This window comes from Flavobacterium sp. CYK-55 (assembly GCF_018413465.1).
Lineage (GTDB): Bacteria > Bacteroidota > Bacteroidia > Flavobacteriales > Flavobacteriaceae > Flavobacterium.
Window position 1 is genome coordinate 115343 of the sequence record NZ_JAHCDK010000002.1, and the last position, 57671, is coordinate 173013.

Genomic DNA, 57671 nt, shown 5'->3' on the forward strand with positions numbered 1-57671 from the left:
CAATTGGTTAAATCTGGACGCTTCGGGCAAGAAATACTGTTGACAAATTTGCAAGGCCAAAGTTGGATTTTTTCCTTGTAAAAAAGCTATAACCGAATCAATGGTTTGAATGTAATCAGCACGCAAAGCGTAGATTCGCTGCGCATTTTCAGACCAATTCTCGTTGGGAAGCCTGCATTGGATAAACAAGTTTTTTAATCCTTTGGAGGAGAACAATTCGAGAATTACCTCGATTCCCAAATCAGCTTGTGTTGACTCAATATCAATTGTATTGAGAAATCCCTTGAGGTAAGCCGTGGCCGGATAAGGCGTATTGAGCTGCGTAAAGGGCGGTGTTACAAGTAAGATTTTTGGGTTCAAAAGCTATGCAATTTGCCACAAATGTAAGTGTATTTGTTTTATCACAAGCAGATGTTAAACCAAATCAAATTAATTCAAGTTTTTTTACTTTTACCAAAAATTCAAACTATGCCCAGCGACTGTATTAGCTATCAAGAATCAGGTTATTTTACTCCATTGATTGTAGATTATCTCAATCAGTCCCCTGAAGTTGAATCACTTTATAATCATTTTCCGAATTTAGAAGGATTCAAGGCTCAGATTGCTGAAAAAAAACAGCAATTTCCGTTAGCTCATCGAGCAACTCTGGTTGAAGAACTCAAAAAGCAATATGCAAAACTGAATGCTACAGAAAGTTTGAGCAATATTGAGTTACTTGCTTCAGAAAATACCTTTACCATTACGACAGGGCATCAACTCAATTTGTTTACCGGACCTTTGTATTTTTTGTACAAAATCATTTCAACCATTAATCTCTGTAAGGAACTCAAAATAAATTTTCCTGAATATAATTTTGTTCCGGTTTATTGGATGGCCACCGAAGATCATGATTTCGAGGAAATTAATTTCTTTAACTACAAAGGCAAAAAAGTCAGGTGGAATGCTGAAGTTTCTGGGGCCGTCGGGCGTCAATCAACCTCAGGACTCAAAGATGTTTACGAGGTTTTTGCACAAGAAATTGGTCACAGCCAAAATGCCGAGCAAATCAAAAAATGGTTTAAGGAAGCTTATTTAAAACACGATAATTTAGCCGACGCCACTCGATATTTAGCGCACCAACTTTTTGGATCGTATGGCTTGGTTATTTTGGATGCGGATGTTCCGGCTTTAAAACAAATATTTGTTCCGTATATTCAAAAAGAACTCACCGAACAAACCACACACCAACAAGTTTTACAGACCAATGAGCTACTCAAAGATTATTTGGTTCAGGTCAATCCGCGAAAAATTAACTTATTTTATCTTGAAGATAGTCTGCGAGAGCGCATTATTCTTGAAGACAATCAATATAAAGTAAACGATACTGAGTTGATTTTTACACAAAGTGAAATTCTTTCAGAAGTTAAGCATCACCCTGAAAAATTCAGTCCGAATGTATTGCTCAGACCTTTATATCAAGAAGTAATCTTGCCTAATTTATGCTACATAGGTGGTGGCGGTGAATTGGCTTATTGGCTACAACTCAAAGCTAATTTTGAGAATTTCGGGGTTACTTTTCCTATTTTATTATTGCGCAATTCAGTGTTGTTAGTCACCGAAAAGCAAGCCCAAAAATCAGATAACCTAAAGCTTAGTTGGCAAGATTTATTCAAAAATCAGCATGAATTAATCAACATCAAAACCAAAGAAATCTCTGAATTCCCAATTGATTTGAGCATTCAAAAAGATCATTTGAGCACACAATTTCATTATTTGCACAAATTGGCCGAAAAGACAGACGCTTCATTTTCTGGAGCCGTCAAAGCGCAAGAAGCCAAGCAAATCAAAGGTTTAGAAAACCTTGAAAAAAGATTGCTCAAAGCGCAGAAACGCAAACACAAAGATCAACTTGAACGAATCATTTTATTGCAAAATGAACTTTTTCCCGGGAAATCTTTACAAGAAAGGCAACTCAATTTCTCAGAATTTTATATTGAGTTTGGCAATCAATTGATTGAAAATTTATTTGAAAAGTTACATCCGTTAAATGATAATTTTACAGTTGTAAAATTATAAAGTAACAACGCAAATCAGTAAATCACACTTAATCTTGGGCATTCATAAATAGCGATTTGTCAGTTAATTAATAATCTTTTCAACACGAAAACGTTTTCGCTTATTTTTTTAAGGTTTGTTCTGAACTATCAGAGTTTTTTTTAGCTTAAATTAGCGTTGTAAAAATTTTTTAACTCAAAAATTATGAAAACAAAATTACTTTTATTATTACTTGTGTTCTTTGGATGGACCTCACAAGCACAAGTTTCAATGATTGGTCCCGGTGCTACCGGAACACAATGGGACGCTGATATTGATTTACTTGATCAAGGAGGTGGTATCTGGTCATTGACAAATGTTACTATGCCTGGGGGTGAATTCAAATTCAGAAAAAACCACTCATGGGGTGTTAACTGGGGTGCCGTTGGTTTCCCAACAGGAACTGGTGTTCAAGACGGACCAAACATTACTGCTATCAGCGGTACTTATGATGTAACCTTTAATGAGAATACCGGAGAATATTCATTTAGCGGTGGTGCTCCTGTGCCAGTTGTTAAATTAGTTGGTGCTGCAGTAAGTGATGTAAACGGAATCAGCTTTATCACTACAGACGGAGTAGTATATACTGCAAGCAATGTAACTTTACTTGACGGAAATGCTCAATTTGATATTGATGGATCATTGGTTGGAGAAACTACTTTCCCGACAGGTACATTGTCAGGTGCTTCTGACAACATTCCAGTTGTAGGTGGCGGATATACTTCAATTACTTTAGATTTATCTTCAGGAAACTATACTTTCGTAGCGGCACCTATTTATCCAGTAATAAGCATTATTGGTAGTGCTGTTGGTGGATGGGATGAGGCTCATGAAGTTGATATGGCTACCAATGATGGAGTTATGTATACTGCAACTGTAACCCTTGATGGTACTGCAGGCAACAATGAATTGAAATTCAGAACTGGTCACGATTGGGGATTACCTAATTATGGTGCTTCTGATTGGCCAACAGGTATCGCTACAACAACTGGCGGAAATATTCCTGTAGCTGCTTCAGGAACTTATTCAGTTACTTTCAACTTGACTACAGGTGAGTACAATTTCTTCTTCCCGGGTATTTCATTAGTTGGTGATGCTACCCCTGGTGGATGGCCAACAGGAACTCCAGGCGAAATTGATCCTGCTCAATTAACTACTACAGATGGTTTAGACTATCAATTAGCAAGTATTTCATTAGTGGTAGGCGGAGCTAAGTTCCGTCAAAACAATGATTGGGCTACCAACTGGGGCGCGGCTGATTTCCCTGCAGGTACAGCTACTCCTGGAGGTGCTAACATTGCTGTAGCAACTGCTGGTGATTATGGTATCCTTTTCAATAGAGTATCTGGTGTATATACATTTGGTGCGCCATTGGCTAACAATACTTTCAGCAAATCAAATTTTGTAGTGGCTCCAAACCCAACAAACAATGCTTGGACTTTTGCTTCATCAAACAAAGCAATCATTTCAATTCAAATTGTTGATGTTTTAGGAAATGTGGTTGCTACCATTGCACCACAAGCAACTACAACTTCTGTTGATGCTTCAAGCTTGGCTAAAGGCTTGTACATGGCGAAAATTTCAACTGCTAACGGTTCAGAAACTGTTAAGTTGATGAAAAACTAATTTTTGAGTTTTTTTCATATCTAAAAATCCCCGGCTCGTTCGGGGATTTTTTTTGCTTTATATTCACTTCAAAGGTTTTAGGAATCAATTAATAATACTATTTTTGCAGCCGATTTAAGGCAAATAAGCCAAACAGAAAATTAAAATTAAAATTAAATACTATAAAAATGGCTGGTAACAGAACTTTTACAATGATTAAACCCGATGCGGTTGAAAAAGGATACATCGGTGGAATTTTGAACATGATTACTGAAGGTGGTTTCAGAATCGTATCCATGAAATTAACGCAATTAACCGTTGCAGACGCTCAAAAATTCTACGCGGTACACGCCGCTAGACCTTTCTTTGGTGAATTGGTAGAATTCATGACTCGTGGTCCGATTGTAGCAGCTATCTTAGAGAAAGACAATGCAGTTGAAGACTTCAGAGCTTTAATTGGTGCAACCAACCCGGCTGATGCTGCTGAGGGAACCATCCGTAAAAAATATGCTTCATCGATTGGTGAAAATGCTGTTCACGGTTCAGACTCTGATGAGAACGCTGCTATTGAAGGTGCTTTTCACTTTGCCGGAAGAGAGCAATTCTAAAAAGATTGTAAGATCATAAGATTTCAAGACTTAATGGTCAGAAATATAAAATCCCGTTCTGCTGTGAACGGGATTTTTTTTGAACATATCTAATAATCTTACAGTCTTACAGTCTTAAAATCTAAAATCACCTCAAAACTACTTGCTTAATTACTTCTTGTCCGAGTTCATCATTAATCATACGAATGATTTTATCTTTGCCGTAACTGAGTTCTTCGCGCAAAACCGCCGAGGTCAAATCAACATATAAAGTAGTTCCTTTGAGCGTGACTTTTTGCGTATAAGTATTCACGCCATTACCCATGAGCGACTTCCAAGCATCGGCCACTGCAATCTGATTCATACCAGATTCAAGCTTGTTACTGGAAATAATCTGCTTGAGTACCTCGCCTACCGAATTCTCGTTACTTAGCCTTTTGCTCATGCGGAATTAGGTTAATGGGTTGCGCTTTTTTGTAGTGATATTTCTTGTGGGAATCATTTTCAATCACGAGTTCTTGATCGGTTAATGTCAGGATGGTTTCTTGCCACTGAGCATAAGCCGTTTTGCAGTTCAAAATGAGTTTTCCGTCTTTTTCTTGGGCCGATATAGATTCAGATAAATCGTTGGTGAGAAAAGTACCGTCGAGTTGCGGCATGACTTTTTTGCGATAGCCCTTTTGATTTTTGATTTCAATGTAATCAAACGATTCATTCATTTTGTATTCTTTGTGGTCGCCTTCGGGAAAATCAACGGATTTGATTTCCCAATAACCATTGATTTTAGGTAAATCGGTCAATTTAGCGTTGGGTTGACACGCGCTTAAAACGAATAAAACAACCAGTGAATACAGCAATTTTTTCATGGACTTTTTGAATCTGAATCGAGCCTCTAATTTAAATCAAAAAAGGACATCAAAATACAATGATGCCCTCTTTATCTATAAAATCTTGTTGGGTTTATTTAAAGAATGAATCGACGAATTCGTATTTGTTGAATACTTGTAAATCATTGATGCCTTCGCCTACACCAATATATTTTACCGGAATCTGAAATTGATCTGAAATACCAATCACCACACCGCCTTTGGCCGTTCCGTCGAGTTTGGTAACCGCCAGTGAAGTAACTTCGGTAGCAGCGGTAAACTGTTTGGCTTGTTCAAAAGCATTTTGCCCGGTTGAACCATCGAGCACCAACAATACTTCATGCGGTGCATCTTCTTGGATTTTTTGCATCACGCGTTTTACTTTAGACAATTCGCCCATAAGGTGTGCTTTGTTATGCAAACGACCGGCTGTATCAATAATCACCACATCGGCATTTTGCGCTACAGCACTTTGCAAAGTATCAAAAGCTACTGATGCAGGATCGCTGCCCATTTGCTGTTTTACCAGCGGAACACCAACGCGGTCTGCCCATATTTGCAACTGATCAATCGCGGCAGCACGAAACGTATCAGCAGCGCCTAAAACTACTTTATATCCTTGGTTTTTAAACTGATGCGCTAGTTTTCCGATGGTGGTGGTTTTACCTACTCCGTTTACGCCCACAATCATAATCACATACGGATGTTTGTCTTGCGGTATGCTAAACTCAGTAGCTTCACCGGAATTGGTCTCTGAAAGCAAGCCCGAAATTTCTTGACGCAAAATCAAATTGAGTTCATCGGTTCCGAGGTATTTATCTTCAGAAACGCGTTTCTCTATGCGCTCAATGATTTTAAGTGTGGTTTCAACACCCACGTCTGAAGTAACGAGAATTTCTTCAAGGTTATCTAAAACCTCGTCATCTACCTTTGATTTACCCGCTATGGCTTTGGTAAGCTTGGTAAAAAAGGAAGTTTTTGATTTTTCTAATCCTTTGTCAAGGGTTTCTTTGGCTTCTTCGGTAAAAGTGGTTTCTCTTTTTTCAGAAGAAAATATGCGTTTAAAAAATGACATATTGTTTGATTTTTAGTACTAATGCAGCCCGGATTGCGGCAGACAGCCCGCAGTTTTGAGCGAAAGTGTTTGCCAAAACAAGACGGCAACCAGTGGAAGCCGAATGGTTTTGTGCCAACACCGCGCGAAAAGCGAGGACTGTGGCCAAAAGCCGGAAGGTCTGCCCAACTTTAAATTAAGCGGAACAAATATAAAACAAAAAAGCTACTTTCGGTGAGAAAGTAGCCTGTCTGTATAGGTTGTTTGCGAATTATTTCTTTTTCAAGAATTCGTCTACCTCTTCTGGAGCCATAATCGCTTCAACGAATGTGTAAGCGCCGGTTTTTGGAGATTTTACCATTTTGATGGCTTTAGATAATCTCTTAGAAGCGGTTTGTAAAGTTGCAACGGTTTTCTTTGCCATGACTTATATTGTTTAGGAAATTTTTACAGTATAAAAACTCCGAATTACTTAATTTCTTTGTGAACGGTTACTCTTTTAAGGATAGGATTGAATTTTTTGATTTCTAATCTATCCGGAGTATTTTTTTTGTTTTTAGTAGTGATGTAACGAGACGTTCCTGGAACACCAGAAGTTTTATGCTCTGTACACTCTAAAATAACTTGGATTCTGTTACCTTTCTTTGCCATCTTGCTATTCTTGTTTTAGGAACGGATTATTTAATGAATCCTTCTGTCTGCGCTTTTTTCAAAACAGCAGCAATTCCGTTTTTGTTAATTGTTTTTATGGTAGAAGCAGCTACTCTCAATGTAATCCAACGATCTTCTTCGGCTAGGTAGAAACGTTTTTTTACCAAGTTAACCGAAAATTTTCTTTTCGTTTTGTTCATCGCGTGAGAAACATTGTTCCCTACCATCGCTCTTTTACCTGTAAGGTCACAAACTCTTGACATTATCTTTATCTTTTATCGTTATTCAAATCGAGGGTGCAAAGAAAATAAAAATAAACCATTGTGCAAAATAAATATTAGAGATTTTTTCATTTTTTTTATTTGGATTTTAATCCGTGAAAAGAACTCGCTTTTTTGCTCAAAAAATAATGGCTTTTATTTATTCAATACTGCTTTTTAAAATTTCTTTTTGCAACAATTCTAATGCTTTGTTGACGGTTCTGTCGATGACTTTTTCGCGCGGTTGCCCAAAGTTGAATTCAAAGGTTTGTACTCCAACAGGCGTTGCCAAACCAATAAATACAGTTCCTAAATCGGCAGGTGAATCACCCTTAGACGGGCCGGCATTTCCGGTAGTGGCCAAAGCGTAATCAGTTTGCATGAGCTTTTGAACCGCTTGTGCCATCGCAGCAGCTACCGCTGAACTTACCACCGAATGTTCTTGAATGAGTTCTGGCTTGAGCCCCAAAACATCTATTTTGGTCTGGGTAGCGTATGAAACCACACTTCCTTTAAAATAAGCTGAAGCTCCAGAAACCGAAGTAATCAATTGCGCTATTCTTCCGCCGGTACAACTCTCAGCCGTTGCGAGTGTTTTTTGTTGTTGCGTGAGCAATTTTCCGAGCATAACTTCTAGGGTTTCGCCTTCATCAAAGCCTACAATAATATCGCCAATGAGCTCTGTGAGCGTAGTAACTTTTTCGGCGATGGTTTGCTCGAGCAAAGCTTGATCGGTTCCGCGCGCGGTGAGGCGCAAACGAACTCTACCCGGAGCAGGCAAATAAGCGAGTTTGATAAAATCGGGTAAGTTGTTTTCCCAATCTTCAATGCGCTCGGCCACCATGCTCTCGCCCATACCATAAGTCATGATGGTTTTGTGCAAGATATACGGACGTTTGTATTCGGTAACGATTTTCGGAATGAGGTATTGATCAACGATGCCTTTCATTTCAAACGGAACGCCCGGCAACGAAACAAAAACAGTTTGCTCTTTTTGAATCCACATGCCCGGAGCGGTTCCGTAGGCGTTGTGCAAAATGGTAGCGCGCGATGGAACCAAAGCTTGATCTTTGTTGACTTGGGTAACGGTTACCGTAAGGATCTTTTGAAACAAATCAACAATGTGTTGCTCGACTTCGAGATTGCGCACCAAAGTATCTTGGAAGTATTCACAAAAAGTGTGTTTGGTGATGTCGTCTTTGGTCGGGCCCAAACCTCCGGTAATAATGACCAAATCAGTTTGGTTTTGCAAACGCGCAAAAGTGTCGAGTATGTGTTTTCTATCATCAGAAATAGAAACCATTTCATGCGTTTGAACGCCTACTTTGTCAAGCGCTTTGGCTATATAACCCGAATTGGTATCGGTAATTTGCCCGATGAGAATTTCATCGCCGATGGTCACTATAGTTGCTTTCATTTTCTTTGCGTTACTGAGATATTGAGCTGATAAGCACCTAAGAAATCAAGGGCCGCAACAGCCCTGCGAAGATACTGAGTTTCTGAGAAAATGTAGGATTGAATTTAACCGAAATGACAACCGTAAAACGAAAGCCAAGCCCTGATAGAAGCAAAAAGCCCCGAACGCATAAAACCATGTAGCGCCGCAGAAAAGTGCGACCCACGGAAGCGCCTTTGATGTGCTAGCGATACAGGTTTTATGAGTTTGGGCTTGAAGCGAATAGCAGGAATAGCTGCCTAAAAATTTTTTTATCAGAAACTCAGCAAGCTCAGAAACTTTTACAAATCAAAATCTTTGGTGATTTCTTTCACCGCCTTTTCAATTTGCGATTCTACGCTGTCAAAAGTAGCTTTGATTTCTTTGCGTTTGCCTTCGGCTTTGCCCCAAGCTTCAATTTGAAGGATTTCGTGAAAAGCCTGATCCATTCCTAACAAATCAAGAGTAGGCTTGATTTTGTGCGCATAGCTATACGCCATTTTATGGTCTTTGGTCTGGATGCCGAGCTTTACCTGAATTAGGTCTTGCGGTACCTCGGTAACAAATAAGGTAATGATTTGGTTTACAAACTCCGGGTCATTGTCTGACAAGGCGTAAACTTTAGATAGGTTGTAATTTAGGGCCATTTTATTTGATATTTAATCTGAATAATTTTTGTTGTTCGAGGTAACCTTCAAGCACATCACCAGGTTTGACTGCTGCCACGCCCGCTGGTGTACCGGTAAAAATTACATCGCCGGTTCTGAGTGTAAAATACTGAGAAACATACGAAATAAGTTCATCAATCTTCCACAACATCAGGCTAGAATTGCCTTTTTGCACAGTAATCCCATTATTTGTGAGTTCAAAATTAATACTTTCTAAAGAACTGAAAACTTTTTTCGATATAAAGTCACCAATAATCGCTGAACCGTCAAAAGCTTTGGCCTTTTCCCACGGCAAGCCTTTCTCTTTGAGCCTTTGCTGCACGTCGCGCGCGGTAAAATCAATACCCACGGTAATTTCGTCGTAATACTTATACGAAAATTCGGGCTCTATGTATTTACCCATCTTATTAATTTTTACAACTAATTCAATTTCGTGGTGAATATCTTGCGAAAAATCGGGTATAATAAACGGTTGCGGACGCGACAAAACCGCCGTATCGGGTTTGAGAAAAATCACCGGTTCGTCAGGGCGTTCGTTGTTGAGTTCTTCAATGTGGTTGGCGTAATTGCGGCCGATACAAATAAGTTTCATGCTGAGTTGCTAAGATTTTGAGCTACTAAGTTGTTGAGATTTTTTAGAAGCCGGGAACCTGCTTTTCACTGCTATCTTTTGCTGCGTTGCGCAAAAGGATATCCGCTACAATCAGGGCTAGGGACTTCGCGTTTTAGAATAATTTGTTGTTGAGCTTTCTGAGTTTGATTCCGGTAAGCACTTTTTTGGTATACAACGGAAAATCAGCGCTTTGCACCCAACCGAAATAACCGGGTTCGTCTTCAAAAACCTTCTCGACTTTGACGCCTTTGTGTTTTCCGAAGGTAAAGATTTCATCGCCGTTTTGGTCAAAAGCAATAAATCCCGCAAAGTCAGCGGCTTTTTTGCGTGTGGTAAATTCTGAGAGCGCCTTAATATCGTTCTGCAAATCCGGATAGCGATCGAGTTGCGCTTGCAGAATCTCAAAAGTTGCCATCGTATCGGCTTCGGCTGAGTGCGCGTTGTCTAATGATTTTTCGCAGTAGAATTTATAAGCAGCGCTCAGAGTGCGCTCTTCCATTTTGTGAAAAATAGTCTGCACATCAACCGAAACGCGGTTTTTCATGTCAAAATCAACACCGGCGCGCAAGAGTTCTTCTGCCAACAACGGAATATCAAATCGATCTGAATTAAAACCCGCCAAATCTGAATCTTTCATCATCTGAAAAACTTGTGGCGCGAGTTCTTTAAAAGTCGGTTCGTTCGCTACGCGTTCATTGGTAATTCCGTGTACTGCCGAGGCTTGCGTCGGAATCGGCATCTCCGGATTCACCAGCCAAGTTTTGCTCTCGCGGTTGCCATTCGGAAATACTTTAAAAACCGAAATCTCTACAATGCGGTCTTTGGCCACCTCGATTCCGGTGGTTTCAAGGTCAAAAAAGCAAATCGGTCTGTTGAGTTTGAGTTCCATGCTGAAAATTTAGGGCGTAAAGATACGCGAAATGTCAACGCCAAAAGGCAAATATTATTTCAAATAAAAAACCGCCTCGGTGTAAAGCGGTTTCATATTATTTATAGTGTGTGTTTTTTAAAACGGTCGATTCTCATCAAACTCCTCCATATAATCAGCCACACGTTTCACAAAGCTTCCGCCCAAAGCGCCGTCAACTACACGGTGGTCATAACTGTGCGAGAGAAACATTTTTTTGCGAATACCTACATAATCACCTTCAGGAGTTTCAATCACCGCCGGTACTTTTCTGATGGCACCAAGCGCTAAAATACCTACTTGTGGTTGGTTGATAATCGGCGTTCCGAACACGCTGCCAAAAGTTCCGACATTGGTTACCGTATAAGTTCCACCTTGGGTATCGTCTGGTTTGAGTTTTCCTGCTTTGGCACGGTTTCCTAAATCATTTACAGCTTTGGCCATCCCAATCAAATTGAGTTGATCAGCATTTTTAATCACCGGAACAATTAAGTTTCCGTTCGGTAAAGCTGCCGCCATACCAAGGTTGATGTTTTTCTTTTTAATGATGTAATCACCTTCAACCGAAATATTCATCATCGGGAAATCTTTGAGCGCGCGCGCCACAATTTCCATGAAAATCGGTGTAAAAGTAAGTTTCTCGCCTTCGCGTTTTTCAAAGGCATTTTTGTTTTTCTCACGCCAGTTCCAAATCGCGGTTACATCAACCTCTACAAACGATTGTACGTGTGCCGAAGTTTGCAACGACTGAACCATATAACCCGAAATGAGTTTGCGCATACGGTCCATCTCAACCATTTCATCTTGCCCATTCACCGAAACCGGAATGGCTGCTTTTGGCGCAGCAGGCTCTGCACTGGCTGTTGGTTGTGGTGGTGCAACTGGAGCAGCTGTTGGCGCTTGAACTTGTTGTGCCGCCGGAGCAGGCGCAGCCATCGTCACATTGCCTTTATTTTGAATATAATTCAATAAGTCATTTTTGGTAACACGACCTTCATTCCCGGTGCCCGGAATGGTATCGAGTTCAGCAAGCGTAACGCCTTCTTCTTTTGCGATGTTGCGCACAAGTGGAGAATAAAAACGAGCAGATTCGCCCACATGAATCGGAGCTACCGGAGCAGCGGTAAAAGTTTTAGCTACTTCAACAGTTTTGACAACTTCTTCTACGGCAGGCGCAGGAGTTGGTGCAGCTTGTGGAGCTTCTGCAACTGGAACAGCTGCTGCAGAGGCTGCATCAGTTTCAATAATACCTATGGTTTGACCGACTTGAACAACATCGTCTTTATGAAACAACTGCTCAACCAATATACCGGCTACTTCAGAGGGTACTTCGCTATCAACTTTATCCGTTGCAATTTCGAGTACGGCCTCATCGGCTTCAATTTTATCGCCTACTTGTTTGAGCCAATTGGTAATGGTTGCTTCTGCAACGCTCTCCCCCATTTTGGGAAGCTTCAATTCAAATCTTGCCATATTGTCAACCTAAAGGTTTATTTGGTTTTTGTGCTTGCGAAATTAGTAAAACAATTCGGTTTGCTTTAAGAATTATTTATTTTTTACCTCATTTTATAACTTCTCCTCGATCAATACTGCTGTTGCTTCCGATGAGAAAAGCTGCATTTTGAGGCCAAATTTTATAAGTAAAATACTGATTGCTATTTTGTTGCATAAAAGCTATAATCGATTGAAAACTCCAACTTCGATTATCAAAAATAATTTCTACGTTTTTTACCGAATTATTTGTTAGCGAATTTAATTGATTTTCATTCGCAGCATCAAACAACACTACTTTTTTTCCTAACAAGTTTTCAACTTCTTGAGCAGCTAAGGGTTGGTTAGAAAGCAACCAATATTCATCAATCTCACTCTTTTTGAAAGCCGATTTCTGGGTAGCTTTCCTAAGACTGAATATATATGAACCCAATTTCATCAATGCATTGAAAAAGCCTGCTGATTTGTAATGCTTTTTGTAGAACAAAACCATTGCTTGTTGAAAGTTGCGCAAGTATTTCTGATCTTTCACCGTGCTTTCACCTTTATAATGAATCACGCTGGTATCAGCAAAATAATAATTGTCTTTTCCTAATAGAAGCGAACGATAACTTAAATCAATATCTTCACCGAACATAAAAAATATCTCGTCAAAACCACCCAATTGCTGATAGAGTTCGCGTTTCATCAACATAAAAGCACCCACCAAAACATCGACTTTTCCGGTTTGATTGGTCGTTAAATGTTGCGCGTAATATTTTCCAAAAAAAGAAACCTTCGGAAACCACTTATACAAACCCGACATTCGCCCTAAAGAAACCAAAGGTGTGGGAATTCCTCTTTTGCTTTCAGGTAAAAACTGCCCTGTTCCGTCAATGAGCTTACAGCCCACTATACCCAAATCAGATTGAGCTTCAGCAAAAGCAAGCAGTTTTTCAAAAGTATCTTCGGCCACCACCGTATCTGGATTGAGAATGCAAACGTATTTTCCGCGCGCCTGAGCAACACCTATATTATTCCCTTTCGGGAAACCTGAATTCTCTTTATTAGCGATGAGTTTTACTTCAGAAAATCGTTCGCGCATCATCACACAACTATCATCGGGCGAGCAATTATCAACCACAATGATTTCGGAATCAATGTTTTGCAAAGCCTTTTGTACACTCAGCACACAAAGCTCCAAAAAATACCGAACATTATAATTAAGAATAACTACCGAAATCTGCATACGGCAAATATAAAAGGAATTTTAATTGAGCTACCGATGGCTCGATGAATTAGTTATTTTTGCGCTTGAATTATCACTCAGATAAATAGACAGAATGAACTATCTCACGGTTGAAAACATCTCAAAATCATATGGTGAACGAACGCTTTTTGAAAACCTTTCGTTTGGGATTAACAAAGATCAAAAAATTGCTTTTGTAGCCAAAAACGGCACCGGAAAAACATCGATTTTAAAAATCATTACCGGTGAAGACGTTCCTGATACCGGTCAAGTGATTATGCGCAAAGACATCAAGATGGCGTTTTTGTCGCAAGAGCCCAATTTGCAACCTGAACTGACTATTGAAGAAAGCATTTTTGCCAGCGATAATGACATTCTTAAAGTCATCGAACAATACGAAAAAGCGCTTGAAAATCCTGAAGAAGAAGAAGCCTATCAAAAAGCTTTTGAAAACATGGAGCGCCACAACGCTTGGGATTTTGAAACGCAATACAAACAAATTTTGTTCAAGCTCAAACTCGATGACCTCAAACTCAAAGTTAAAAGCCTTTCGGGCGGACAAAAAAAACGGTTGGCTTTGGCTATTATCTTGATCAATCGACCGGATTTGCTCATATTGGATGAGCCAACCAACCATTTGGATTTAGAAATGATTGAATGGCTCGAAAATTATTTTGCCAAAGAAAGCATGACGCTTTTTATGGTCACGCACGACCGTTTTTTCTTGGAGCGCGTTTGCAACGAAATCATTGAACTTGATCACGGAAAATTGTATGCTTACAAAGGAAACTATTCCTATTATTTACAAAAGAAAGAAGAGCGCGTAACCAGCGAATTAGCCTCGGTTGACAAAGCCAAAAACTTGTATGTAAAAGAACTCGATTGGATGCGTCGTCAGCCCAAAGCCCGCACCACCAAATCAAAATCGCGTCAAGATGATTTTTATGTCATCAAAGAAAAAGCGCATGCCCGCCGCAAAGACCACGTGATGGAACTTGAAATCAACATGGAACGCATGGGCAGCAAAGTGGTCGAGTTGCACAAAGTGACCAAAAAATTCAAAGACAAAGTCATCTTAGATGGTTTTGACTACACTTTTAACCGCAGCGAACGCATTGGTATTATTGGTAAGAACGGCACCGGAAAATCAACTTTTTTGAATATCCTGACCCAAACCATCGCGCCCGATGCAGGCAAAGTAGTCATTGGGGATACCATTAAAATTGGTTATTACACCCAAAGCGGCATCAACCCAAAACCCGAGCAAAAGGTGATTGATGTGATCAAAGAATTTGGCGAATATATTCCGCTGACCAAAGGTAGAACCATATCGGCCGGTGGTTTGCTTGAACGCTTTTTGTTTGACCGCAAAAAACAACACGATTATGTAGAAAAACTCAGTGGCGGCGAGCTCAAACGTTTGTATTTGTGTACGGTTTTGATTCAGAACCCGAACTTTTTGATCCTGGATGAGCCCACCAATGATTTAGATATTATCACGCTCAACGTACTCGAGAATTTCTTGCTTGATTATCCGGGCTGTTTGCTTGTGGTTTCGCATGACCGTTATTTTATGGACAAAATTGTTGATCATTTATTTGTGTTTAGAGGCGATGGCGAAGTAGAAGATTTTCCGGGAAATTATTCTGATTTTAGAATTTATGAAGACAGCACCGAACCCGAAAAAAATGAAGCTACAAAAGAGAAAAACAACTGGAAAGAAAAACAAATCAAGCAAGGTTTGACCTTTGCCGAACAAAAAGAATTTCAGAAAATTGAACGCGAGCTCAAAGATTTAGAATACAACAAAAAACAAATGGAAGCGCAGTTTGCCGATGGTACGATTGCGCCGGAACAAATTCAAGACAAAGCGGTTGAATTACAGAAGATTATTGAGCAACTCGAGCTTAAAGAAGAGCGTTGGTTTCAACTTAGTGCCAAAATGGAAACTTAAATTTTAAGCAACAACGAGCGCTAAGGATGGCAGCGGTTAGCCCGCAGACGCGCAGCGGCGAGGACTATGAGCGAACAGCCTGACCCGCAGGGAAGCGCCATAAAATCATGTTGTATTTTGTATGTTGCATGTTGAATGCCGACAAACTTTATGAATCACAACACATATCATACAACATTTATTCCGCTGCGCTCCATACAATTCGGCTGCGCCTCGGGTTAGCATAGAATATTGAACATAGAAAAAATGTGGTATCCAATCAAAGCTTATTTTCGGTTTTTGTGGCAATCTAAAAACGAACATGCCGTGCATTCGCCGTTTGTGTTTGGTTTGGTAACGCGCTGTTTTTACGATTCCAAAAGCAAACCCGAATATGCGGTTTTAAAACAGTTTAGAAAGGCATTGCGCAACAACCACAAAACCATTGAAGTAACTGATTTTGGCGCCGGCTCTCGCGTGTTTAACTCGAACCAGCGCAAGATAAGCGCCATTGCTCAAAATGCAGGCATCACGCAAAAACGCGCAGAATTATTACTCAGAATGGCGCGCTATTTTGCGGCTGAAAACATTTTAGAAATCGGAACTTCGCTCGGATTGGCCACCTCGGCGCTTGGTTTAGGAAACCCGAAAGCCAAAATCACCACGCTCGAAGGTTGTCCGCAAACGGCAGCGGTGGCACAACAAAATTTTTCTGATTTTGGTTTGCCCCATATTGAACTCCGCGTGGGCGAATTTGAAACTTTTTTGAAACCTCAGAACCATGTCTTACCTACTCGATTTGACTTGGTCTATTTTGACGGCAACCACTCTAAACAAGCCACTTTACAGTATTTTGATTGGCTTTTGCCCACAGCGCACAATGATTCGGTTTGGATTTTTGACGATATTCATTGGTCGGCCGATATGGAAGAAGCTTGGCAAGTGATCAAAAATCATTCGCAGGTAACTGTGAGCATAGACACTTTTGCGTGGGGCATTGTGTTTTTTAGACGCGAACAACCCAAAGAACATTTTGTGATTCGGGTATAACGTAACATTTAAGATTGCCCAACTACTAATGACCGAAACTAAAAAATCAGCTCATGAAATCGCCATCTTCTTCAGAAAATAAATGGGTCAAAATACTTATTCCGCTTGTTGTTGTTTTGGGCGCCATTTATTTAATCAAAAGTGGTTATCACTTTGGGCAATGGTTGCATATTGCTTTGCATAACTAGCCGAATTTATTAATTTTAGCATCAAATTTTTATCATGGCAAATCCGCTCATCAAGATCCGTCAAATTGTCCGCAACTTCGAACTCGGGCACGAAACCGTTTACGTGCTCAAAGGCATTGATCTTGAAATCAACAAAGGCGAATACGTAGCGCTCATGGGTCCGTCGGGCTCGGGCAAATCAACCTTGATGAATATTTTGGGCTGTCTTGATACACCAACTTCTGGCAGCTATATCCTCAACAATAAAGACGTCAGCCAAATGCACGACGACGAACTGGCAGATATTCGCAACAAAGAAATCGGTTTTGTTTTTCAGACGTTCAACCTTTTACCGCGCACCACAGCACTCAACAACGTGGCGCTCCCGATGATTTATGCGGGTTATTCAAAAACCGAACGTTCTGAGCGTGCTGCCCAAGTGCTCACACAAGTAAATCTGGCCGATCGCATGGACCACCAACCCAACCAACTTTCGGGCGGACAACGTCAAAGAGTGGCTATTGCGCGCGCGCTGGTGAACAAACCTTCGATTATTCTGGCCGATGAACCTACCGGAAACCTTGACAGCAAAACCTCTGTAGAAATTATGAAACTGTTTGGCGAGATCCACGCCCAAGGCAACACCGTGATTTTGGTTACCCACGAAGAAGAAATTGCCGCCTATGCCAACCGCGTGATTCGTTTGCGCGACGGTATGATTGAGAGCGACACTACTAAATAGATTATGTTGTATTTTGTATGTTAACCCGAGGCGCAGCCGAATTGTATGGAGCGCAGCGGAATAAATGTTGTATGAGGTTCTATTACATCATCATTTATGCTTTTTCAAATTTCCAAAAAAACAACACAAATAATTTTTTTTTATTGATTGAGGTTTTTCCACATTCAAAATTCAACATTTAACATTGATCTTTTCATTTGGGCGTGCCCCTACGGGTCGGGCTGTTCGCTCATAGTCCTCGCCGCTGCGCGTCTGCGGGCTAACCGCTGCCATCCCTCACGCACACGACTATACTTCAAACATTTGTCAAAAATGAAACTTTAAAAAGATACCTCAAGTCCACTGGACTTGCTCCTCTTAATATCAAATCTGAAGTCCACCGGACTTGCTCCTCTTAATATCAAATCTCACGCAATAGAGACACGCTGCGCTACAGACACGGCTGCGCCTATAGACCGCTGCGCTTTATAACAAAAGAGAATTTGAAAATTTGGAAATGAAATGATTCGTATCACTGAATGTTTCGACTAAACCTTCTAAACTTCTTAAACTCTTTAAACTTTCTAAACTTTTATCCAATATCTTTGAAGCCATAAAATGTTTACCATGAAAGTATACACCAAAACCGGTGATGCCGGAACCACCGCTCTTTTTGGCGGAGACCGCGTAACCAAAGATCATATACGCATCGAAAGCTACGGTACTGTCGATGAACTCAACTCATACATCGGGCTCATCCGCGATCAGCAAATCGATGCGCACTACAAAAACATGCTGATTGAAATTCAAGACCGACTTTTTACCATCGGCGCTATTTTGGCCACACCGCCCGAAAAAGAAACCCTCAAAAACGGTCAACCGCGTTTGCAAAAACTCGGCATCGAAGAATCAGATATTGAATTGCTCGAAAACGAAATCGACACCATGGAAAGTCATTTGCCGCCCATGACACACTTTGTGCTGCCCGGCGGACACACCACCGTGTCATATTGTCATATTGCGCGCTGTGTATGCCGCCGAGCCGAGCGTTTATCAGTACATTTAAGTCATGACGAGCCCGTAGCGCCCATCGCTTTAAAGTACTTAAACCGACTTTCTGACTATCTTTTTGTACTGGCACGAAAGTTGGCCTTTGACCTCAAAGCCGACGAGGTTAAATGGATTCCGCGCAAATAAACTTGAACGAAAATCTACGCCTCAAGCCAGAAATAACAAGGCTTTGGAGATGTTCTTATCTTTTTTTAAAATAAACGAGAATTTACTTGACTTTTTAAGTAAAAAAATTATTTTTGCATCAAACTAAAAATCGTAAGAAGATGTACTGGACCTTAGAATTAGCATCGTATTTAAGTGATGCACCATGGCCTGCGACCAAAGACGAGTTGATTGATTATGCGATTAGAGCCGGTGCTCCGTTAGAAGTGGTTGAAAATCTTCAATCCATAGAAGACGAAGGCGAAATATACGAATCAATGGAAGAAATTTGGCCCGATTATCCGACGGACGAAGACTATCTTTGGAACGAGGATGAATATTAAAAAAATAATAAAACCCACAGAAAAGTCTCTCATGAGGCTTTTTTTTTGTTTAAATTTGCGCACCTTATATAAATCAGAAATCACATACTTATTATGAGTTTTTTAAATAATATCCTTAAAGTTTTTGTAGGCGATAAATCAGAAAAAGACATCAAAGCTTTACAAGGTAACATTGCCAAAATCAAAGCTTTTGAAGCCACACTAGCTGGTTTGTCACACGATGAATTAAGAGCCAAAACCACCGAATTCAAAGCCAAAATCAAACAAGCGCGTTCTGAAAAAGACAACAAAATTCAAGCGCTTTTGCAAGAAGTTGAAAGCATTGATGATATTGATGCCCGCGAAGATATTTACGCCAGCATTGATGCACTCGAAAAAGAAGCCTACGAGATTTCTGAAAAAACACTCAACGAAATACTTCCCGAAGCTTTTGCTGTGGTCAAAGAAACCGCACGTCGTTTTAAAGAAAACAGCAGCATAACCGTAACCGCTACAGCGCTTGATCGCGAATTGTCGGCTACCAAACCGTACATCACACTAAATGGTGAACAATCAACTTGGGCCAACACTTGGAGCGCAGCCGGAAAAGACGTCACTTGGGATATGATTCACTACGATGTTCAGCTCATTGGTGGTATGGTTTTGCACAGCGGTAAAATTTCTGAGATGCAAACCGGTGAAGGTAAAACCCTCGTGGCCACGCTTCCACTCTACTTAAATGCGCTCACCGGAAACGGAGTTCACCTAGTAACTGTGAATGACTATTTGGCCAAACGTGACAGCGCCTGGAAAGCGCCTTTGTTTGAGTTCCACGGATTGACGGTTGAATGTATTGACAATTATCAACCCAACTCAGAAGAGCGCAAAAAAGCCTACAACGCTGATATTACCTACGGAACCAACAATGAGTTCGGCTTTGATTACTTGCGTGATAACATGGCGCATACACCGGCTGATTTGGTGCAACGCAAACACAATTTTGCCATTGTAGATGAAGTCGATTCGGTACTTATTGACGATGCGCGAACACCGCTCATTATTTCTGGTCCGGTTCCGCAAGGCGACCGTCACGAGTTTAACGAGCTCAAACCCAAAATTGAAAACTTGGTCAACATGCAACGCCAAGTAGCCAATAATTTCTTGATTGAAGCCAAACGTCTGATCAAAGAAGGCAACACCAAAGACGGCGGATTCAACTTATTGCGTGCTTATCGTGCGCTTCCAAAAAACAAAGCATTGATTAAATTCCTCAGCGAGGAAGGCATCAAACAACTCTTGCAAAAAACTGAAAATCAATACATGCAAGACAACAACCGCGATATGCCAAAAGTAGACGAAGCTTTGTATTTCGTGATTGAAGAAAAAAACAACCAAGTTGAACTTACCGACAACGGAATCAAATTCTTGTCATCAGATACCGACGAAAATTTCTTCTTGTTGCCGGATATCGGAACTGAAATCGTCCGTATAGAGAAACAAAATCTCGAAAAAGACAAAGAAGCCGAAGAAAAAGAAAAACTTTTTCAAGATTTCTCCATCAAAAGCGAGCGTATTCATACTTTAACGCAATTGCTCAAAGCTTATGCGTTGTTTGAAAAAGATGTTGAATACGTCATTATGGACAACAAAATCCTCATTGTTGACGAACAAACCGGACGTATCATGGACGGTCGTCGTTATTCAGACGGATTGCACCAAGCCATTGAAGCCAAAGAGAATGTAAAAATCGAAGCGGCCACCCAAACTTTTGCTACGATTACTTTGCAGAATTACTTCAGAATGTACAACAAATTGGCGGGTATGACCGGAACTGCAGTAACTGAAGCCGGCGAATTCTGGGAAATTTACAAACTCGATGTAGTTGAAATTCCAACCAATCGACCAATGGCTCGTAAAGACAAAGAAGATTTGATTTACAAAACCACGCGTGAAAAATTCAATGCAGTCATTGAAGATGTTACCCAACTTTCGCAAGCGGGTCGTCCGGTATTGATTGGTACAACATCAGTTGAGATTTCAGAATTACTCAGCCGTATGCTCAAAATGCGCAACGTTCATCACAACGTACTCAACGCAAAATTGCACAAAAAAGAAGCAGACATTGTAGCCGAAGCCGGAAAACCAGGCGTTGTAACCATTGCAACCAACATGGCCGGTCGTGGTACCGATATCAAATTAACGCCCGAGGTAAAACAAGCCGGAGGTTTGGCTATTATCGGAACCGAAAGACACGATTCTCGTCGTGTGGATCGTCAGTTGCGCGGTCGTGCCGGACGTCAAGGTGATGTGGGAAGTTCACAATTTTACGTTTCGTTAGAAGATAACTTAATGCGTTTGTTCGGCTCTGAAAGAGTGGCCAAACTCATGGATAAAATGGGCCTCAAAGAAGGAGAAGTGATTCAACACTCGATGATGACCAAATCTATTGAGCGCGCTCAGAAAAAAGTAGAAGAAAACAACTTTGGCGTACGTAAACGTCTCTTAGAATATGATGATGTGATGAACTCACAACGCGAGGTTGTATACAAACGTCGTCGACATGCGCTTGAAGGCGAACGTCTCAAAGTAGACATCGCCAACATGATTTACGACACAGGCGAAGTGATTGCCGAGAGCAACAAAGCCATGAATGATTTCAAAAACTTTGAGTTTGAACTCATTCGTTACTTCTCGATTACTTCACCGGTCAGCGAAAGCGAGTTCGAGCGTTTATCAGCAATGGAACTCGCCCAAAAAATCTACAAAGCCGCGATGGATTTCTACACCGAAAAAACCGAAAGAAGCGCGCGTGAAGCCTTGCCGGTAATCAAGAATGTGTATGAAGATCCGAACAATCATTTTGAGCGCATCATCATACCGTTTACTGATGGAATCAAATCGCTCAATGTCATCACCGACCTCAAAAGAGCCTACGAAACACAAGGAAAACAGTTGGTAACTGACTTTGAGAAAAACATCACTTTGGCTATTATTGACGAGGCTTGGAAAAAACACCTCCGCAAAATGGACGAACTCAAACAATCGGTTCAATTAGCGGTACACGAACAAAAAGATCCGCTCTTGATTTACAAATTTGAAGCGTATAATTTGTTCAGTTCCATGATCAATGGCGTCAACAAAGAAGTGATTTCATTCTTGTTCAAAGGTGATTTACCACAACAAAATGCGCCGGCCATTCAAGAAGCCCGCGAGGTAAAAGTCAAAGAAAACTACACCACCAGCAAAGACGAAGTTCCGAACAGTGATGAGTTGGCGCAACAAAATCGCGAAGCCGGGCAAACCCAAACAAGACAAGTGGTTGAAACCGTTGTACGCGAAATGCCCAAAATCAACCGCAACGACAATGTGACCATCAAACACATCATGAGCGGCAAAACCGAAACCATGAAATACAAAAAAGCCGAAAGCATGATTGGTTCAGGCGAATGGGTGATTGTCAATGAATAAATAGGTTTTTGAAGCCGGGAACCTGCTGTACGCTCTATCTTTTTAAACCTTTTCAAGTTTAAAAAGGATGCCGCTGCCATCAGGGCTAGGGCTTCGTATAAACTGAAACATTGATTCAAAATAAAACTCTGTAAATAATAAATCCTCGATGGTTTCAGCATCGGGGATTTTTTTATTTTTGAAACAAACCTAAGGCTATGAAAAAAATATGTATACTTCTTTTTATTGTGTTGACTCAGTTGGGTTGGGCGCAAAATTCAGCCGAGCTCAAAACGGCTGCGCAAAAAATTTACGACGCCTATTACAACATGGATTTTGAGGCCGTTGCTGCTTTGAGTTACCCAAAAATCATCGAGCAATTAGGCGGAAATATTTTGTTTACCGACAAGCTCGATCATGATTATCAAAATGATGATTTTCGAAAAAGGCTTCAGCTGGTCAAACCCATTTTTGTTTTTGGAACCATTCAAAAAATCAGCGGAAAAAGTCTTTGTGTGATTAGTTATAAAAATCCGGAGCGCTACTTTTTTGAAAAAAAACTCACTGCTGCGAGCGCCACTACTGAAGCAGAAAAACTCAAAAAAGCCAATCTAACCAACGATGTCACTTTTGAGCCCAAACGCAACAGTTTTAATGTGCGTAAAAATTCAAAATTGATTGCCGTTTTTGATGAAACCACACAAAACCAGTGGAAGTTTTTCAATTGGGATGATCCGGCGCAGCGCGAAGTTTTGAGTCAAACTTTTTCAGCCGAAGACCGAAAAAAACTGGGGTTATAATTACATTTTATCCGGAAATATTTTGCCCGGATTGAGAATTCCGTTCGGATCAAAAATATCTTTAATGCCTTTCATGAGTTGCAATTGCGTTGCATTAAAGGCAATATCCATATAGTTTTTTTGTACATAACCAATGCCGTGTTCGCCCGAAAGGGTTCCGTTGAGCGATACCGTAAGTTCAAAAATCTCGCGGATTCCTTTGGTTACTTCGGTGTTCCATTGTTCATCGCTTAAATTACCCTTGATGATGTTTACGTGCAAATTTCCATCGCCGGCATGTCCGTAACAAACTGATTGAAAACCGTACTTCTTGCCTATTTGTTTGATACCCGAAAGCAATTTGGCCAGTTCATACCGCGGAACCACTGTATCTTCTTCCTTATAAATGGAATTGGCTTTGACGGCTTCGGCTACCGAGCGACGCATTTTCCAGAGTGCGTTTTTCTGGTCTTCGGTATCAGCAAACAGCACTTCATCGATTTCAAAATTTTCAACGACGGTCATGATTTTTTCGGCTTCCTGAAAAAGAATGTCCGGATAATTACCATCAACTTCAATGAGTAAATGCGCCTGAATATCTTTTTGGACCTGCACGTTTAACCCTTCAACAAATTGCAGCGTCCAGTCAATGGCGTCGCGTTCCATAAATTCCAAAGCGCTCGGTGTAACACCCGCACGGAAAATCGCTGAAACCGCTTCACAGCCTTGTTCGGCTTTAAAAAAAGGCACGAGCATCAAAACGTTGTGGCTGGTGGCAGGCAACAGTTTCATCACAATCTTCGTAATGACACCTAAGGTTCCTTCGCTGCCCACCATGAGTTGCGTGAGGTTATATCCGGTAGAATTTTTGAGTGTATGAGCGCCGGTCCAAATGATTTCGCCACTGGCCAAAACCACTTCAAGGTTGAGCACATAATCTTTGGTAACTCCGTATTTAACCGCGCGCGCGCCTCCGGCATTTTCGGCCACATTACCGCCAATCCAACAACTGCCTTGACTGCTCGGATCGGGCGGATAAAACAAACCTTTTTCGGCCACAGCCTCGCGCAGCACTTGTGTAATCACGGCTGGTTCAACGGTTACTTGCAGATTTTGCTCGTCAATTTCGAGGATTTTATTCAAGCGCTCCATGCTCAAACCAATGCCTTGATGCACCGATAAAGCACCGCCGCTCAAACCGGTTTGTGCCCCAATAGCAGTAACGGGAATTTTGAATTGGTTGGCTATTTTGAGCACTTGCGAAATTTCTTGTGCATTGCCAGGCTTGATGACCACCGCCGGCGGAAACATCAAATCTTCGGTTTGGTCGTGTCCGTATTTTTGACGGGTTTCCAAATCAGAAAAAAGAAATGCGTTGCCTACAACGGCTGCTAATTGTTGTAAAATTTCGGGAGTAAGTGCGTTCATGCCCAAGTAAATTGATGCGTAAAAGTAGTGTATTGTGTATTGTTGCGCAAGTGGATGTTGACGGTTGTGCGTTGTGGATTCTCGGTTGCAGGAGTTGCGTGAGATTTGATATTAAGAGGAGCAAGTCCGGTGGACTTGAGGTATCTTTAAAGTTTCATTTTTGACAAATGTTTGAATTGTAGCAGCACGCGTGAGATTTGATATTAAGAGGAGCAAGTCCGGTGGACTTGAGGTATCTTTAAAGTTTCATTTTTGACAAATGTTTGAATTGTAGCAGCACGCGTGAGGGATGGCAGCGGTTAGCCCGCAGACGCGCAGCGGCGAGGACTATGAGCGAACAGCCCGACCCGCAGGGGCACGCCCAAATAACGGTAAAAAATTACTTTTTTAGATTCGGTAAGAAATAGCAAATCACCCCAATGATTGGCAAGAAGGAGCAAACAAAATAGACGTATTGCACCGAGGTGTGATCGGCCAGCAAACCAATGAGTGCCGAGCCTAAAGCGCCCATTCCAAAGGCAAATCCGTAGAAAAGCCCCGAAATCATACCGAGTTTTTTGGGAATCAATTCTTGCGCATACACCAAAATAGCCGGAAAGGCCGATGAGATGATGATGCCGATGACCACCATGAGCACATCGGTCCAGAACAGATTGACATACGGAAGCAGTAAAGCAAAAGGCGTGGCTCCAAAAACCGAAAACCAAATCACGTATTTGCGCCCGAATTTATCGCCGAGCGGACCGCCCAAAATGGTTCCGATGGCATAGGCAATCAGATAGATAAACATGTGAAACTGGGCTTGCTTGATGCTGAGATGGAATTTATCGATCAAGTAAAAAGTGTAATAAGTTGACAAACAAGCCGAATAGAAAAACTTTGAAAAAATGACGATGAGCAAAATGGCAATGCTGCGGTTGACTACCTTTTGGGATAAATGATGCGGCTGAAAAACCAGGGCACTTTTGGCGGTGCGCATGAGCAAATGATCGCGGTACCAAAACGCAATTTTGCTGATGATGCCGAGCGCAATGGTAGCGGCCAACACAAACCAAAGAATGTATTTTTGGCTGTTGGGCACCACGATGAGCGCTACCAAAAGCGGTCCGAGTGCGGTTCCGAAATTGCCGCCGACTTGAAAAATCGATTGGGCCAAACCGCGTTTTCCGCCTGAGGCCATATTAGAAATGCGCGCAGATTCAGGGTGAAAAATGGCCGAACCGGTTCCGATGAGGCAAACCGAAAGCAATATCCAGTAAAAACTGTTGGCAATCGACAAAACCACAATACCGAGCAATGAAAAGAACATGCCGTAGATTTGCGAAAAAGGCTTGGGATATTTATCAGTATAATAACCTACAAACGGCTGAAACAGCGATGCGGTGAGCTGAAAAGCAAACGTAATGAGCCCGATTTGTGAGAAACTCAAATGGTAATTTTCTTTGAGAATCGGATATACCGACGGAATAATCGACTGAATTAAATCGTTGAGCAAATGCGCAAAACTGATCGAAAACAAAATCGAATAAGCGGTTTTTTGAATCGGCGGATGGATGGGTTCGGTTCGGGATTTCATCGATTAAAACCAATTGAGGATATAATACCAAATGGGCAAAGTCAACAATGAAAGCGGAATGCCCACGCCTACCATCATATTGCTCAATTTGGGTTTGAGTCCGTAGGAAGATGAGAGAATGGTTCCGGTAATCATCGGTGCCATGGCGGCTTCCATGATAGAAACATCTACCGCTAAACCTTCGGCTTTTAGGATCACTTTATACAAAACAAAAAACAGCAAAGGCGTCAGGATGAGTTTAAAAAACAAACCAAAACGCAAAAACTGCCAATGCTGACTGTTGCGATCAATTTTGAGTTGTAAGCCAACCGATAAAAGCGCAATGGGCGTAACGGTGTTGCCGAGTTTTTGAAAAACTGATTGTAGATCCGGGATAAAATCGTACCCCAAAGCATTGAGCGTACAAGCCGTTAAAAAGGCCACAAACGGCGGAAAAAGCAATATTTTTTGAGCGATTACTTTGGGTTCGGCCTTGCCTTTTGAAAACAATGAAGCGGTGATGACACCCAAAGTAGCCATGACTACGAATGATCCGGGTTGATCAACCACGATGGCAGTTTTGAGACCTTCTTCGCCATACAAAGCCTGAATGACCGGAAAACCTACAAACGAAGTGTTGCCCAAACCGGCCGTAATGGTCAAGCAACCGATGAGTTTGTTAGACCAACCCATTCTTTTGCCAATGCTGTAAAAGAAAACGAATGAAAACAAATAACCCACCCAAGCAATGCCGAGCGGATACAACAATTCAGGGCTTAGTTTGATTTTTGGGATGTAAAACAGCGCCAATGCGGGCAATGAAACGTGAATGACAAACTGATTGAGCGTGAGGTGCGGATTTTTAGGGAACGATTTGACATATTGCAAACCAACACCCAAAGCCAAACACAAGAACAACATGATGATACTATCCATGTCGGTAGTAATTTTTTTGCAAAGGAACGGCAAAAATCGATAATAACAAGCCGGTAAATGCAAAAGCTATCCTAAAAAAATCGGCGTTTTCATGCTTGAGATGACCCGGATTTTTTGCTACTTTTACCTCAAAGACGCATCGTTTGGAAAAACAACCGCACAAAGCTTCGGCATTACACGAAAAAGACGGCATTTCGCCACCGGAAATCATCAGTCCGCAGGCAGTGCACAATATTCGTACGTTTAGAAAAAAACAACCCTCAGCCGAGGAACTCATTCAGGGCATTTTGAAAGGTGAAATCAGCGCGTTGAGCCGTGCCATTACGATGGTTGAGAGCACACAACCTGATCATTTAGAACGAGCCAACCAAATCATTGCGGCTTGTTTGCCCTATGCTGAGAAATCACTTCGGATAGGAATTACCGGTGTTCCGGGCGTGGGCAAAAGCACTTTTATTGAAGCCTTCGGGAATTACCTCACCGAGCAAGGAAAAAAAGTAGCTGTGTTGGCGGTTGATCCGAGCAGTTCTATTTCACACGGCAGTATTCTGGGCGATAAAACGCGTATGGAATCACTGGTGAAAAATCCGAAAGCATACATCAGACCTTCGGCTTCAGGTGATACTTTGGGCGGTGTAGCCCGCAAAACCCGTGAAACCATTACTTTGTGTGAAGCCGCCGGATTTGATACGATTATTATTGAAACCGTGGGTGTTGGGCAAAGCGAAACGGCGGTGCACAGCATGGTTGATTTTTTCTTGTTGCTCAAAATTGCCGGAGCCGGCGATGAACTTCAAGGCATTAAACGCGGTATTATGGAAATGGCCGATGCGATTGTGATTAATAAAGCCGATGGCGACAACATCAAAAAAGCGCGTTTGGCCAAAACCGAATTTGCGCGCGCTTTGCATTTGTTTCCGGCGCAAGCCTCGGGCTGGCAACCCAGCGTGCAAACCTGTAGCGCTCTAACCGGAGAAGGCATTGCCGAAACCTGGGAGACAATTCAAAAATTTGTACATCACACGCAAACCAACAAGAGTTTTACTGAAAAGCGCAGCAAACAAAATCAATATTGGATGCTCGAAACCATTCAGGAACAACTCAAGAATCACTTTTTTGAAAATCCTGAAATCAAAAAACTGTTGGACCAAAATAAAGAAGCGGTACAAACCGGTAAGTTATCGCCGTTTGTAGCCGCTCAGAGTTTGTTGGATAAATATTTTAAAATTTAATCCTCATACCGCGCTACTTCGCGATCGTAAAAAGCATTGGCTTGCTCGATGAGGCCTTCCATTTCGGCGTTGAGTTCAGCCTCGTCTAAATCTTCGGCTTCTTCTAAAAACTCAACTTCATCATCTTTTAAATTGATGATAAAACGAGGATAATCAAGGTGAATGATAAAAATATCATCCGGAAAATCAGTATTGTCACCGAGTAAAAATTTAGGTAATTCCATGTTTTATAAAGTAATGAAGGCCAAAGCCTATGGTTTAAGATGCGTTTTGATCGCGCAAAGCACGTGTGAGTTTATCAAATCGAAGATACAAAAATAAAGCAGCAACCGTAAGGCCTGATAATAAACCAATCCAAATTCCGGTGGCTTTCAGTTCGGTGTAAATGCCTAAGTAAATTGAAATCGGAAAGCCCACCACCCAATAAGCCACAAAGGTAATATACATCGGAACCTTCACGTCTTGCAATCCGCGCAGCGCGCCCAAAACCACCACTTGCATTCCGTCTGAAATCTGAAAAAAAGCGGCCACAATAAGCAACTGAGCCGCTATTGAAATAACTTCAGTGTTGTCAGCCAGCAAAGCCATTTCTTCCATATTCAAAAACAAATGCGGTAAAAAATTGTGCAAAAGCAAGAACAATGCGGCAAAAATAGTTTCCAGAATAATGGTCAGCAAAAAAATAGAACGCGCCACCACAATCAAGTTTTTATAATCGCCCAAACCTTTCTGATTGCCCACGCGAATCATGGCCGTCACATTGAGTCCCATGGCAAACATAAAAGTCGTTGTGGCCAAGGTCAGCGCAATTTGGTTGGCCGCCTGACTGGTTTTGCCAATCGAACCCGAAAGCCAAATAGCAGCCGTAAACAAAGTCACTTCAAACAACATTTGCAAGGCCGACGGCAATCCGAGCGAGATGATTTTGCGCATGCCCGAACGCTGAATTCTAAGCCAACTAAACTCGGCAAAATACACTTTGAGTTGCTGGTTGTACTTCATTAAAAAATGCATAAAAACCACCATCATCACGCGTGAAATAACCGTTCCGAGCGCGGCTCCTACCACGCCCATTTTCGGAAAAATCCAAAAACCATAAATCAGAACATAATTAAAAAACACATGCACAATGTTGGTCAAAAAAATCGCATACATTGAGTATTTAGTGAGCGAAAGCCCGTCGGCAAATTGCTTATAACCCTGGTACATAATCACCGGAATCAGTGAAAAAGCCACCCAATCAATATAAGGCGAGGCCATAGTCACCACGGCTTCGGGTTGATGCATCAAACGCATGAGCGGTTTGGCCAGTTCAATCATCCCAAAAAGCAAGAGACCGAGCACCGTACACAAAAACAAACCTTGATGAAAAGTAGCTCTGATTTTATCGGTGTTTTGCTCAGCATCAGCCTCGGCAATCAGCGGTGTCAAAGCGGTCGAGAAACCAATCCCCAACGACATCCCGATAAAAATAAAGCTATTGCCCAACGAAACCGCTGCCAATTCGGTCGGCCCTAAATTGCCCACCATAATGTTGTCGACAATTCCAATAAGCGTATGTCCAAGCATGCCGAGTACCACCGGATACGCCAGTTTGATGTTGGATGAAAATTCGCGGGTATATTGACTAAGATGCACTGATTGATTTTTTGAGCCGCAAAAATAGCGACTTCTTTTCGAAACTTCATTTTAAATATTAATTTTAGGCAGCTATTCCGGCTGTTTGCTGTAGCTTGCAGGTTGAACCCCAACCCGCAAGGCTGCCGCGTCCATCCGGGCTGGGCATTATCTTTCGCTATGACACTAGAACCATTTTGCCAAATTTCCGGGCTCCGCGCCGCCTCCGGAATCGTCTTTACCCAAAACAGCTTGTTTCTGATTTCAGACAGCAGTCAATTTTTGTATCGCTTTGACCTTCAAAACCAAGTTTTAGACAAAATTGCGCTGGGCACAAAAGCCGAAGAAAATCTGCCTAAAAAGCAAAAGCCCGATTTTGAAATCTTAACACAGCACAAAGGTGACTTGCATTTGTTCGGATCAGGTTCCAAAGCGCACCGAAATCAACAAGTTATGTATGCTGTAGATTCGGGTTTGTACCATACATACAATCGTTCAGCTTTGTATTATGAGTTGGCACAATTGGCGCAAATTCCTGAAGACGATCTCAATTTAGAAGGTGCTTTTTTCTACCAAGAGCAATGGTATTTTTGTCAGCGAGGCAACAGCAAAAGCCAGCAAAACGGTATCTTTATTTGCAGTCAAAACTTTGAGCCTTTGCGGTTTCAAGCCATTGAATTGCCCAAAATTCAAAAGGTTCAAGCCACTTTTACCGATGCGGTTTTGGTAGATGATGCTGCTTATTTCTTGGCCGCCGCCGAAAGAACTGATTCTGCCTATCTTGACGGTGAAATTGCCGGAAGCCTCATCGGCAAACTCAATCTCAAAACCTTCACCGTTGAATACACACATGAAATCTCCAAAAGCCAAAAATTTGAAGGTATTGGCTTGTATCAAAAATCAGCCGATAAAATTGAATTCTTGTTGTGCGAAGACAATGACGCTGAAGTTTCAGAATCTGTAATTTACAAACTCACTTTAGATTAATTACTGCTCAATCTCGCGCAGATTTTCCATTTTTTTGAACTCAAGAAAACCTTTGATGTCTTCAAAATGTTCGCGTACGCGTTTGTGACCGAATTCAAAAACTTTGGTAACCAATCCGTCTAAGAAATCACGGTCGTGCGATACCAAAATGAGCGTTCCGTCAAAATCGCGCAAAGCATCTTTGATGATGTCTTTGGTTTTCATGTCTAAGTGATTTGTTGGCTCATCGAGAATGAGCACATTGACCGGTTCGAGCAACAATTTAATCATGGCCAAACGCGTTTTTTCGCCGCCCGAAAGTACTTTTACTTTTTTGGTTGTATCATCGCCCGAAAACATAAAAGCGCCGAGTAAATTTTTGATTTGTGTGCGAATATCGCCCACGGCAATGGTATCAATGGTTTCAAAAACGGTCATTTCACCGTCTAACAATGCCGCTTGATTTTGCGCAAAATAACCAATTTGAGCGTTGTGTCCGATTTCAAGTTTTCCGCCATCCACCTCAATTTCTTTCATGATGGCTTTGATCATGGTTGATTTTCCTTCGCCGTTTTTACCTACAAAAGCTACTTTCTGGCCGCGTTCAATAACCATGTTGGCATCTTTAAAAACCACATGATCGCCATACGTTTTTGACAAATGCTCCACCACAACCGGATATTGTCCGCTGCGCGGTGACGGCGGAAATTTCAAACGCAAAGCCGAAGTATCTACCTCATCAACCTCAACCAAAACGAGTTTTTCTAACATGCGCACACGCGATTGCACTTGTTCGGTTTTTGAGAAAGTTCCGCGGAAACGCTCAATAAAAGCTTGGTTATCGGCAATAAATTTTTGTTGCTCATCATAGGCTTTTTGCTGATGCACCCGACGATCTTTTCTGAGCTCTAAATAATGTGAATATTTGGCTTTGTAATCATAAATACGACCCATGGTTACCTCAATGGTTCGGTTGGTAATATTGTCCACAAAAGCGCGGTCGTGCGAAATCACCATCACAGCTTTGGCTTGATTGATCAAGAAATCTTCGAGCCATTGAATACTGTCCATATCGAGGTGATTGGTAGGCTCATCGAGTAAAATCAAATCAGGTTTTTTGAGCAAGATTTTGGCCAATTCAATACGCATACGCCATCCGCCGGAAAACTCAGAAGTCAATCGGTTAAAATCTTCGCGCTCAAAACCCAAACCTTTGAGCACCTTCTCTACTTCGGCTTCATAGTTAACTTCTTCAATAGAATAGTACTTTTCGCTGAGTTCAGAAACGCGCTCAATGAGTTTCATATAATCATCGCTTTCGTAATCAGTGCGAATGGTGAGTTGTTCATTGATCTGGTCAATTTCGGCCTTCATTTTAAAAACCTCGGCAAATGCTTTTGAGGTTTCTTCCATAACGGTACAATCATCTGCGGTGAGCAAATGTTGCGGCAAATAAGCAATCACAGCTTCTTTGGGCGCTGAAACGGCTCCGCGTGTGGGTTTGTTTTGGCCGGCTACAATTTTGAGCAAAGTAGATTTTCCGGCGCCATTTTTACCCATGAGCGCTATTTTATCGGTTTCGTTGATGGCAAAAGTTACCTCGCTAAACAAAGTGGTGCCGCCAAATTCAACGGCTATGTCATTTACTGTAATCATATCAGAATATGCTGCGTTTTTGAAGCGGCAAATATAACTGAAATTAACCACGATTATCATCACAGATAATCTGAAAAAACTATATTTGAAAAACTAATTTTTAAGCCATGAAAAATATTACTTATGCTTTTGTTCTTTTGTTTGGATTGATTGTAAACGCTCAAATCAAATTTGAAAAAGGTTATTATATCAACAATAACAAGCAACGTGTAGAAGGCTACATCAAAGACCAAGATTGGAAAAACAATCCCTCTGATTTTGAATTCAAAACAAATTTAAACGAAACACAAAGCCAACAAATTCAACTTTTTGAAGCTCTTGAATTTGGTATCGAAGGTGTAAGTACCTACAGAAGATTTGAGGTTAAAATTGAAAAGACGGTTGCAGATTCAAACTTTTTGAACTCAGAATCAGAACCTCAATGGAGCCAAGAAACTTTATTTTTAAAGGTAATTTCTGAAGGTTCGGCTACCTTATATCAATACAAAAAAGCCAATTTGCAAAAATTCTTTTTTCAATTAAAAAACGAGCCTGTACAACAATTGGTTTGGATAAAATACATCGATACTGAAAACCAACAAATTAAATCTAACAGCCAGTATAAACGACAATTATTTGCACAAGTAAACTGCGGTATGGATATGCCTTATTTTGATAAAATAGGATATTCAAAAAGTGATTTAGTAAAGCATTTCGAACAATACAATGTTTGTAAAGGTGATGTGATCAAAGTAGTTGAAAAAACTACGAAGGGTTCATTTCACCTCAAATCGGCCTTAGGAGTTTTTTTGACCAAGCTATCAATTGCCGATATCAATAATTACAAAAATTTGGGCACTGATATCAGTGGTAAGTTAGTACCATCAATAGGTTTTGAAGCCGAGTATATATTGCCCTTCAACAAAAATAAATGGAGTTTATTTATACATCCAAACTACCAGAAGTACAGTGTGCAGAAAAGTTATGAAAAAGCCAATTTAATCTCGAGTATTGATCCAACTGTTCAGTACGAACTTGAAGCAGATTACAGTTTTATTGAGTTACCTATCGGATTGCGACATTATATGTTTTTGAATTCAAATTCTAAAATTTTCTTGGATGCAATGATCAACTTAAATTTCACTACCGCTGGAAATATGGTTTTTTACCGCGAGGACTCAAAAATTGACGACTTAGAAATTAGCGCTCCATCTGGCTATGCAGTTGGTTTGGGTTATAACTACAAAAATATTGGCTCAATTGAACTTAGGTATAATTTAGTGCGAAATATTTTAGCTAATTATAATCAATGGGAAGCCAATTACAGCAGTGTTGGTATTATTGCTACTTATTCGCTTTTTTAATTATTCTTCGTCTTCAAAAAACAAAGGTTCAACCATGATTTTATCGGCCAAAATTTCTAGCTTTTCGGTAATTTGACTACAGAAAAAAAGACGCTGCATTTTCTCGACACTCATCGATAAACGCTGAATAAATGAATCTTGACGCAGCCTGACTATTTCATCGGCATCATCAGTCGCGAATATTTTAATGGTGGTCATATTGAATCCCGCCGAAGAAAACATCGCGTTGATTTTGGTCGGTGTTCCCACCAAAATGTCCATTCCGGCTGAAATTTGATTTTTATCTTCATCCATATCGGTTTTTTCATGCACGCCAATCACCCGCAAATCTGTGTATTTACCCAATTGAGCAAACATTTCAACCGTTTCTAACACCTGCTCTTTGCCCAAAACCAAAACCAGCGCGCGCGTGCTTTCGCCTTGTGCTTTTTCGAGTTTTTGAATCACGTTGAGCACAATGGTGGTTGTTTTTCCGCTGCCCAGAGCCGATTGAATCACAGCATCAGCTCCACTTTTAATCGCTGAAAATGTGTGTTGTTGTAGTTCATTTGCTTCAACCAAGCCGGCTTCAGTGAGCGCTTGCTGCAAGTTGGGATTTATTTTTTTTAGATTCATTATGGTTGACTGTTGTCGATATTTGGTTAAACGATTTATTCGCCTAAACTTCTTAAACTTTATAAACTTTATAAACTTTATAAACTTTTTTGATGTCTTTATTTACTCGCAAATAGCTTGACATCGGTTTCTGAAATTTCGCTGCCGCCCAATATAATCAAGCGTTCTACTACATTGCGCAATTCGCGGATGTTGCCGGTCCAATCGTATTCTTGCAAAAGTTGAATGGCTTGCTGAGAGAATTTTTTAGGCGCATTGCCTTGCTCTGAGGCTATTTTCTCGGTAAAATGTTCAATCAATAGCGGAATGTCATCGCGACGATCGTTGAGCGAAGGCACATGAATGAGAATCACGGCCAAACGATGATATAAATCTTCGCGAAAACGGCCGGCTTCGATTTCTTTTTTGAGGTCTTTGTTGGTAGCGGCTACCACGCGCACATCAACTTTGATGTCTTTTTCGGCACCCACGCGTGTAATCATATTTTCTTGCAAGGCGCGCAATACTTTGGCTTGGGCCGATAAACTCATATCGCCGATTTCATCGAGAAATAAAGTTCCGCCGTGGGCTGCTTCAAATTTTCCGGCGCGGTCTTTCACGGCTGATGTAAAAGCGCCTTTGACATGCCCAAACAATTCGCTTTCAATAAGCTCACTCGGAATTGCGGCGCAGTTCACTTCAATCAGCGGAAAATCGGAACGCTCGCTATTTTGGTGCAACTGATGCGCTACGAGTTCTTTTCCGGTGCCGTTTGGGCCGGTAATCAGAACGCGCGCTTCAGTGGGTGCGACTTTTTCAATCATCAATTTGATGTGGTTGATGGGTTCGCTGTTTCCGATGATTTCGTATTGCTTGTGCACAATTTTCTTGAGGATTTTGTTCTCAACCACGAGTTGTTTTTTGTCTAAAGCGTTGCGCACGGTATTGAGCAAACGGTTTAAATCTGGTGGTTTTGAAATATAATCAAACGCGCCCAAACGCATGGCTTGAATGGCGGTTTCCATATCGCCGTGGCCGGATATCATGACCATCGGTATTTCGGGTTTGATTTTCTTGACGGCCTCAAGCAGTTCAACACCGTCCATTTTGGGCATTTTGATATCACACAAAACCAAATCATAATCGGTTTGTTTGATTTTTTCGTAGCCCGCTAAACCATCAACGGCTTCGTCAACTTCGTAGCTGCTGTTTTCTTCTGAAAGAATTTTGGTAAGTACGCGACGAATAGAAGTTTCGTCTTCAATGACTAGTATTTTGGACATTTCTCTGAGTTACTGAGATGCTAAGCAGCTGAGTGCCTGAGCAACAATTAATGTTTAGTATTTTTGATGCATTTTGCTGATGCGAGACAAAGGTCGTGAAGCTGGATGAATATGACAAATATTAAAATTTGAGTGCCTGAGTTGCTGAGTTGCTGAGTGACTGAGATGCTTAGTTTGGTTGTGATTTATTTTAGATAAAAGCTTTGAAGCTGAAAGAACATAAAAATAAAAGAAATAATTCAATTTACTCCATGCTCTAGCCCTGATATTTAGCTTCGCTCAGTTCGGCTCCGCCTCGGGTGATATTAAGAGGAGCAAGTCCGGTGGACTTGAGGTATCTTTAAAATGCCTCATCTCAGACAAATCTTTCATTATTACTATAAACCCTAGCCCTGATAGTAGTGGAAATCCTTTTGTGTCGGGGTTCGACACAAAAGATTGCAACGAATAGCAGGTTCCCGGCTTCTAAAAAATATAAGCGTAGCAAACTAATATTTCAGCCACTTGTAGAGTTCTTTCCAAGTGGGTTTCTTGCCATACATGAGAATCCCGACGCGGTAAATTTTGGAGGCGAACCAAACCACACCCAAAAAGGTGCCGAATAAAATAAGCATGGACAGCGCAATTTGCCACCACGGCACGCCAAACGGAATACGCATCAGCATGACGATGGGCGATGTGAGCGGCACCATGGAGAAAACAGTGGCGACGTTTCCGTGCGGATCATTGATGACAGTGAAAATTCCGATGTAGACGCCTAAAACCAGCGGCATAATGATGGGCAAAAGAAATTGTTGCGAGTCGGTTTCACTATCCACCGCAGCGCCAATAGCGGCATAAAAAGAGCTATACAAGAAATAACCGCCCACAAAATACACGATAAAACTGATGATGATGGTGGCAATGGGAAGGTTCCAAAGTTCGTGCATGTACAGCTGCGCGGTAGATAGTTGCGCTTGTGCCTGATGCATCATTTCGGGATTCATTTGTGCGGCGGCGGGCGTAGCATTGACCCCAAAAAAGGCCGAAGCTCCGAACATCAGACCCAGACCGATGATGGCCCAAATGAAAAACTGTAAAACCCCGGCGAGCGAAGTGCCGATGATCTTACCCATCATAAGCTGAAAAGGTTTGACCGATGAGATGATGATTTCAATGATGCGGTTGGTTTTTTCTTCGATCACGCTGCGCATGACCATGTTTCCGTAGATGATGATGAACATCATGATGAGATATCCGAACGCACAACCGATGGCAATTTTGATTTCGTTGAGGCCTTTGACGCTTTCTTCGCCCGATGCCTTGGCTACGCTGATATCAACTTCGGCCTGCGCCTGATGAATGGCTAACGTATCGAGTTTTGCGCGTTCAAAGTTGAGTTGGGTTATTTTTTTAGCAATGACGTCTTCGGTTTGGCTTAAAAAAGCAATGCTCGGACTGTCGTTGGATAAATATTGAATGCTTTTTTGAAGTTTTTGAACACTGTCGGTTTTGGGAATATACAGCAAGCCTTCATAGCTTTCGGACATAATGCTGTCTTTGAGAATTTTCATATCGACTTTGGATAAATCGAGGTAATGAAACTCGTCGGTGCTTTTGAATTCGGGCGCAAAAATACCGGTTTCATCGTGAATGGCAATTTGTTTGACATCGGCTTTAAGCGAACTCAAGTAGCCAACAAAAGCGCCAATGCCTACAAACAACAACGGACTTAAAAAAGTCATGACGATGAAAGATTTGTTGCGCACTTTGGCAATGAATTCTCGTTTGATGATGAGGGAAAGTATACTCATATTTTTATATCTATTTCAAAATATCTTAAAATCTTACAGTCTTAAAATCTTACAATCTATTGACTTACCGTTTGAATGAAAATATCATTCACGCTCGGGATTTTCTCGAGAAAATGTGTGACTTGCCCGCGCTGAGTAAGCAAATTCAAAAGTTCATTGGGCAGAGCGCTTCCGAGTTCTACCTGAAGTTTGAGTTCGTCGTTGAGCGATTTAAAATCGGTTGAGCCGACCGTGAATTTTTGGGTAATATCATACATCAAACCTTCGACATTATCGGTCAAGATTCCGACTTCAAAACTATTGGTTCGGTATTGTTTTTTGACATCGGTGAGTTTGCCTTCAATGAGTTTGTTTGATTTGTGAATGAGCGCAATGTGATCACATAATTCTTCAACGCTTTCCATTCGGTGCGTAGAGAAAATAATGGTGGAACCTTGTTTCTTGAGTTCAAGAATTTCGTCTTTGATGATGTTGGCATTTACCGGATCAAAACCCGAAAACGGTTCGTCAAAAATGAGCAATTTCGGACGGTGCAACACACAAACCACAAACTGGATTTTTTGCGCCATTCCTTTAGAAAGCTCTTGAATTTTTTTGTTCCACCAACCGTGAATATCAAGCTTGTCAAACCAATATTTAAGTTGGGCCGTGGCCTCAGCTTTAGACAATCCTTTGAGTTGTGCCAAATACAAACACTGCTCGCCCACTTTCATAGTTTTGTATAAGCCGCGTTCTTCGGGCAAATAACCAATGTGTTGCACATGGTGCGGCTGGAGTTTTTCGCCGTCAAAAAGAACGTTTCCGCTATCGGGCAAGGTAATTTGATTGATGATGCGAATGAGAGAAGTTTTACCAGCTCCGTTAGGACCAAGAAGTCCGTAAATGCTTCCTTGCGGAATGGAAAGTGAAACGTGGTTAAGCGCTGTATAATTGCCGTACTGCTTGACCACTTTTTCTACCTCGAGTATGTTGCTCATGTGGTTAGTGATTTTTGTAAAAGTAGGAAATTAGTTATTTCTGAATACGATTCGTTACAAAAAAAAACCCACCCTTATTTGGACAATAAGGATGGGAAAAATTGCTATGAAAAAGAAATTACTAGTTGCCTAGTATTTTTCCAAAAGTATAATAATTTTTTAATCTAAGAAAACATATCCTTAACTTTTTCAAAAAAAGATTTATCAGACTTTTCCGGGCTTGGAATGAAGTGTTCGTTTGATAAATTTTTCTCAAAAAATTCGCGTTGTTCTTTGTTGAGTACTTTGGGTGTCCAAACATTCACATGAACGAGCAAATCTCCTCTGCCATAGCTGTTTAAGCTTGGAATTCCCTTACCTTTTAAGCGGAGAATTTTTCCGGATTGTATGCCTTCTTCAAGCTTGATTCTGACTTTTCCGCTCACCGCATCGATGTCTTTTGAGACGCCCAAAGCAGCTTCAGAAAAACTGATATATAGGTCATAATGAAGGTTTTCGCCTTCTCTTTTCAAAAATTCGTGCTCGATTTCTTCTATAGCAACGATTAAATCGCCCGGAATTCCGTTGCCCGGAGCATCGTTTCCTTTGTTAGAAACTTTGAGTTGCATGCCATCAACCACACCTGCCGGAATTTTGATGGATACGGTTTCGTCTTCAAGGATCATTCCGTGTGCATCGGCGTTGGCCGGTTTTTTATCAATCATTTGGCCTGCACCGCCACAAGTTGGACAGGTAGTTGAAGTTTGCATACGCCCCAAAATAGTATTGGTTACGCGCATTACTTGACCTTGTCCGTTACAGGTCGCGCAAGTTTTATAACTAACACCCGGCGCTTGAACCTTGCGTTTTACTTTTACTTTTTTCTCAACACCATTGGCAATTTCATCTAAAGTGAGTTTAACTTTGATGCGCAAATTACTGCCTTTAACTACGCGACGTTGTCCGGATGATCCGCCAAATCCGCCAAAAGCACCACCAAAGATATCGCCAAATTGGCTGAAGATGTCATCCATGTTCATGTGGTGACCACCGCCAAAACCACCCGCTCCGTCAAAAGCTTGGTGACCGTATTGGTCGTATCGAGCGCGTTTTTGACTGTCGCTGAGCACTTCATAAGCTTCAGCCGCCAATTTGAAGTTTTCTTCGGCTTCTTTGTCTCCGGGGTTTTTATCCGGATGGAACTCAATGGCTTTTTTGCGGTAAGCCTTTTTGATTTCGGCCTCAGAAGCATTTTTGGAAACGCCTAATATTTCGTAAAAATCTTTTTTCATCTTTTTAAACATTATCCCTTGCGGGCGATTGAATTAATTACCCACCACAACTTTCGGAAAGCGGATAATTTTGTCTCCGAGTTTGTATCCTTTTTCGATTACATCAACAATTTTGCCTTTGAGTTCAGGCGATGGCGACGGAATTTGCGTAATAGCCTCGGCATAATCGGCATCAAAAGCATCGCCGGCTTGTACTGCCACAACTTCTAATCCTTTTGAGCTGAGTGTTGATGTAAATTTGTCATATATAAGTGCAACGCCTTGTAAAAGAACATCGTTATCCGTCTTTTTGATCTCAATTAAAGCGCGATCAAAGTCATCAATGACTGGCAATAAAGCCTGAAGTACTTCTTGATTGGCCGTTTTAAACAAATCAATACGCTCTTTGGCTGTACGGCGTTTGTAATTTTCGAATTCAGCAAAAAGTCTTAAAAACTTGTCTTTCTCTTGTGCCAATTCTTCCTCGAGTTTCTGCTCAGGCGTTAGGCTTTCAGCGGGTTCTACAGCCGTTTCAGTTGTTGTTGACTCGGTGTTTTCGGCCACTGGATTTTCGTTCATGATTTCTTTTTCGGTGTTTTCAGTTGTCATTTTGCGTTTATTTTATTCTGAGTTTTGGGTGAAAAATGCTTCGCCCGCATTGCAAATGTATTGCCAATTGACTGATAATGCCAAATTGTCATTGATTTTAGTTGTTATTTTTATGCAAAACTGCTGTTTCTGTGCAGCCCCGATTGCAGCGAATATCCTTTTGCTTTGTTCTTTAAAAAGCAAAAGATAGCAGCAAAAAGCGGGCAGAGCTGCCCAAATGTTAAAAATGAAAAATTAATAGATTTTTAAGACGATAACGTTTTCGTTTTTTTTAAGTTTGTTACTCTCAATAATGAAGGTTAGCACTGCGCTTAGTATTATTAATTCACCCACTTATAGTGAAAAAGCCCCGAAAAATGGGGCTTTTTTTATGGTATTAAGTTGCCGAGTGCGCTGTCAATATCAGGGAATTTATACTGAAAATGTGCGTCAAGGGCGCGCTGTGGTTTGACAATTTGATCTGCGGTGACTAAAATACTGCGCTCACCCAAAAGTATTTCAATAACTTTTTGCGGAATGTTGGGCAACCAGATTTTTTTGTCTAGTCGTTCGGCTATTTTGCTCGTTAAGACAGCATTGCTCACGGGTTCGGGCGCTACTGCATTGTAAATACCTTGCCATTTATGTTCAAGCGCTGACTGATAAAATCGAGTTATATCATCGAGGTGAATCCAGGAAATATGTTGTTGCCCCGAACCAATGGCAGCACCAACACCTATTTTGATTGGCTGGAGCATTTGCGGTAAGGCGCCTGCATCTTTGGCCAAGACCACTCCGGTGCGCATACAGCAAACTTGTAAGTTGAGTTGTTTGAATTTTTGGGCGCTTTCTTCCCATTTTTCGACCACATGTGATAAAAATCCGGGTGCTGCGCCCACAAAATCTTCGGTGTAAATTTGAGTAGAACTGTTGGGATAAACAGCAATACCCGAGGCTGTAATGAATTGAGTGACTTGATGAGGAACTTCTTTGAGGGCTTTATATAAGGTATTGGTTGCGTTGATTCGGCTTTCGAGAATTTCAAACTTATACTTTTTGGTCCAAGGTTTAGTAATAGACGCACCCGCCAAATGCACAATGGCATCGACCTCAATGAAGGCATTTCGATCGTAAGTTCCTTGTGACGGATTCCAGATAAAACCTTTGAGATTCGGTTGATTTTTGAGCTGACTGCTTCGCGTGGTCAGATAATGAACTTCATGCCCGTTGCTCAGCAAAAGTTCAGTAAGTGCTGAGCCTATTAAACCTGTGGCGCCTGTGAGTAGAACTTTCATTTTTTGTTTTCAAAATTAAAATGTAAAAGCCAAAAACACGTCACAATTGTGCTTGCTTTAACGCTTGTTAGATTTTACTTTGAGTGTCCATTCAAATTGCATGACTGAGACTTGTTCGCCTTGTTGGTTGGTTCCGATGGATTGTAAAACCACGGTGCTGCCCTCACCTGTTTGGATGGTTTGTTCAATGGCTTGCGCAATTTGTTGACCAGCATCGCATTTAAATTGTATACGACCGGTAGCTTTTTTGGTAAACGTACTTTGATTTGAAGCGACCAGCATAGATATATTGTAACCGCTTTTTTGAATATGGTACATGACCAAAGCGCCCGTAGATAATTCGGCGGCCATAGCTTGCACGGCAAAATACATGGATTTAAATGGATTTTGATTGATCCAGCGATGGCGAACAACCACCAAAGCTTGTTGGGCATCGAGTTGTTTTAAGCGCACACCACACCAGAAAGCTGAAGGCAATTTGAAAAATAAAAAACTGTTGATTCTGAAAGGAGAAAACTCCATAAGCATTGGTTTTACTGGTAAATATAGTGTTTTTGTATCATCATTCACCTATTTCTAATTTGTTAATATTTTGTTAATTTGTAGTACTATGCGATACAAGGTATTGTCTTTTGAACATATATTTGCATAAGAAATTACTATTCATTCTATAATATTATGGAAACCACAAAACAAAATAACACAGCTGCTTTTATCAACTTGAGTACTTTGACTCAGTATTTTATTCCGTTTGGAAACTTTATTTTTCCAATTGTGATTTGGAGCGCTAACAAAGACAAATCTGAATATATCGAACAACAAGCCAAACAAACCATCAATTTTCAGTTGAGTATGTTTATGTATTCATGCGTGTTGGCTTTGATTGCCGTGCCTATTTTTTTGGTTACTTTTTTTAACCACGCTCATTTTAACGCTTGTGTTGAAGACGGCGATTTCACTCTGACCGATTTCAACTTTAGCGATGTGTCAGGATGGTTAACCGTAGGTATTGTAGCGGTTTTAGTATTTGCTATGCTTCAGGTTGCTGAGTTTTTCTTAATCATTTACGCTTCGGTGAAAACGGCCAACGGCGACGACTTTAAATATCCATTGACTATTCATTTTTTAAAATAAAACAGCAGAGTTTCAATCATCATCAATCATTAATCATTAATCATCATCAATCAAAAAACGAATCATGTTAAAAATCATTACAACGCTTACGTTATTCCTGTTGGGAATGCTGGCAAAAGGTCAAAACACCGAAGTCAAAAACATTTCTGATTTCAGTAAAATCAATGTCAACGGAAATATTGAACTGGTGTATGTTCAAAATCCGCAAACCAAAGTAACCTTTGAATCTGCTGATGCAGAACTATTAAAAAACACCGTGGTTGAAGTAAACAAAAATACCTTGCAAGTCTACACCATCAGCGAATCAGAAACGCCGGTAAAAGTATATGTCAGCAATCCAGAAGTGAAAGAAATCAAAGCAGCTCATCAAGCTTTGGTTACTGTTATTGAAACCTTGTTTGTAGATCAATTAAAAATTAATTTAAACGACAATGCTCAATTTAAAGGAATGATCAATGCTACCGAAAAAGTTCGTCTAACAGCTACCGACCGCAGCACATTTAGCGGTCGTATTGATGCGCCAACAGTGGTTGGAAACTTAAAAAAACATGCCCGAACGAGCATCAGCGGAAAAGCCAATCAAATGTCTGTGAACACCAGCGGAAACAGTTTGTTTTTAGCCGGAAACTTCAAATCTGACCGCATGGATTTATCAATCAACGGATATTCTAAAACCAATATATTAGCACCTCAAAAATTAAATGCTTTTGTTGCCGAAGAAGCGCAACTTTCTTACCGCGGTTTGCCCGTAGATGTTTCACTCAATGAAGAAGCCTTTACAACTTCGGTATGGAAACACGAACAACTCATCGGTTATAATGAAAAATAAAAGTTCAAAAAAATGAACCACCAACCTAAAAAGTAAAGAATTATGAATATAGAAAACACAAAAGCCCAGATGCGCAAAGGTGTTCTTGAGTTTTGCATTCTCTCAGTACTCAAAGAAAGAGAAGCTTATACCTCAGAAATCCTCGACACCTTAAAAAACGCAAAACTGCTGGTGGTTGAAGGCACGGTGTATCCGTTGCTCACCCGACTCAAAAACGACGGATTACTGACCTATCGTTGGGAAGAATCAACCTCAGGGCCACCGCGTAAATACTACGGACTCACCGAAATAGGAAAAACATTTTTAAACGAACTCAACGGCACTTGGACTGAACTTTCTGATGCCGTGAACATAATCACAAACCAAAAATAAAAGTCATGAATAAAACAGTAAATATAAACTTAGGCGGTATGTTCTTCCACATTGATGAAGATGCATATCAAAAGCTCAGTCGTTATTTTGATGCCATCAAACGCTCTTTATCTGACTCAAACGGACAAGACGAAATCATCAAAGACATTGAAATGCGTATTGCCGAATTGGTAGCTGAAAAACACAGCAGCGACAAGCAAGTCATCAGCCTTAAAGAACTCGATGAAATCATTGCGGTTATGGGGCAACCTGAAGATTATCGCATTGAACCAGACGGAGAACCAACCCAACAAAATACCTATTACACAAACAACGCTCAAGGCCGAGCCAACAAAAAACTGTATCGCGACAAAGACACTGGAATGATTGGTGGTGTGGCTGCCGGATTGGGTCATTATTTTGGTATTGATGCCGTTTGGCTCAGAATTTTCTTGGTGGTAATGGTGATTGCCGGATTTGGAACCGGAATCTTGGCCTATATCATTCTTTGGATTGTGATGCCCGAAGCAGTTACTACTTCTGAGAAACTCGAGATGAAGGGAGAACCCATTACTATATCTAATATTGAAAAAAAAGTAAAGGAAGAATTTGAAGCCGTTTCTGACAAAATCAAAAATGCGCCTTATGACAAAATGGGTAACCAAGTCAAAAACGGAGTAGATAAATTCACCGGAAGCGCCAGCGATGTGCTCATGACCATCGTAAAAATCTTCGCCAAAATTATTGGTGTCATGCTCATCATCTCATCCATGGCTTTACTGATTATGTTGTTCATTGGCATCTTTACCATTGGCAGCAGCGCCGCAATGGATTTTCCGTGGCAAGATTTGGTTGATCGTGGTGTTTTTACTGACTATCCGGTTTGGGTTTTGGGCTTGATTATTTTCTTGGCCATCGGTATTCCGTTTTTCTTTTTGCTGTTGCTCGGATTCAAACTATTGGCGCCAAACATGAAATCAATGGGAAATATTGGTAAATATACTTTGCTTGCTTTGTGGCTTATTGCCATTGCCATATTGATTTCACTCGGCATCAGAAACGCTACTGAGTTTGCCATCGACGGTCGTCAAGTTAAAAAAGAGCGCATCGCTTTGCAACCGCAAGATACGTTGTACATCAAGTTTAAATCAAGCGATTATTTCTCAAATCACGACGAATATGAATCGCGCGGATTCCAAATTACAGAAGATTCTACTGATACCAAAGTGATTTACTCAGGCAATGTCAACTTGCATATTGAAAAAACAGACGAAAAAGTTCCGTATGTACAAATTGAGAAAAAAGCCAAAGGAGCAACGCTTTCAAAAGCTAAGAAAACGGCTGATGATATCAAATACAACTATAAATTTGAGGGGAACAAACTCATTCTTGACAATTATTGGTTGACTGATTTTAAAAATAAATTCCGCGACCAACGTGTGGATGTCTATTTATACTTACCGGCCGGAACTCTTTTTAAAGCTGATAAAAGCGTACAAGATTATGACGAATCTGACGATGAATATTTCAACTTGCACTTTAGTTCTGATCAATATTTATACAAAGTTGAAGCTGATAAAGTCATCTGTACCAACTGTCCGGCTGATGAAGACGAATGGGATGATTTACCTGCCGATCAAGACAGCATCACCGGTTCAATTGAAATCAACAAAAACGGTATTTTGATCAAAAAAGAAAAATCCGAAAAAGAAACCGGAGAAACCAAAAAAATCAAAGCTGTCAAAGTCAATGAAAACGGCATCACCATCAAAACAGAATAGGATGAAAACAACTTTCAGAATACTCAGCGCTGTGGCATTATCAGCCATACTCACTTCATGTAAAATGGATGTAGAATGGGGCAACAGCATCAAAGGCGACGGAAACGTAGTCACTGAAAATCGCAACAACGATACGCCATTTACAGGTATTGAAGTCGGACAAGGTTTGGATTTAGAAATTGAGCAATCGACACAAAAATCAATTACGGTCATTGCCGATAAGAATTTGCAAAACCATATTGCTACGGATATCAACAATGGCATTTTGAGCATTAGTTGTGATGCGAACATCCGACGTGCCGAATCAAAAAAAATCATCGTCAAACTGCCTGTAATTACCAGTATTCAAGCTAGTTCAGGCGCGACCGTTAAAAGTTTGAGTTTGATTAAAAACAACAATCTTGATTTGGTTACAAGTTCTGCCGGTGAAATGAAATTGCAAATTGAGGCTGAAAATGTGTCCATACAAACCAGTTCCGGAAGCACCATTAAAGTCAAAGGAAAAGCGCTTAAAGTTGAAACACAATCATCCAGCGGAAGCAATATTGAAGCCCAAGAACTCATGGCAAACAACATTATCTCTGAAGCCTCCAGCGGAAGTTCAACTGCAGTTTATCCGTTAGAAAACCTCAAAGCTGATGCCTCGAGCGGTGCCAACATCAACTATCACAACACACCTAAAAACTTAGATAAAAAAGCTAGTTCAGGCGGAAGTGTTGACAGCAACTAATCTGTTGCCATAAAACATCAAAGCCATCTGTTTAAAGCAGGTGGTTTTTTTTGAATTTTACTTGGGTAAAAACTTTATTTTAGTTGCTTAAATAAAATCAAAAAATGAAATTTCTGAATAAAATCAAGAAAAAAATGTTGCGTCATCCTTGGCTATATATTACCAGATATGCGCTCATTTCTAAAAACGGTCCGAAGGTTTACTCAGATGATTTAGCCCGATTTGATCAATTCAATGATATATCGATTATTCCAGAGTTTTTTTATAAAATCAACCCACAAATAAACCTGCAACCTCAAGCTGATGAACTCGAAAAAGCCAAACAAATTGGTCAATATCTGCGCAGCAATACAAAGCCTGGGCCGGCTATTGGATTGTCTCCTGAAACAACCTTAAAAAAAATGCTCAACGGTCAGGGTGGAGTTTGCTCTGACTTTTCAAAAATGTTTAATTTGTTTTGTCTAATGAATGATATTTCGGTCAAAGAATGGGGTTGCGTTGACCAATTGTATCAAACTCAATTTGGGCATTCGTTTAACGAAATTTATTCTACTGCGCAACAGAAATGGATTGCGATTGATGTGCACAAAGGCATTTTATTCGAAGATAAATCAGGAAATTATTTATCAGCCATGGAGCTTTTTCTATACCTCAGAGCCGGAAATGAACTCATCGTCAAACATTACTCAGATTATCGTTCTCCCAAAATTGAACGATTGCCATTTGTTTATGCCACCTATACGATTCCGTTTTTAGTAGACAATCGAAACTTTAAATTCATCAGTAACTGCTTTCGGAAAAACGAAAAAAAACACCCTAAAACACTCATAGACAGCTGGATCATCCTCAGTAAAAAAAACCAAAAATTCATTTTCGTATTAGATAATTACAAAAAATTATTCTTTAAAAATCATCCGAAACCCACAGCGGTAACAAGAAACAAAACACTGCTACTAATTGAACCAAATTAACACTGACCAAAATGGAACTACAAATCAAAAACCTCAATAAAAAATATGCTAACGGAGTTCATGCGCTCAACGATGTCAACCTAACCATTTCAAAAGGAATGTTTGGCTTACTCGGCCCGAACGGCGCCGGAAAATCATCGCTCATGCGTACCTTGGCCACTTTGCAAGATGCAGACAGCGGCTCGGCTCAATTGGGCGATATTGATGTGCTCAACAACAAAGAAGCCGTGCGAAAAGTTCTGGGTTATTTGCCGCAAGAATTTGGCGTTTACCCACGAACATCGGCTTTTGAACTTTTAGAACATTTGGCTTTGCTCAAAGGTTTCAATCAAAAATCTGAGCGCCATCAAATGATTGAACAACTTTTGCTCAAAGTTAATTTGTGGGAACACCGCAAAAAAGCGGTCAAAAGTTTTAGCGGAGGCATGCGTCAACGTTTTGGCATTGCGCAATGTTTGATTGGCCAACCGCAATTGGTGATTGTAGACGAACCCACCGCGGGCCTTGATCCGGGTGAGCGCAATAGATTTTACAACATTCTGAGCGAAATTGGCGAAAACGTCATCGTGATTCTCTCCACACACATTGTGCAAGATGTGCGCGAATTGTGTACGCAAATGGCCATTATGGATAAAGGACGCGTGCTTTTTAGCGGAAACACTGACGAGGCGCTCGATCAAATCAAGGGCAAAGTTTGGGAAAAAAGAGTTTCTAAAGACGAATTGGCCGCTTATCAAAAAGATTTCAAAGTGATCTCAAACAAACTCGTGGGCGGGCAACCACTCATTCACGTATTTGCCGAAAGCGCGCCCGAGGCCGGATTTACCAAAGCCGAAGAGAATCTTGAAGATGTGTTTTTTGCTCAACTCAACGAATTAGTTTAACCGTTCATCTCAAGTATTATGTGGAAGTTTATACGGTACGAACTCAATTACTGGATCAAAACCCCAATGATCTGGATTTTCATGTTTATTTATGCGCTTTTTACGTTTTTTGCAACGGCTTCTGACAATGTCGTGATTGGCGGCGTGGCGGGCAGTATGTTCAAAAATGCGCCTTATCAGATTCAGAATTACTACGAAATCATGTCTATTGTGTGTTTACTCATGACCACTGCGTTTATGAATGCTACGGCCAACCGCGATTTTGAATATGATATGCACGCGTTTATTTTTTCATCACCCATCAAAAAGAGCGATTACTTTTTTGGTAAATTCATCGGAGCAGCCATTGTATCAGTGATTCCTGCTTTGGGTATTTCTATCGGAACCTTGTTGGCACCGCTACTAGCTCCTATTTTTGACATGGCTCCGGCAGAGCGTTTTGGCGAGATTTATTGGTCAGCACACTTATTCGGGCTTATTAATTTTGCTATTCCGAATGTGATCATCAGCGGTGTTTTGATATTTGCTTTGGCGATATTATTCCGCAATTCAATTGTATCATTTGTCGGTTCGATGCTGATGCTCGTTCTGTATATAGTATCCAGTTCTTACAGCGATAACATCCACACCGAATGGCTTGCCAACTTAGTCGATCCGTTTGGGATTCGTCCGTATGATACACTGACCAAATATTTTACCGCCGACGAAAAAAATCATACTGTAGTAACACTCACCGGTGATTTACTCATGAATCGCTTGGTTTGGCTAGCCATCAGTTTATTGATTTTAGTGCTGATTTATCGCCGATTTTCATTCAATACCAAAAACGAAAAAGCAGTTAAAGTAGCCAAAATTAAAAAGGCTGAAGCGGCTCCTACACTATCTCAGCAAATATTTTTACCTACTTCGGCCGGACAATTTTCATTCAAAACGCTTTGGGCTTTGATTAAAATCGAAAGCAAAGCCATCATCAAAAATCCGGTGTATGTTTCATTGGTGCTCATCGGACTGATTTTGCTCATTGTCAATTTTACTGAACTCGAAGATCATTTTGGCACCAAGCGCTACACCGTAACCTATTTGATGGTTGATAATATCGTGGATGCCTACACCATGTTTATGTACGGATTCATTGCTTTTTATACCGGAATGCTGGTTTGGAAAGAACGCGATGCCAAAATCAATGAAATTCAAGATGCCACTCCGGTCAAAACCACTATGTTGTTTGTTTCAAAGGTAATTGCGATTATGTTTTCAATTGCACTCGTGTATTTGTTCGCGATTATTTTGGCTATGATTACACAAACTTTGAACGGATACACCCACTTTGAATTGGATGTTTACTTCAAATCATTGTTGGTGATTCGCATGATTAAACTATCATTTTTGGTGGTTTTGTCGTTGTTGTTTCATTATCTGATCAACAACCGTTATATCGCATGGTTTAGCTTCATTGCCTTTACGATTGTGAATTCATTTATTTGGAGTTTACTCGAACTCAATTCCAACATGCTCGCCTTCGGTCATATGCCAAACATTGAATATTCTGACATGAACGGATTTGGTCCGTTTGTGCCGGGCATCATCGGATTCAGTTTGTATTGGGGTTTATTTTGCGCATTGCTTTGCTTGGTGATAGTTGGGTTTTACATCCGAGGCAAAGAAGAACAAATCAGCCAACGTTGGCAAAATGCTCGTGACTATTTTAAAAAACACAGCGCTTTATCTTTGGTAACGGTAATAATGTTCGGACTTTGCGCAGGCTATGTGTATTACAATACCAAAGTGCTCAACACCTACGAAACTTCAAAAGAATCTGAAAACAAAAGGGTTTCGTATGAAAAAAAATACAAAAAATACGAAAACCTTGTGCAACCGAGATTTTACAAATTTGATTACACAATTGATTTGTTCCCAGAAGATCGCGCCGTGCAAATTCAGGCGATTGCTTGGGCGCAAAACCGAACTCAGCAACCCATTTCCAGCTTGCATTTGACTTTGCCGGACATTGCAAAAAACTATTCGGTAAAAATAAACGGAGCCCAGCTCAAATCAAACGATCAAGAATTGCATTATCAGATTTATGAGCTCAAAAAACCGCTCATGCCTCAAGATTCAATTCAGGTGATTATATCATTTAAAAAAGAAAGTCCGGGCTTTGAAAACGAAGTCAGTTTTACCAAACTTACCCAAAACGGTACGTTCTTTAACAATGCTGATTTTATGCCCGGTATTGGCTATGACCGTAACTATGAAATCAGCAACAAAAACAAGCGTGCCAAACTCAAACTTCCGGTGCGCCAGCGCATGGCAAAACTCGATGAAAATAATCTAAAAGCGCGCGGAAATACCTACGTTAGTACCGATTCTGATTGGGTTGATGTACGCACGACTATTTCAACTTCAGCCGATCAAATTGCTGTCGCACCGGGTTCGCTCATCAAAAGTTGGAGCCAAAACAACCGCAAATATTTTACGTATCAGCTTGACCACAAATCGTTGAATTTTTATTCGTTTATCAGTGCCAAATACCAAGTCGCCAAACGCAACTGGAACGGCATCAGTTTAGAAGTTTATTACGACGCAGCGCACAAGTACAACGTTGAGAATATGCTCAAAAGCATGCAACGTTCTTTAGAATATTACACCCAAAACTTCGGGCCATATATGCACAAGCAATGTCGCATTATTGAGTTTCCAAGGTATGAATCATTTGCGCAGGCTTTTCCGGGCACAATGCCATATAGCGAATCAATTGGCTTTATCACCGATTTGCGCGAAGTGGATCAAAATGCCGTTGATATGGTGTTTTATGTAGTAGCGCATGAAATGGGCCATCAATATTGGGCGCATCAGGTTTGTGGAGCCAATATGCAAGGCAGTGAAATGATGAGCGAAGGTTTTGCGCAATATTCAGCGCTGATGGTGATGGAAAAAGAATACGGTCGCGATAAGATGAAAAAGTTCCTCGAGTATGAAATGGACGATTATCTCAACGGACGAAGCTCAGAATCTGAAGCCGAAAACCCGATTATGAAAACCGAAGAACAACAATACATTCACTACAACAAAGCCAGCGTAGTTTTGTATTATCTCAAAGAAATGATTGGCGAAAAGCAAGTCAACCAAGCCATGAAAAACTTAATTGCGCAATACGGTTATCAAAAACCGCCGTTCCCGACTTCTATTGATGCGGTCAATGAATTCAAAAAAGTAACCCCGCCGCATTTGCAATATCTCATTGGCGATTTGTTTGAAAACATCACGCTGTTCTCTAACCGAATGCTCGAAGCCAGCAGTGAGAAAACCAAAGATGGCTATCAAGTAACACTCAAGGTTTCCTGCGAGAAATTCCGTGCCAATGCCAAAGGAAAAGAAACCAAAATTCCGGTGGCTGATTATATTGATGTGGGCGTTTTTGCAGAACCCACCGATGATAAAAATCTCGGAAAACCTCTGGTTTATCAGCGCATTAAAATCACGAAAAAAGACAATACTTTCCAGTTTTTCACGAAAGTAAAACCGTATCAGGCAGGCATTGACCCGTATAATTACTTAATTGATCGCGTGCCCGATGACAATGTCAAGAAAGTTGACAACTAAACAAACAAGCCGAAACATCCCAACCAAAAATTGGGATGTTTTTTTATCTTTGAAAAAATTTACACCATGAAAAAAATAGTCAGCCTTTTGTTTCTGTTCAGTACCGTTGCTTTGGGTCAGCAAAAAGAAAAATTAAAAGGTTCTAAAATAGTCACCATCACCCAAAAAGAAATTGAAGAATTCGAGAACGTTGAAGTTGATGACAATCTTGAAATCTTCTTGATCAAAGGCGACAAATCAAGCGTTGAAATCGAGGCCGATGACAATCTGCACCAAACCATTGATGTAGTTTCAGCCGGAAATACGCTCAGACTATCTACCAATCGTCAGATATCAAGCGCTAAAAAGTATTCGGTGCGCGTTACTTATACCGATCAATTCAAAATGCTCACGGCCAAAGGCGATGCCAATATTACTGCGTTGGCCGATTTGAATTTACCGCATTTTACCTTCAAGATTCACGACAATGTGCGTTTGTATGCCAATGTCAACGCCAAAAAATTCAATTTGCTGGCCGACGAAAAATCTAAAACCGAGCTCAATTTAAAGTCAGAAGACGCCAGCATTGAACTCAGCAAAAACGCCCACATCAAAGCGCTTATTGCGGCCACGCAAATGAAGTTTGACATGTATCAAAAAACCAAAGCCGAAATCGAGGGCGATGTGATTGATTTTAGACTGCGCATGGACAATGACTCAGAATTTATCGGCGCCAAACTCAGCACCAAAAATACCGAACTCGTTGCCGAAGGCTTTGCTGATTGCAGCATCAATGTCGGCACCAAACTCATCCTCGACGCCAAAGGAAAATCAGAAGTTGACTTATACGGCGAACAAAAAATCGAAATCAAAAACTTTTTAGACAACGCTGTTTTAAGAAAAAAACCAATCAAATAAGTGGTTTTTTAGGTGTAAAAAGTTGAGTATGTTTAAAAAGTTTAGTTGAAAGTTTCGTGTAACCAACAACTGAAAACCAATAACTAATTCCATTTATTTCTGGGCGCCTTTTCCGGCTGTTCGCTGCAAGATTCTTCCCAAACCTTTTTCATACTGGGCTTTAAAAGCGCTTCTAAAGTCGCGTTTTTCAGCCGGTATTCAATAAGGTTTGTGCGCGAATGCTTTTCGCTGCCATCCTGGGCGCTCACGTATCGCTGAACATCATCTGTCAAAACAAAAAAAGGGTTCCGCCGAAACAAAACCCATTTTCATATCTTGAAGTTATATACTTGTTTATCCTTCTAAAGCAGCCAAGTAACGCTCGGCATCCAAAGCCGCCATACAACCGGTTCCGGCAGCAGTAATCGCCTGACGATATACATGATCAGCGGCATCACCGGCCACAAAAACACCCGGAACATTGGTTTTAGAACTGCCCGGTACATTAATTATATATCCGGTTTCATCAAGTTTTATATAATCTTTAAAAATACCTGTATTGGGTTGGTGACCAATGGCTACAAAAAACCCGGTTGCCGGAATTTCTTGCTCAGCACCTGTAGCATTGTTTTTTACTTTTACAGCGTTTACTACTTGACCATCGCCCAAAACCTCAACAGTTGAAGTGTTGAGTAAAATATCAATATTTTCGGTTTTGCGCACGCGTTCTTCCATGATGCGTGAGGCTCTGAATTTATCGGTACGCACGAGCATAGTTACTTTTTTGCACAGTTTTGACAAATAATGCGCTTCTTCACAAGCTGAATCACCCGCACCTACAATCACCACTTCTTGGTTGCGATAAAAGAAACCGTCGCAAACCGCACAAGCCGAAACGCCTCCGCCCATTTGCAAATAATGTTGCTCTGAAGGTAATCCTAAATATTTAGCCGAAGCGCCTGTTGAAATAATCACCGTCTGACAGTGGATTTCTTGCGTTTCATTGACCCAAACTTTGTGAATCGGACCAGAAAAATCAACCTTCGTGATCCATCCGTCGCGCACATCGGTACCAAAACGTTGGGCTTGTTGTTGCAATTGCACCATCATTTCAGGGCCGGTAACACCGTCAGGATAACCCGGAAAATTCTCAACTTCATTGGTGGTTGTGAGCTGACCGCCGGGTTGTGAACCTTGGTACAAAACCGGGTACATGTTGGCGCGTGCAGCATATATGGCCGCGGTATAACCCGCAGGACCTGAGCCTATAATCAGGCATTTTACTTTTTCTATAGATTCTGACATATCAGTGCTTTTAAAATTGAAATTTAGGTGCGCAAATGTAAAATTTATTAAGTAGAATACTTACTTTGAAAATCCTAAAAATCAATTTTAAAATAATTTTTATTTATTTAGATAAAACCTTTTGTCAGAAATAATTTAATTCTATATTTGCAGCCGCTTCGGGGTGTAGCGTAGCCCGGTCATCGCGCCTGGTTTGGGACCAGGAGGTCGCAGGTTCGAATCCTGCCACCCCGACAGAAAATCCTTGCTTTTTCAAGCAAGGATTTTTTTATTAAAACAAAACCCAAGCTCGCTTGAGGTTTTGGAGAAATAAAAAAATCACCGTTTCGCCAGAAACGGCAGATTTTCTGAATCGACACCCCACACTCAGGATCACGCCAGTAATCCTGCCATTCCAAAACTTAGGTTAAAAAAAAGCCTGCGTAACTGCGAAGCAGTGCAGCATAAAAAAACGAAATTGCGCAAGCAGTTGAGTTGCGAAGCAATTAAACCGCGCCAACAGTTGAGTTAAAATCTTTACAAAAATCCAAAATCAAAGCTTTAAAAAAAACGAAACCTCTCAAGCAGTTGAGTTGCGAAGCAATTGAATTGCGCCAGCAGTTAAGTTGTTGGAAACCCAAAACAACGCGCAAATCGAAACTCAAATTCGAAATTATTTCCCGAAAACCAATCAAAATATCTTGTTACAATTTTTATCTAAAAACCAATTTGCAACAACTACTGTTGCAATTCAGAAATAAAAAAACGACTTGCAACAACTTTGTGTCAATTTTTTTAAAAATTTTATTTTGACACAAAAGTTGTGTCATTTTTTATTTTTCAAAAAAAATGACACGTTTTAACAAATCAAAAAACAGTTTGAACTTCCAATCGTTTCATTCAAATTATTTTTAAAAACTAAAAAGTTACGCCGAGGAAAATCGAAATCTACAAGCGAAGGGGCTTCTAACAACAGCGCATAAAACACAATTACTTGATTTTATATGCTTTATGAATGCTTTCACGTAAAATTTTATCTTAAAAGAGTATACGCTGTTCGGCAATATTCACCTAAGACTACACGACGTTACGGAGTAATTGAGTTGTGAAGCAATTGACCTACGAAACAAAAAATCAACAACCAAAACCTACCACCTTACCACCTGCTCAACCCAAACTAGCCCATTCAGAGACATCTTCACCCAATAAACCCCACGCACCAAACCACTCAAATCAATCATGGACGCTCCTTCAGCTACCAAAACTTTTTGCCCCAAAGTATTAAAAACGCTCATTTGCATTGACTTAGAAACGTCTACTCCTTTTACTTCAACCCAACCCTCGGTCGGATTCGGAACCAACTCCATTTTCTCTTTTACCATATTGCCAACGCCTAAATTCGGGCAAATACTCGTTTCAAAAAGATTTTTAAAATGACTGTAAATTTCAGGAGTAGAAATATTCGCCAGGGCATAATAGCAACCCGAAGTATTTCCGTTGTGACAGCCGCCTATCGGAACCACCGTTTCAATGTTGGTAGCATTCAGATATGAATCGGGAATTTGGGTCATATAAGCGCGAAAACCATCGCCCGGCAAACCGTGAATATACAGGCTGTCGTTGCAAGTATAAATTTGATACCAATGACTCCACATAGAGCCAAACCACAAAGTCCAATTCAAACCGTCGTCATCAGAATAAACCACTCGTGACTGATAATAATTGTCAAACAAATAAATGCGCTGATTGATGATTTGAATTTGGTTGATGCTGTCGGCTGTATCATCGGTTAAGTTGCTGATTACCGGCATAACTGGCGTGATGAGTTGCCAAGTGTTTCCGGAATCATCTGTGCGGTAAAGTTGCGTTGACGCACCAATATATCGGCTGCCAACCAAAACAAACCAACTGTCAATATCTATAAAATCAAAATCGCGGATGTAATAATTGGGCTGGTCTGTAATGGCAAAATCGCGAATGAGCGATAGTTGATCTTGGACATTGTGATACACTTTTGTTCGGCCAACAGTAATCTTGGTATTGTTTAATTCATAATGAGTAGAATCGTTGATAGAAAACCAACGCTGGGCATACATATTTGCACTTAGGAGGAATAAAAAAATAAAGCAGTACTTTTTCATAGAGGATTTTAGATTAGAATCTTGGGAAGATTAAAGATAAACAAGTTAAAGATAAAGCAATTCGTTTTGAGCTAATTAGAGGCAATTACTTATTAAATGCCAACACTGACAAAGTATTTGAATTCATATTTAATGTACACGCCCCGCAGCCCCGATGGAAATAAAAAGCCGCTGCCGACTCAAGCGGTGGTTTTGCCGTTGTTGGCGGGCGACCTCAGAAGCCCCGACAAGACCGAGCAAAACCCCGATTTAGGCCAAGCGCTTGTATGGACAGCGGGAAAATGCTGCCCTAACAAACAATCGAAAAACTGTTCAAAACTTGGTTTTCATTTCCGGCTGGAATTCATACCTTTGCACACGTTTTTAAAAAGCAGTAGTTGTTTATGTTAACCGTTTTATTTTTTGCTTTTATTGGTGTAGTAGTCATTCAGTTTCTGTATTATGTAATTATTTTCGGAAAGTTTGCCTATGTAAAATGGCAGGGCAGCAATCCGAAGAAAGTGCCCATTTCAGTGATTGTTTGCGCTAAAAACGAAGAAGAAAACGTAACCAAGTTTGTTCCGATTTTGGCCGAGCAAGATTATCCGGATTACGAAATCATTTTGATTGACGATGCTTCAAGCGACAATACTTTGGAGATTTTTGAAGAATTTGAAAAACGATATGACAAAGTTCGTTTGGTAAAAGTTGAAAACAACGAAGCCTTTTGGGGCAACAAAAAATTTGCGTTGACTTTGGGCATCAAAGCCGCTAAAAAAGAGTATTTACTTTTTACCGATGCCGATTGTTACCCAACTTCAAAAGATTGGATTCGCGAGATGAGCTCACAATTTACCGCTGAAAAAACGATTGTTTTGGGTTATGGCGCTTATGAAAAAATCTCAGGTTCGTTTTTGAATAAATTGATTCGCTTTGAAACTCTACTCACAGCAGTTCAGTATTTCTCATGGGCCAAAGCCGGACGTCCTTATATGGGCGTGGGCCGAAACTTGGCATATAAACGAGAAGAGTTTTTTAAAGTAAACGGATTTATTGATCACATGAAAATCCGCTCGGGTGACGACGATTTGTTCATCAACCAAGCGGCCAAAGGAAGCAACACAACGATTTGTTATTCGCCCGATAGTTTTACCTATTCAATGCCAAAAATATCGTTCAAAGAATGGTTTACGCAAAAACGCCGACACGTATCAACAGCACAATATTATAAATCATCGGATAAATTTCAGTTGGGCTTATTTTACTTTTCGCAACTGTTGTTTTTGATATTGTCCACCATATTGTTGGCTTTTCAGTTTCAGTGGATGATTGTTTTGGGCATCGTTGGATTTAGATATTTATTCTCGTGGATTACCCTCGGGCTCGCTGCCGGAAAACTGCGCGAAAAAGATGTAATGTATTGGTTTCCGTTTATCGAAATTATCTTGGTTGCGGTACAACTCAATGTGATGTTGACCAATACAGTATCAAAACCACCTGTTCATTGGAAGTAAACAAAAAC

General features: G+C 40.8%; 54 protein-coding genes and 1 tRNA gene (2 of these 55 running past the window's edge). 26 read left to right on the top strand and 29 right to left on the bottom strand.

Annotated features, from left to right (window positions below):
• Positions 1-360, bottom strand: partial view of a B12-binding domain-containing radical SAM protein gene (locus KIH23_RS03045; RefSeq protein ID WP_213211197.1) — the 5' end (the start) only. It extends 1830 nt beyond the left edge of the window; the window shows 360 of its 2190 coding nt (coding positions 1-360); its start codon is at positions 358-360; the stop codon falls past the left edge of the window.
• 108 nt (positions 361-468) lie between these two features.
• On the opposite strand from KIH23_RS03045, the gene bshC reads away from it, so the two are divergent.
• The 3 genes from bshC (at position 469) to KIH23_RS03060 (ending at position 4286) form a co-directional block, all read left to right on the top strand.
• Positions 469-2055, top strand: a complete 1587-nt coding sequence (gene bshC, locus KIH23_RS03050) for a bacillithiol biosynthesis cysteine-adding enzyme BshC (RefSeq protein WP_213211198.1) — start codon at positions 469-471, stop codon at positions 2053-2055.
• A 183-nt stretch (positions 2056-2238) separates the two neighbouring features.
• A complete protein-coding gene (locus tag KIH23_RS03055; RefSeq protein ID WP_213211199.1) occupies positions 2239-3699 on the top strand; it encodes a SusF/SusE family outer membrane protein in 1461 nt (486 codons plus the stop codon).
• Positions 3700-3866: 167 nt separating this feature from the next.
• Positions 3867-4286 carry a nucleoside-diphosphate kinase gene (locus KIH23_RS03060; RefSeq protein WP_213211200.1) on the top strand — a complete coding sequence of 140 codons (420 nt, stop codon included), beginning with the start codon at positions 3867-3869 and terminating at the stop codon, positions 4284-4286.
• A gap of 127 nt (positions 4287-4413) precedes the next feature.
• On the opposite strand, the gene KIH23_RS03065 is transcribed toward KIH23_RS03060, so the two are convergent.
• From KIH23_RS03065 to KIH23_RS03120, 12 genes are all read right to left on the bottom strand, one after another.
• Positions 4414-4710, bottom strand: coding sequence for a DUF721 domain-containing protein (locus KIH23_RS03065; RefSeq protein ID WP_213211201.1), 297 nt, complete (start codon positions 4708-4710; stop codon positions 4414-4416).
• Positions 4691-5131, bottom strand: a complete 441-nt coding sequence (locus tag KIH23_RS03070) for a lipocalin family protein (RefSeq protein WP_213211202.1) — start codon at positions 5129-5131, stop codon at positions 4691-4693. Before KIH23_RS03070 ends, KIH23_RS03065 begins: the two co-directional genes overlap by 20 nt.
• 94 nt (positions 5132-5225) lie before the next feature.
• Positions 5226-6206 carry a signal recognition particle-docking protein FtsY gene (gene ftsY, locus KIH23_RS03075; RefSeq protein WP_213211203.1) on the bottom strand — a complete coding sequence of 327 codons (981 nt, stop codon included), beginning with the start codon at positions 6204-6206 and terminating at the stop codon, positions 5226-5228.
• Between the two features lie 250 nt (positions 6207-6456).
• The gene (locus KIH23_RS03080; protein ID WP_213211204.1) at positions 6457-6609 is read right to left on the bottom strand and encodes a DUF4295 domain-containing protein; all 153 of its coding nucleotides are present in this window, start codon (positions 6607-6609) and stop codon (positions 6457-6459) included.
• 44 nt (positions 6610-6653) lie between these two features.
• On the bottom strand, positions 6654-6836 hold the full coding sequence (gene rpmG / locus KIH23_RS03085) for a 50S ribosomal protein L33 (protein WP_008253902.1): 183 nt from the start codon (positions 6834-6836) through the stop codon (positions 6654-6656).
• Between the two features lie 26 nt (positions 6837-6862).
• The gene (rpmB, locus tag KIH23_RS03090; RefSeq protein ID WP_213211205.1) at positions 6863-7099 is read right to left on the bottom strand and encodes a 50S ribosomal protein L28; all 237 of its coding nucleotides are present in this window, start codon (positions 7097-7099) and stop codon (positions 6863-6865) included.
• Between the two features lie 157 nt (positions 7100-7256).
• Complete coding sequence (locus KIH23_RS03095; protein ID WP_213211206.1) at positions 7257-8513, bottom strand: CinA family nicotinamide mononucleotide deamidase-related protein; 1257 nt, start codon at positions 8511-8513, stop codon at positions 7257-7259.
• Positions 8514-8833: 320 nt separating this feature from the next.
• Positions 8834-9178, bottom strand: a complete 345-nt coding sequence (locus KIH23_RS03100) for an Hpt domain-containing protein (protein ID WP_213211207.1) — start codon at positions 9176-9178, stop codon at positions 8834-8836.
• Between the two features lies 1 nt (position 9179).
• Positions 9180-9791, bottom strand: coding sequence for a fumarylacetoacetate hydrolase family protein (locus KIH23_RS03105; RefSeq protein WP_213211208.1), 612 nt, complete (start codon positions 9789-9791; stop codon positions 9180-9182).
• A 133-nt stretch (positions 9792-9924) separates the two neighbouring features.
• A complete protein-coding gene (locus tag KIH23_RS03110; protein ID WP_213211209.1) occupies positions 9925-10701 on the bottom strand; it encodes a 3'-5' exonuclease in 777 nt (258 codons plus the stop codon).
• Between the two features lie 117 nt (positions 10702-10818).
• On the bottom strand, positions 10819-12192 hold the full coding sequence (locus tag KIH23_RS03115) for a dihydrolipoamide acetyltransferase family protein (protein ID WP_213211210.1): 1374 nt from the start codon (positions 12190-12192) through the stop codon (positions 10819-10821).
• Positions 12193-12280: 88 nt separating this feature from the next.
• On the bottom strand, positions 12281-13438 hold the full coding sequence (locus KIH23_RS03120; RefSeq protein WP_213211211.1) for a glycosyltransferase family 2 protein: 1158 nt from the start codon (positions 13436-13438) through the stop codon (positions 12281-12283).
• Between the two features lie 94 nt (positions 13439-13532).
• Here KIH23_RS03120 and KIH23_RS03125 point away from each other — a divergent pair, with 94 nt between their 5' ends.
• From KIH23_RS03125 to KIH23_RS03155, 8 genes are all read left to right on the top strand, one after another.
• Positions 13533-15392, top strand: a complete 1860-nt coding sequence (locus tag KIH23_RS03125) for an ABC-F family ATP-binding cassette domain-containing protein (protein ID WP_213211212.1) — start codon at positions 13533-13535, stop codon at positions 15390-15392.
• 246 nt (positions 15393-15638) lie between these two features.
• Positions 15639-16421 carry an O-methyltransferase gene (locus KIH23_RS03130; protein WP_213211213.1) on the top strand — a complete coding sequence of 261 codons (783 nt, stop codon included), beginning with the start codon at positions 15639-15641 and terminating at the stop codon, positions 16419-16421.
• A 53-nt stretch (positions 16422-16474) separates the two neighbouring features.
• The gene (locus KIH23_RS13795) at positions 16475-16609 is read left to right on the top strand and encodes a hypothetical protein (protein WP_262897460.1); all 135 of its coding nucleotides are present in this window, start codon (positions 16475-16477) and stop codon (positions 16607-16609) included.
• A 34-nt stretch (positions 16610-16643) separates the two neighbouring features.
• Positions 16644-17330, top strand: coding sequence for an ABC transporter ATP-binding protein (locus KIH23_RS03135; RefSeq protein ID WP_213211214.1), 687 nt, complete (start codon positions 16644-16646; stop codon positions 17328-17330).
• 606 nt (positions 17331-17936) lie between these two features.
• Positions 17937-18506, top strand: a complete 570-nt coding sequence (locus tag KIH23_RS03140; RefSeq protein ID WP_213211215.1) for a cob(I)yrinic acid a,c-diamide adenosyltransferase — start codon at positions 17937-17939, stop codon at positions 18504-18506.
• Between the two features lie 140 nt (positions 18507-18646).
• A complete protein-coding gene (locus KIH23_RS03145) occupies positions 18647-18868 on the top strand; it encodes a DUF2795 domain-containing protein (protein ID WP_022828503.1) in 222 nt (73 codons plus the stop codon).
• 93 nt (positions 18869-18961) lie between these two features.
• The gene (secA, locus tag KIH23_RS03150; RefSeq protein ID WP_213211216.1) at positions 18962-22315 is read left to right on the top strand and encodes a preprotein translocase subunit SecA; all 3354 of its coding nucleotides are present in this window, start codon (positions 18962-18964) and stop codon (positions 22313-22315) included.
• 197 nt (positions 22316-22512) lie between these two features.
• Entirely contained in the window at positions 22513-23094 is a 582-nt protein-coding gene (locus KIH23_RS03155) for a hypothetical protein (RefSeq protein WP_213211217.1), read from the top strand.
• Here the strand turns inward: KIH23_RS03155 and KIH23_RS03160 are convergent, their stop codons facing one another.
• From KIH23_RS03160 to KIH23_RS03170, 3 genes are all read right to left on the bottom strand, one after another.
• Positions 23095-24501 carry an FAD-binding oxidoreductase gene (locus KIH23_RS03160; RefSeq protein WP_213211218.1) on the bottom strand — a complete coding sequence of 469 codons (1407 nt, stop codon included), beginning with the start codon at positions 24499-24501 and terminating at the stop codon, positions 23095-23097.
• 379 nt (positions 24502-24880) lie between these two features.
• Positions 24881-26077 carry an MFS transporter gene (locus tag KIH23_RS03165; protein WP_213211219.1) on the bottom strand — a complete coding sequence of 399 codons (1197 nt, stop codon included), beginning with the start codon at positions 26075-26077 and terminating at the stop codon, positions 24881-24883.
• Between the two features lie 3 nt (positions 26078-26080).
• Positions 26081-26992, bottom strand: a complete 912-nt coding sequence (locus KIH23_RS03170; protein WP_213211220.1) for an AEC family transporter — start codon at positions 26990-26992, stop codon at positions 26081-26083.
• A gap of 143 nt (positions 26993-27135) precedes the next feature.
• Between KIH23_RS03170 and meaB the strand changes: the two genes are divergently transcribed.
• On the top strand, positions 27136-28224 hold the full coding sequence (gene meaB, locus KIH23_RS03175) for a methylmalonyl Co-A mutase-associated GTPase MeaB (protein WP_213211221.1): 1089 nt from the start codon (positions 27136-27138) through the stop codon (positions 28222-28224).
• Here the strand turns inward: meaB and KIH23_RS03180 are convergent.
• Positions 28221-28448 carry a hypothetical protein gene (locus tag KIH23_RS03180; protein ID WP_213211222.1) on the bottom strand — a complete coding sequence of 76 codons (228 nt, stop codon included), beginning with the start codon at positions 28446-28448 and terminating at the stop codon, positions 28221-28223. The genes meaB and KIH23_RS03180 overlap by 4 nt on opposite strands.
• 34 nt (positions 28449-28482) lie before the next feature.
• Positions 28483-29862 carry an MATE family efflux transporter gene (locus KIH23_RS03185; protein WP_213211223.1) on the bottom strand — a complete coding sequence of 460 codons (1380 nt, stop codon included), beginning with the start codon at positions 29860-29862 and terminating at the stop codon, positions 28483-28485.
• A 159-nt stretch (positions 29863-30021) separates the two neighbouring features.
• Between KIH23_RS03185 and KIH23_RS03190 the strand changes: the two genes are divergently transcribed.
• The gene (locus tag KIH23_RS03190) at positions 30022-30828 is read left to right on the top strand and encodes a DUF6929 family protein (protein ID WP_213211224.1); all 807 of its coding nucleotides are present in this window, start codon (positions 30022-30024) and stop codon (positions 30826-30828) included.
• On the opposite strand, the gene KIH23_RS03195 is transcribed toward KIH23_RS03190, so the two are convergent.
• Positions 30829-32463, bottom strand: coding sequence for an ABC-F family ATP-binding cassette domain-containing protein (locus KIH23_RS03195; protein ID WP_213211225.1), 1635 nt, complete (start codon positions 32461-32463; stop codon positions 30829-30831). It lies immediately after the preceding gene.
• A gap of 107 nt (positions 32464-32570) precedes the next feature.
• Here KIH23_RS03195 and KIH23_RS03200 point away from each other — a divergent pair, with 107 nt between their 5' ends.
• Positions 32571-33806 carry a hypothetical protein gene (locus KIH23_RS03200; RefSeq protein ID WP_213211226.1) on the top strand — a complete coding sequence of 412 codons (1236 nt, stop codon included), beginning with the start codon at positions 32571-32573 and terminating at the stop codon, positions 33804-33806.
• Here KIH23_RS03200 and KIH23_RS03205 read toward each other — a convergent pair whose 3' ends face one another.
• From KIH23_RS03205 to KIH23_RS03240, 8 genes are all read right to left on the bottom strand, one after another.
• Positions 33807-34421 (bottom strand): DEAD/DEAH box helicase, encoded by a 615-nt coding sequence (locus tag KIH23_RS03205; protein WP_213211227.1) that lies wholly within the window; start codon positions 34419-34421, stop codon positions 33807-33809. It lies immediately after the preceding gene.
• A gap of 98 nt (positions 34422-34519) precedes the next feature.
• Positions 34520-35683 (bottom strand): sigma-54-dependent transcriptional regulator, encoded by a 1164-nt coding sequence (locus KIH23_RS03210; RefSeq protein ID WP_213211228.1) that lies wholly within the window; start codon positions 35681-35683, stop codon positions 34520-34522.
• A gap of 488 nt (positions 35684-36171) precedes the next feature.
• Positions 36172-37476, bottom strand: a complete 1305-nt coding sequence (locus KIH23_RS03215; RefSeq protein ID WP_213211229.1) for an ABC transporter permease — start codon at positions 37474-37476, stop codon at positions 36172-36174.
• Between the two features lie 56 nt (positions 37477-37532).
• A complete protein-coding gene (locus KIH23_RS03220; RefSeq protein ID WP_213211230.1) occupies positions 37533-38453 on the bottom strand; it encodes an ABC transporter ATP-binding protein in 921 nt (306 codons plus the stop codon).
• Positions 38454-38617: 164 nt separating this feature from the next.
• Positions 38618-39724: a molecular chaperone DnaJ gene (gene dnaJ, locus KIH23_RS03225; protein WP_213211231.1), complete on the bottom strand. Its 1107-nt coding sequence runs from the start codon at positions 39722-39724 to the stop codon at positions 38618-38620.
• A 33-nt stretch (positions 39725-39757) separates the two neighbouring features.
• Entirely contained in the window at positions 39758-40312 is a 555-nt protein-coding gene (locus tag KIH23_RS03230) for a nucleotide exchange factor GrpE (protein WP_213211232.1), read from the bottom strand.
• A gap of 368 nt (positions 40313-40680) precedes the next feature.
• Positions 40681-41586, bottom strand: a complete 906-nt coding sequence (locus tag KIH23_RS03235) for a TIGR01777 family oxidoreductase (protein WP_213211233.1) — start codon at positions 41584-41586, stop codon at positions 40681-40683.
• Positions 41587-41643: 57 nt separating this feature from the next.
• Entirely contained in the window at positions 41644-42108 is a 465-nt protein-coding gene (locus KIH23_RS03240; protein ID WP_213211234.1) for a DUF4442 domain-containing protein, read from the bottom strand.
• 156 nt (positions 42109-42264) lie between these two features.
• Here KIH23_RS03240 and KIH23_RS03245 point away from each other — a divergent pair, with 156 nt between their 5' ends.
• From KIH23_RS03245 to KIH23_RS03285, 9 genes are all read left to right on the top strand, one after another.
• Complete coding sequence (locus KIH23_RS03245) at positions 42265-42720, top strand: DUF4870 domain-containing protein (RefSeq protein WP_213211235.1); 456 nt, start codon at positions 42265-42267, stop codon at positions 42718-42720.
• Positions 42721-42784: 64 nt separating this feature from the next.
• On the top strand, positions 42785-43549 hold the full coding sequence (locus KIH23_RS03250) for a GIN domain-containing protein (RefSeq protein WP_213211236.1): 765 nt from the start codon (positions 42785-42787) through the stop codon (positions 43547-43549).
• Positions 43550-43591: 42 nt separating this feature from the next.
• Entirely contained in the window at positions 43592-43921 is a 330-nt protein-coding gene (locus tag KIH23_RS03255) for a PadR family transcriptional regulator (RefSeq protein ID WP_213211237.1), read from the top strand.
• Between the two features lie 5 nt (positions 43922-43926).
• Entirely contained in the window at positions 43927-45681 is a 1755-nt protein-coding gene (locus KIH23_RS03260) for a PspC domain-containing protein (RefSeq protein WP_213211238.1), read from the top strand.
• 1 nt (position 45682) lies between these two features.
• A complete protein-coding gene (locus tag KIH23_RS03265) occupies positions 45683-46411 on the top strand; it encodes a head GIN domain-containing protein (protein WP_213211239.1) in 729 nt (242 codons plus the stop codon).
• Between the two features lie 104 nt (positions 46412-46515).
• The gene (locus KIH23_RS03270; protein ID WP_213211240.1) at positions 46516-47382 is read left to right on the top strand and encodes a transglutaminase domain-containing protein; all 867 of its coding nucleotides are present in this window, start codon (positions 46516-46518) and stop codon (positions 47380-47382) included.
• 11 nt (positions 47383-47393) lie between these two features.
• Positions 47394-48266: an ABC transporter ATP-binding protein gene (locus KIH23_RS03275; protein WP_213211241.1), complete on the top strand. Its 873-nt coding sequence runs from the start codon at positions 47394-47396 to the stop codon at positions 48264-48266.
• Between the two features lie 66 nt (positions 48267-48332).
• Entirely contained in the window at positions 48333-51869 is a 3537-nt protein-coding gene (locus KIH23_RS03280; RefSeq protein WP_213211242.1) for a M1 family aminopeptidase, read from the top strand.
• A gap of 66 nt (positions 51870-51935) precedes the next feature.
• Positions 51936-52766 carry a GIN domain-containing protein gene (locus KIH23_RS03285; protein WP_213211243.1) on the top strand — a complete coding sequence of 277 codons (831 nt, stop codon included), beginning with the start codon at positions 51936-51938 and terminating at the stop codon, positions 52764-52766.
• Positions 52767-53099: 333 nt separating this feature from the next.
• Here the strand turns inward: KIH23_RS03285 and trxB are convergent, their stop codons facing one another.
• Complete coding sequence (gene trxB, locus KIH23_RS03290; RefSeq protein WP_213211244.1) at positions 53100-54050, bottom strand: thioredoxin-disulfide reductase; 951 nt, start codon at positions 54048-54050, stop codon at positions 53100-53102.
• A gap of 159 nt (positions 54051-54209) precedes the next feature.
• Between trxB and KIH23_RS03295 the strand changes: the two genes are divergently transcribed.
• A tRNA-Pro gene (locus tag KIH23_RS03295) sits at positions 54210-54284 on the top strand.
• A gap of 893 nt (positions 54285-55177) precedes the next feature.
• Here KIH23_RS03295 and KIH23_RS03300 read toward each other — a convergent pair.
• Positions 55178-56170 (bottom strand): T9SS type A sorting domain-containing protein, encoded by a 993-nt coding sequence (locus KIH23_RS03300; RefSeq protein WP_213211245.1) that lies wholly within the window; start codon positions 56168-56170, stop codon positions 55178-55180.
• Positions 56171-56553: 383 nt separating this feature from the next.
• On the opposite strand from KIH23_RS03300, the gene KIH23_RS03305 reads away from it, so the two are divergent.
• Both KIH23_RS03305 and KIH23_RS03310 read left to right on the top strand, forming a co-directional pair.
• Complete coding sequence (locus tag KIH23_RS03305) at positions 56554-57663, top strand: glycosyltransferase (protein WP_213211246.1); 1110 nt, start codon at positions 56554-56556, stop codon at positions 57661-57663.
• A protein-coding gene (locus tag KIH23_RS03310; protein WP_213211247.1) for an RNA polymerase sigma factor crosses the window boundary here: on the top strand, positions 57654-57671 show its 5' end (the start). The gene runs 534 nt beyond the window's last position; the window shows 18 of its 552 coding nt (coding positions 1-18); the start codon lies at positions 57654-57656; its stop codon lies off the right edge, out of view. Before KIH23_RS03305 ends, KIH23_RS03310 begins: the two co-directional genes overlap by 10 nt.

Excerpts from the sequence above, each read along its gene's own strand:
- bshC (WP_213211198.1), top strand. The coding sequence starts at position 469 with ATGCCCAGCGACTGTATTAGCTATCAAGAATCAGGTTATTTTACTCCA.
- KIH23_RS03055 (WP_213211199.1), top strand. The coding sequence starts at position 2,239 with ATGAAAACAAAATTACTTTTATTATTACTTGTGTTCTTTGGATGGACC.
- KIH23_RS03060 (WP_213211200.1), top strand. The coding sequence starts at position 3,867 with ATGGCTGGTAACAGAACTTTTACAATGATTAAACCCGATGCGGTTGAA.
- KIH23_RS03065 (WP_213211201.1), bottom strand. The coding sequence starts at position 4,710 with ATGAGCAAAAGGCTAAGTAACGAGAATTCGGTAGGCGAGGTACTCAAG.
- KIH23_RS03070 (WP_213211202.1), bottom strand. The coding sequence starts at position 5,131 with ATGAAAAAATTGCTGTATTCACTGGTTGTTTTATTCGTTTTAAGCGCG.
- ftsY (WP_213211203.1), bottom strand. The coding sequence starts at position 6,206 with ATGTCATTTTTTAAACGCATATTTTCTTCTGAAAAAAGAGAAACCACT.
- KIH23_RS03080 (WP_213211204.1), bottom strand. The coding sequence starts at position 6,609 with ATGGCAAAGAAAACCGTTGCAACTTTACAAACCGCTTCTAAGAGATTA.
- rpmG (WP_008253902.1), bottom strand. The coding sequence starts at position 6,836 with ATGGCAAAGAAAGGTAACAGAATCCAAGTTATTTTAGAGTGTACAGAG.
- rpmB (WP_213211205.1), bottom strand. The coding sequence starts at position 7,099 with ATGTCAAGAGTTTGTGACCTTACAGGTAAAAGAGCGATGGTAGGGAAC.
- KIH23_RS03095 (WP_213211206.1), bottom strand. The coding sequence starts at position 8,513 with ATGAAAGCAACTATAGTGACCATCGGCGATGAAATTCTCATCGGGCAA.
- KIH23_RS03100 (WP_213211207.1), bottom strand. The coding sequence starts at position 9,178 with ATGGCCCTAAATTACAACCTATCTAAAGTTTACGCCTTGTCAGACAAT.
- KIH23_RS03105 (WP_213211208.1), bottom strand. The coding sequence starts at position 9,791 with ATGAAACTTATTTGTATCGGCCGCAATTACGCCAACCACATTGAAGAA.
- KIH23_RS03110 (WP_213211209.1), bottom strand. The coding sequence starts at position 10,701 with ATGGAACTCAAACTCAACAGACCGATTTGCTTTTTTGACCTTGAAACC.
- KIH23_RS03115 (WP_213211210.1), bottom strand. The coding sequence starts at position 12,192 with ATGGCAAGATTTGAATTGAAGCTTCCCAAAATGGGGGAGAGCGTTGCA.
- KIH23_RS03120 (WP_213211211.1), bottom strand. The coding sequence starts at position 13,438 with ATGCAGATTTCGGTAGTTATTCTTAATTATAATGTTCGGTATTTTTTG.
- KIH23_RS03125 (WP_213211212.1), top strand. The coding sequence starts at position 13,533 with ATGAACTATCTCACGGTTGAAAACATCTCAAAATCATATGGTGAACGA.
- KIH23_RS03130 (WP_213211213.1), top strand. The coding sequence starts at position 15,639 with ATGTGGTATCCAATCAAAGCTTATTTTCGGTTTTTGTGGCAATCTAAA.
- KIH23_RS13795 (WP_262897460.1), top strand. The coding sequence starts at position 16,475 with ATGAAATCGCCATCTTCTTCAGAAAATAAATGGGTCAAAATACTTATT.
- KIH23_RS03135 (WP_213211214.1), top strand. The coding sequence starts at position 16,644 with ATGGCAAATCCGCTCATCAAGATCCGTCAAATTGTCCGCAACTTCGAA.
- KIH23_RS03140 (WP_213211215.1), top strand. The coding sequence starts at position 17,937 with ATGAAAGTATACACCAAAACCGGTGATGCCGGAACCACCGCTCTTTTT.
- KIH23_RS03145 (WP_022828503.1), top strand. The coding sequence starts at position 18,647 with ATGTACTGGACCTTAGAATTAGCATCGTATTTAAGTGATGCACCATGG.
- secA (WP_213211216.1), top strand. The coding sequence starts at position 18,962 with ATGAGTTTTTTAAATAATATCCTTAAAGTTTTTGTAGGCGATAAATCA.
- KIH23_RS03155 (WP_213211217.1), top strand. The coding sequence starts at position 22,513 with ATGAAAAAAATATGTATACTTCTTTTTATTGTGTTGACTCAGTTGGGT.
- KIH23_RS03160 (WP_213211218.1), bottom strand. The coding sequence starts at position 24,501 with ATGAACGCACTTACTCCCGAAATTTTACAACAATTAGCAGCCGTTGTA.
- KIH23_RS03165 (WP_213211219.1), bottom strand. The coding sequence starts at position 26,077 with ATGAAATCCCGAACCGAACCCATCCATCCGCCGATTCAAAAAACCGCT.
- KIH23_RS03170 (WP_213211220.1), bottom strand. The coding sequence starts at position 26,992 with ATGGATAGTATCATCATGTTGTTCTTGTGTTTGGCTTTGGGTGTTGGT.
- KIH23_RS03180 (WP_213211222.1), bottom strand. The coding sequence starts at position 28,448 with ATGGAATTACCTAAATTTTTACTCGGTGACAATACTGATTTTCCGGAT.
- KIH23_RS03190 (WP_213211224.1), top strand. The coding sequence starts at position 30,022 with ATGACACTAGAACCATTTTGCCAAATTTCCGGGCTCCGCGCCGCCTCC.
- KIH23_RS03195 (WP_213211225.1), bottom strand. The coding sequence starts at position 32,463 with ATGATTACAGTAAATGACATAGCCGTTGAATTTGGCGGCACCACTTTG.
- KIH23_RS03200 (WP_213211226.1), top strand. The coding sequence starts at position 32,571 with ATGAAAAATATTACTTATGCTTTTGTTCTTTTGTTTGGATTGATTGTA.
- KIH23_RS03205 (WP_213211227.1), bottom strand. The coding sequence starts at position 34,421 with ATGAATCTAAAAAAAATAAATCCCAACTTGCAGCAAGCGCTCACTGAA.
- KIH23_RS03210 (WP_213211228.1), bottom strand. The coding sequence starts at position 35,683 with ATGTCCAAAATACTAGTCATTGAAGACGAAACTTCTATTCGTCGCGTA.
- KIH23_RS03215 (WP_213211229.1), bottom strand. The coding sequence starts at position 37,476 with ATGAGTATACTTTCCCTCATCATCAAACGAGAATTCATTGCCAAAGTG.
- KIH23_RS03220 (WP_213211230.1), bottom strand. The coding sequence starts at position 38,453 with ATGAGCAACATACTCGAGGTAGAAAAAGTGGTCAAGCAGTACGGCAAT.
- dnaJ (WP_213211231.1), bottom strand. The coding sequence starts at position 39,724 with ATGAAAAAAGATTTTTACGAAATATTAGGCGTTTCCAAAAATGCTTCT.
- KIH23_RS03230 (WP_213211232.1), bottom strand. The coding sequence starts at position 40,312 with ATGACAACTGAAAACACCGAAAAAGAAATCATGAACGAAAATCCAGTG.
- KIH23_RS03235 (WP_213211233.1), bottom strand. The coding sequence starts at position 41,586 with ATGAAAGTTCTACTCACAGGCGCCACAGGTTTAATAGGCTCAGCACTT.
- KIH23_RS03240 (WP_213211234.1), bottom strand. The coding sequence starts at position 42,108 with ATGGAGTTTTCTCCTTTCAGAATCAACAGTTTTTTATTTTTCAAATTG.
- KIH23_RS03245 (WP_213211235.1), top strand. The coding sequence starts at position 42,265 with ATGGAAACCACAAAACAAAATAACACAGCTGCTTTTATCAACTTGAGT.
- KIH23_RS03250 (WP_213211236.1), top strand. The coding sequence starts at position 42,785 with ATGTTAAAAATCATTACAACGCTTACGTTATTCCTGTTGGGAATGCTG.
- KIH23_RS03255 (WP_213211237.1), top strand. The coding sequence starts at position 43,592 with ATGAATATAGAAAACACAAAAGCCCAGATGCGCAAAGGTGTTCTTGAG.
- KIH23_RS03260 (WP_213211238.1), top strand. The coding sequence starts at position 43,927 with ATGAATAAAACAGTAAATATAAACTTAGGCGGTATGTTCTTCCACATT.
- KIH23_RS03265 (WP_213211239.1), top strand. The coding sequence starts at position 45,683 with ATGAAAACAACTTTCAGAATACTCAGCGCTGTGGCATTATCAGCCATA.
- KIH23_RS03270 (WP_213211240.1), top strand. The coding sequence starts at position 46,516 with ATGAAATTTCTGAATAAAATCAAGAAAAAAATGTTGCGTCATCCTTGG.
- KIH23_RS03275 (WP_213211241.1), top strand. The coding sequence starts at position 47,394 with ATGGAACTACAAATCAAAAACCTCAATAAAAAATATGCTAACGGAGTT.
- KIH23_RS03280 (WP_213211242.1), top strand. The coding sequence starts at position 48,333 with ATGATCTGGATTTTCATGTTTATTTATGCGCTTTTTACGTTTTTTGCA.
- KIH23_RS03285 (WP_213211243.1), top strand. The coding sequence starts at position 51,936 with ATGAAAAAAATAGTCAGCCTTTTGTTTCTGTTCAGTACCGTTGCTTTG.
- trxB (WP_213211244.1), bottom strand. The coding sequence starts at position 54,050 with ATGTCAGAATCTATAGAAAAAGTAAAATGCCTGATTATAGGCTCAGGT.
- KIH23_RS03300 (WP_213211245.1), bottom strand. The coding sequence starts at position 56,170 with ATGAAAAAGTACTGCTTTATTTTTTTATTCCTCCTAAGTGCAAATATG.
- KIH23_RS03305 (WP_213211246.1), top strand. The coding sequence starts at position 56,554 with ATGTTAACCGTTTTATTTTTTGCTTTTATTGGTGTAGTAGTCATTCAG.